Source organism: Streptosporangium sp. NPDC000563, assembly GCF_040299985.1.
GTDB lineage: Bacteria > Actinomycetota > Actinomycetes > Streptosporangiales > Streptosporangiaceae > Streptosporangium.
Genome location: NZ_JBEPDA010000007.1, coordinates 211,362 through 269,032 on the forward strand (window position 1 = coordinate 211,362; position 57,671 = coordinate 269,032).

The window sequence follows — 57,671 nt, forward strand, 5'->3', positions numbered from 1 at the left end:
GGGCCCCGCCGCGCCGCGGGCCGCGCCCCCGCCCCCCCGGGCCCCGCCGCCCCCCGCGCCCCCCCGCCCCCCGGGCGCGGGGCGGGCGCGGGGCGCCCCGCGGGGCGGGGGCCCGGCCGGTCACCGCGGATCGGGGGTGTGACGCGGCCACGTCACGCGCCCAGCATCGGCTGGATCTTGGCGCACACGCCGCCCAGCACGGCCTTGACGTCGGCGCCGGGCTGCCAGAGCGGGTCGAGCGCGGCCCGCACGGTCTGCGACAGCTCCGCCTGGCCGGTGTGGTTGGGCTTGACCACGCCCTTCTCGATGCCGCCGATCACGACCTCCTGGAGCTGGCCGGGCTTGAGCAGCGGGTTGCTCTTGGCGAGGGTGTCGGCGGTGAGCTGGGAGGCCCGGGGCGGCGGGAAGTAGGCGGCGAGCTTGGCCGAGTTGCCGGGGCTGGTGAAGAAGGCGAGGAAGTCGGCCGCCAGCTCCGCGTTGGCGGACTGCTTGAAGACGCCCAGGCCCGCCTGTCCGATCACCGAGTACTCGCCCTTGGGCCCGGCGGGCAGCGGCACGAGATCCCAGCCGAACTTCGCCTCCTGCAGGAGCGAGGCGCGGGAGATCTGGGTGATGGTCATCGCCGCGTCGCCCGCGAAGAAGTCGGCCGTGGTGCCGGGGCCGGGGAACGCCTTGTCGGTGAAGATCGACTTGTGCAGGAACGTCATCGCCTCGACCATCTCGGGGCTGTCGAACCCGCAGCTCCTACCGTCCTCGCTCCAGGCCTGGGCGCCCCAGCCGCCCCACACCGTGGAGAGGTTGTCCCAGCCCTTGTAGTCGAAGTCGCGGACGACCATGCCCGCCTTGCCGGTCTCGGCGGCGACCGCGGCGTTCTGGGCGGCGACCTTCTCCCAGGTCCACGTGCCGTCCTCGATCATCTCCGCCGGAGGCTTCTGGCCCGCCTTCTTGAGCAGGTCGGTGTTGACGAACACGCCGAACGGCGAGGTGGAGAACGGATAGGCGTACAGCTTGCCCTCGGCCTGCCAGAGCTTGACCGCCGAGGGGGTGAGGTCGTCGAACTCGTAGCCCTCGGCCTTGCGCAGCGTGTCGTCGAGCGGCACCAGCGCGCCGGAGGAGACGAAGTCGGGCGCGGAGTTCTCCAGGATCCAGGCCAGGTCGGGGGCGTTGCCGCCGGCGATCTGGGTGGTCAGGGTCGTGGTGTAGTTCTCGAAGGGGAGGGGGTCGAACTTGATCTCGCCGACGTCGGGGCGCGTCTTTTTGTACTCGGCGGCGATCTCGTCGAACAGCTTCAGGTGGGCCTCGTTGGAGGTCCAGATCGTCATGCGCAGCGGCTGCGGGCCCTGCGCGGCGGGGGCGGCCTCGCCTCCCCCGCCGCACGCCGTCAGGGTGAGCAGCGCCGCCAGCGCGACGGCCGCGGGCTTCGCGAATGTTCTCATGGTCCGATCTCCTTGCTGGGAATCCCCCGGCGGTCGTGGTGGGTGACCGGTCGCCCGGCCGGTGCCGCTCGTCCGGTCAGTAGCCGGTCACCTGCGGCCAGCGCAGCTCGACGCCGTCTCGGGTGAGCCGCCGCTGGAAGTCGGCGAGCAGGCCCTCGTCCTCGCGTACGGCGTGCGGGGTGGTGGCGTTGTCCAGGCAGAAGGCCGCGAGGGCCCCCGCGGCCTCGCCGACGTTCCACTCCACCGGGTGCAGCCGGTAGGCGCCGTTGGTGATGTGGGTGGTGCCGATGTTCTTGGACGCGGGCAGCAGGTTGGTCATCCGCTGCGGCACGATCGCGCCGAGGGGGATCTCGAACGGCGAGCTCGCCACGTCGATGTAGTTGTCGCCCCCGGTGGAGGGGTGCAGGTCGATGCGGTACATCCCCACCCCGACGGAGTCGGCGTAGCTCACCGCGCCCTTGTCTCCGCGCACCGCGAACGACAGGTCCTGCTCGGCCACGGTGTACAGGGCGCGGACGCGGCGCGACTCGCGGATGTAGGGTGCCTGGGCCAGCCCGTCCTCACCGCCGCCGGTGACGTCGCCGCGCAGGCGCAGGCCGGGAAAGCCGGTCCCGCCGTCGGCGCGGGGCGCCTCGGTCTGCATCCAGTACAGCACCGAGCGCGACAGCTCGCGAGCGGCGGCCACGTGCGCGGCGGCGTCCGGCACGTCGATGACCGGGCCCTCCAGGTAGTCGATCATCGGCCAGTTGACCAGGGTGATGTCGCTGTCGTAGGCGCCGTCGGCGAAGTTGCGCCGCGCGGCGATCCTGCGGAACGTCCACAGGTTCGCGTCACCAGGGTTGAGGCGTTGGTCGGCCTCCACCAGCAGCGGGTCGTCGTCGGGGTTGGGGGTGAAGGAGCGTTCCACGATCTCCAGGGTCCTGGGGTGCGGGCAGCGCCAGGACAGCAGCCGGTCGCCCCAGAAGTCGGGCTGGTAGCTCCTCCAGAACTCGTAGGCGGCGGGTTTGTCGATGGTGTGGTCGCCGTCGACGTGGTCGATCGCGAAGCACACCGAGACGGCCTGCATGTTCATCGGCTGGGCCTCGGCGGGCGCGCTCGGCTCCCCGGTGTCGCCCTGCGACTCGAACCCCGTCACGTACTCGGTGCCGGTCAGCGGCAGCAACTCGCCCGTCTCCGTGGCGTCCAGCACGTACGGCGCGACGGCCGTGACCTCGCCTTTCCCTTCGCGGTGCTCCAGGCGCACGGCCCGCACCCGGTCGCCGTCGACCTCGGCGCCGACCGGCCGGTACGGCTGCAGCACGCGCAGCCGCCCGGAACCCCGGTACGGCGCGAGCATGGCCTCGATCACCGCGACCGCGACGCGCGGCTCGTGGCACAGGCGGCTCACGTGCCCGGCGCCCGGGTTCAGCTCCCGCCAGGCCCGCGACCGCGCGGTGAGCGGGTAGTGGTCGCGGTAGTAGCGGCGGATGCCGTCGCGCAGCGCCCGGTAGGAGGCTGTGACACCGAACCGCTCCACCCAGGAGTGCTCGTCGGGCGGCACGGCCTGGCTGGTCAGCTGCCCGCCGAGCCAGTCGTACTCCTCGGTCAGGATCACGGTGCGCCCGGCTCGCAGCAGCGCCAGGGCGGCGGCGACGCCGCCCAGTCCTCCGCCGACGACCACCGCGTCCGCCGATATCTCAACCACGTCGGGGCTCTCTCCCATCATCGTCGTTCTCTCCGCCTTCTCGCCGTTCCCGGCGTTCTTCGCCTTCTCGGCGCCTGTGGCGTTCCGCACCGTCCGGTCAGCTCCGGACCGGTGCGAGCGTGGATCCCTCGACCAGCTCGCAGGGCAGTAGTTCCTGTGGCGTTCCCCCGCCGCGCTCCAGCAGCCGCGCGAGCAGCTCGACGGCCCTGCGGCCCATCTCCCGCCGGGGGATGCGGAACCCGGTGAGGTCGACGTCGACGCGGACGGGCCTGGTCGGAGCGCCCAGTGCGATGAACGACAGGTCACCGGGGATCTCAAGACCCCGCTCACCCGCCGCGTGCATGATCGCCACGGCGTCGGCGGGCTCCTCGGCGAAGACCGCGGTCACCCCCGCGGCCGACAGCTCGTCCAGCATCTCCTCGGGGGTCCTGCCGACGACCGGCACGTGCACCCCCTCGGCTCCGACGGCGGCCACCGCCTCGCGGAAGCCGCGCATGCGGTCGGCCGGCGACTCGGCACCGGCCCCGGTGCCGACGTAGGCGAGCCGCCGGTGGCCGAGCCCGGCCGCCCGGTCGACCAGGGCGCGCACCGCGGGCGAGTAGTCGGCGCCCACGTACGGCACCGGGGCGCCGGCGTCGTCGCGGCGGCCGATGGAGACGAAGGGGATGCCCTCGGTCAGCAGCCGGGCCAGGTCGTCGCGGTCGACGGCCCGCCCGAGGAGCACGCAGCCGTCCGCCAGCCGCACCCGGCTGTCCTCGTTGAAGATGCGGCGCCGCTCCCCCGCGGCCCTGGCGCTGGTGAACAGCAACAGGTCGCAGCCCATCTCCTCGGCGCACTCCTCGATGCCGAGCAGGAAGGGGTGGTAGAAGTCCGCGCTCGCGGTCGGGAAGACGGCCTCGTAGGTGAAGACGCCCAGGATGCGGTTGCGCCGCTCGGCGAGCCGCCGGGCGACCGGGTCCGCGACGTATCCGGTCTCCCTGATCACCCTCAGCACCCGCTCGCGCGTCTCCGGGGCGATGCGTACCTCGGCGTCGATCCGGTTGTTGAGGACGAGCGAGACCGTCGTCTGGCTCACCCCCGCGATGCGGGCGATGTCCTGCTGGGTGAGCCGGCGGCCGGGGGCGGTCACGATTCGTAGCGTCCCATCTGCTGATAATGCGCATTAGCGAAGTTGGGACGTCATCCTGCAATCCGCGGCGGATCCTGTCAAGAGCCGGGCTCCAGGATCTTGCTATGGAAATTTCACCGGTGATAATCCGTATTAGCACCTTGACGAGCGGGCACGCCTGACCGAATCTTTGCGATCAGGGAGAAGTCCTCACCATCACTCACGGTGAAAGTTGTCGCGAAGGGACGTTCCATGTCTGAACCCCTCCTGGACCGCCGCGGACTCCTGCGCGCGGCGGTCGGTGCCGGCGTGGCCGGCGGTCTCGGGCTCGCCCTTCCCGGGACGGCCACGGCGGCGTCCGCGCAGGCGTCCGCGCAGGCGACCATGCGGGCCGGCACGACCGCGGCGCTGGGACCCGCCGGATTCCCCACCTACCGCTACATCGGCACGGCGTTCGACAAGGCGAGCCTGCGCTACAACCCGACCAACGAGCTGATCTTCCCCTGCATCCGGGGCATGTACGACAAGATCGCGAGCCCGCTGGGGCGCTACTACCTCTACTACGCCCCCCACGACGCGCCCGGCGGCATCTGCCTCGCCTACGGCAACTCGCTCGGCGGCCCGTTCACCGAGTATCCGAGCAACCCGATCATCTCCAGGACCTGGTCACCGCACTACTCGGTGAGCCACATCTCCTCGCCGCACATCATCTGGAACGCCGCCGACCGGCGGTTTTACATGTACTTCCACGGCGAGAACAACACCACCCGGATGGCCTGGTCGACCGACGGCGTGCGCTTCACCTACCACGGCACGGTGCTGACCACCGCGATGATCCCCGGCTCGACGGAGACCTCCTACGCCCGGGTCTTCGAGCACGCGGTCCCGGGACTGGGCAACAAGTACGTCATGGTCTTCATGGGCGTCACCGGCGGCTCCCGCAAGATCTTCTGGGGCTGGTCGTCCAACGGCATGGACTGGCGGTTCGACCCGACCCCGCTGGTGTCGCCCGGCCCCGACGGGCAGAGCGACCTGTCCGGGCCGTCCCTGCTCAAGCGCAACGGCACCACCTATGTCGCCTACCACGGCAACAGCGGAAACATGTTCCTCACCGAGGTGGGCAACGCCTTCGACCGTGAGGTGCACCTCGGCGTCTTCCACCGCCCGCTGACCGGAGCCCCCGACAACGGCCGTAGCGCCGCCCCCTCCTTCGGCACCGACGGCGGCGTGGCCTACATGTTCTACGAGGCCGGCCGGCGCGGCGGTTCGACGATCGCCGTCGCCCGCGCCGTCTAGGAACACGCGCCCTCGCCGTCGCCCGGGGCCCGTGACGCGTCATCCCGGCGCGTCACGGGCCCCGCAGACATCTCGGGAGAACCTCTGGCCGGTGAGCACCTCCCCCGGATACGGGAGAGTTCGTGCGCCCGCACCCGGGGCGCGGCGCTGATCGGCGGCGGCTCACGCCGCCTCGCCTCGCCCGCCCGAGGACGTGACCCCACGGATCCGCGCGGTTCAGACTCCCGGTGACGCGACGGACTCGCGGTCGCGCAGCGGCATCGGGACCCGGTGCGTCTCGCTCTGCCGACCGGCCCCGCCGTCACGATGACGGCCGATCTCCGCGAACAGCACGTCCACCGCCTTGCGGCCGAGATCGTAGTGCGGGAGGGCCACCGTGGTGAGCTTGGGCCGCATCCACGAGGCGAGGGGGTGGTCGTCGAACGAGATCACCGAGACGTCCTGCGGGATCCTCAGCCCGTGGTCGCTGAGCGCCTGGTACGCGCCGAGCGCGATCCTGTCGTTGAAACAGATCAACGCGCGCGGGCGCCCCTTCTCCAGGATCGCGCGGGTGGCGTCGAGGCCGTACTCCGGCTGCCAGTCGGGGCAGACCCGCCCGCTCGCGATCTTGACGCCCGCCTCGCCCAGCACCTCGCGAATGCCGGCGAGCCGTTCCACGGCCGCGACACTTCCCGCGGGCACGTTGCGCATCCCGGGGCCAGCGCCGACCAGGTGGATGCCGTCGCGATGGCCGGCCTTGAGCAGCAGGCGGGCGGCGGTGCGACCGGCCTCGACCTCGTCGGGGATGATCGAGGAAAGCGGAGAGGGCTGCTTGGGAAGCGCGTTGAGCAGGACCGCCGGAGCGGCCGTTATCGTCTTCGGCACCTTGATGGTCCTGGTGAACATCGAGGCCAGGATGATCCCGTCGACCTGACGGTCCTGCATGGCCTGCAGCAGGGCGCGTTCGAGCTCGGGGTCTCCCTCGGTCTCACCGATGAACAGCATCACGCCGCGTTCCCTGGCGGCCTCGAGAGAACCTTTGATCATGTCGCCGGCGAGCCGTGAGGTGGCGATCGTGTCGGACACGAAGGCGATGGTCCGCGTCGTGCCCGTGCGCAGCCCCACGGAAACGATGTTGGGCCGATACTGCAACTCCTCGGCGGCCTTCAGCACTCGTTGCTCGACGTCCTGGGATATGCGCAGCTCACGGCCTCGGCCGGACAGGACGAGCGATGCCGTGGTGGTGGAGACAGCGGCTATCTTGGCGACATCGGCCAGTGTGACCCGCTTTGGGCTCACCGAGAGACCTCCCACGTTGTGAGGGTTGACAGCCAGCTATACGTGTGGTGAGACTACCGCATTGCTAATCCGATTTAGCAAATGAGTTCCCAGGACACCCGGCGGATTGCCGGCGAGTTCCCGATCAACCAAGGAGACGCATATGCCGCGTCGATTCAGCCCTCATCGCCGGGCGGTGCTCATGGTCGTCCTGGGGGGGACGCTGGCCGCCGGTTGCGCCGCACCGGGCAACAACGCACCGCAGCCGGAGGCCGCAGGAAGCAGCACGCCGCTGTCGGCCGCACCGACCTGCGGGACCGACCCGATCACGATCAACGCCTACTTCGAGACCGGTTTCCCCCTGCCGAAGGCGCTCACCACCGAGTTCTCCGCGCAGCACAAGAACGTCACGTGGAACATCCGCGAGGACCAGTTCGCGGTGATCACGCAGAACGCCCCGCGTGTCCTCGCGGACGACCCGCCGGACCTCATGCGGCTCCCCCAGGTCTCCGAGCTCGTCAAGAACAACCTGCTGAAGAACCTCGACGACTACGCGAAGGTCTTCGGCTGGGACGCCTGGCCGGAGTCCCAGCTCGCGCAGCTGCGCCTCGGTCCCGGGGGCAAGACCCGAGGCGAGGGGTCGCTGTACGCGATGGGCCTCAACTTCAGCATGACCGGCGTCTTCTACAACAAGAAGCTCGCCGAGAAGATCGGGATGTCGTCTCCGCCGACCACCCTGGCGGAGCTCGACGACGCGATCTCGAAGGCCAAGAAGGAGGGCGTCACCCCGATCGCCCAGTTCAACGGAGGAGCCACCGGCGGGCTGGCGTTCCCCCTGCAAGGTCTGATGGCCGCCTACGGCACGGCCGGGCCGATCAACGACTGGATCTTCCAGAAGCCGGGCGCCACGATCGACACGCCGACGAACCTCCAGGCCGCGCAGCACCTGGAGCGCTGGATCAAGGCCGGATCCTTCTGGAAGGACATCAACGCCGTCGACTACGCCACGATGATGAGCCGCTTCATCGGCGGTGACGGCCTGTTCATGTTCAACGGCGACTGGGAGTCCGGCAACCTCGACAAGCAGATGCCCGGCGACGTGGGCTTCTTCCTGATGCCGTCCGCGCAGGAGGGCGGCAAGCTGGCCGCGATGTCGGCTCCCCTCACCTTCGGCATCGGCGCCCAGGCCAAGAACGCCGACTGCGCCGCGTTCTTCCTCAACTGGGTGGCGAGCGATCAGAAGGCGCGCGACATCGCCGTGGAGGTCGGAGGGTCGCACCCCATGGGTCCCGCCGACGCTCACATGCCGCCCCTCGCCCAGGACACGGTGACGGCGAGCACACTCGCGGCCGGAGCGAAGATCGGTGAGGACAACGGCGCGATGGACTTCATCGCCAACGCCACCGGCGCGATCTACGCCAAGAGCTGGACCCCGCAGCTGCAGAAGCTGGTCGGCGGGCAGCAGACCCCCGAAGGCCTGCTGAAGTCGGTGCAGAGCGACTACCAGAGTCAGGTCGAGGGGAGCTGAGCACGTCATGGCACGGCCGACTCCCGACACGGCGGTCGATCTCGCCGGGACCCGGTCCGGGCCGAAGGCCGTGACGAGGAGGAGGAGCCCCGCCCGATCGGCGGGGCTCCGCCCGCGGCGCTGGATCGGCTGGCTGTTCGTCGTTCCCGCGCTCGCCTTCTACGTGGTCTTCGTCCTGCGGCCGATCCTCCTGACCTTCCAGTACTCGCTGTACACCTGGGACGGCATCGGCCCGTCCACCTGGGCGGGCCTGAACAACTACGCGAAGGTCTTCCTCGACCCCGACCTGTTCGCCTCCATCGTGAACGCCTTCGAGCTGATCGTGTTCTTCAGCGCGATCCCGGTCGTGCTGGGCCTGGTGATCGCCTCGACGATCCGGCGGATCGCCACCAGCCGGCTCGCGGTCGTGGCGAGAACGGTGATCTTCCTGCCGCAGGTCATCCCGCTCGTCGCCGCCGGCATCGCCTGGAGCTGGCTGCTGTCGTCGACCGGTCTGATCAACCAGCTGCTCGGCTACGCCGGTCTCAGCGGCGTGACCCGCGCCTGGCTGGGCGACTTCTCCACAGCGCTGCCCGCGGTCGGGGTGATCGGCGCGTGGGTGCTCCTCGGCCTGTGCACCCTGCTGTTCCTGGCGGGCATGACCAAGATCGACATATCGCTGTACGAGGCCGCCCGGCTGGACGGCGCGGGACCGCTCCGGGAGTTCCTCTCGATCACGGTGCCCAGCCTGCGGCAGGAGATCGGCGTCTGCGTCACGGTGACCGTGATCGCCGCCCTCGCCAGCTTCGACATCATCTACATCTCGACCCAGGGCGGGCCGGGGAACGCCACCATGGTCCCCGGCCTGGAGATCTACTACCTGGCCTTCTCCGACCGGCAGGTGGGAACGGCCTCGGCACTCGCCGTCGTGCTGATGCTGCTCGTGCTCATCTTCGCCCTCCCCATCCAGTGGCTCACCAGGAACAGGTCCACATGATCACCGGACATCGAGAGGCGTGGACGGGAAGGGTGCTGCTCGTCCTGCTGATGACGGTCACCCTTCTGCCGTTCGTCAGCCTGTTCGTCACGGCGCTGCACCCGTCGGGCACCTACCCGCTTGGACTCTCCTGGCCGAGCGACCCGCAGTGGGGCAACTTCGTCCAGGCATTCCAGGTGGCGCGGATGGGCGAGCTGCTGAAGTCGAGCACGCTCATCGTGCTCGGGGTGGTCCCCCTCGCGCTCATCATCGCGACGATGGCGGGATTCGCCATCGGCCACCTGCGGATTCCCGGAAAGCACGTGGTGTTCCTCGCGTTCGTGTTCGGGCTGACACTGCCTTTCGAGGGCATCATCACCCCGCTGTACTACCAGGTGCGCGACATGGGCCTGCTGAACACCAGGTGGGCGATCATCCTTCCGCTCATCGGGCTGTTCATGCCGTTCTCCGTCTACTGGATGCGCGCGCACTTCGTGAACATGCCCGAGGAGCTGTCGGAGAGCGCGCGGATCGACGGGGCGAACACGTGGCAGCTGTTCTGGCGCGTCCACGTCCCGCTCGCCATGCCGGCGATCTCGTCGCTCGCCATCCTGCTGTTCCTGTGGACCTGGAACCAGTTCCTGCTCGCCATCGTCCTGGTCGACGACCCGCTGCAGCGCACCATGTCCGGCGCGCTGGGTGCCTTCCAGGGACAGTGGGGCACCGACATCCCGCTGCTGTGCGCGGGGTCGCTGCTCATCCTGACTCCCACACTGCTGATCTTTCTCATCTTCCAGCGCCGGTTCGTCGCGGCTCTGCTCCAGGGCTCCCTGAAGGGATGACACACCTCATGTCGTTGCTCGGCACCGATACCGAGACTGGATCGCCCGGACACGGCGACGGCCGGTCGGCGCGGTGGGACCGGCGCCATCTCGCCCTGCTCACCGACACCCCCGCGACGACGGCGCCGGTCGTCGGTACCGTGGCCCTGCCGCGCGTGCTGCCGCACGACGACGTCTGGGACCTGTGGCCGATCCAGGAGGAGGACGGCTCGACCTCCACGGTTCTCGGCCACGAGCTGTGGATGGGGCTGTCGGCACCCGCCGCCGGACACCCCGAGGACCGCCACGACCACGCTCGCGTCCGACTGCTCGCCAAGGACGGCGACGACTGGAAGGACCTGGGGCACGCGTTCGCCGACGGCGCCTCGCCGGGCAGCCGCGAGTGGTCGGGGTCGGCGGTCCGCAGACCCGACGGCACGGTGTCGGTGTTCTACACGGCCGCCGGCCGGCGAGGCGAGGCGCGCCCGACGTTCGTCCAGCGTGTCGTGGAGGCACGTGCCCGGCTGGTCGCCGACGGCGACCGGATCGTGCTGGAACCGCACGCCGAGCACCGGGAGATCCTGAGCTCGGACGGCCGGACGTATCTGCCCGCCGACGATGTCGAGGGGGGTCCGGGGAAGATCCGGGCCTTTCGCGATCCCGGCTGGTTCCGTGATCCCGCCGACGGGCGCGAACACCTTCTCGTCGCCGCCTCCGTCGCCTGGGAGGATCGCTACACGGGCGCGGTGGCCCTCGCCGACGCGGCGCCTGACGGCTGGTCGCTCCGGCCGCCACTGCTGGTGGCCGACGGGGTCAATCACGAGATCGAACGACCGCACATCGTCGTGCACGGGTCCTCGTACTACCTTTTCTTCTGCACGCACCGGCATTCGTTCCACCCCCCGAGGTCGGCGCCCACCGGCCTGTACGGCTTCGTGGCCCCGAGCCTCACCGGACCGTACGAGCCGCTGAACGGCTCCGGGCTGGTGGTCGGCAACCCCGAGAGCGAGCCCGACCAGGCGTACGCCTGGTTGGTGCTGCCCGATCTTCGGGTGGTGAGCTTCCTCAACTACCCGTCCACGGGCGGCGAGGATCCGATGCGGATCCCGGCCGCGCAGGCGAGGGCCGGTTTCGGCGGGACGAACGCGCCGGTCCTCGAACTCACCCTCGACGGGGTGAACGCCTCCGTGGCGCGGGGACGCGAGAGCGGCGCGGGGACGCTCCCATGACCCCGCGCCGCCCGGTGCTCCCGCCGTGCGGCGGGAGCACCGGGCCGGTCCGGCCCGACGGGTCGGCCTGAACGATCAGGCCGACGCGCCGGTAGCCGGACCGGTCGGCGGGGTGGGCCTGCCTGGGGGGTACAGGCCCACGCGCCGTCTGGGAAGTACGGATCAGACGCGGGTCCAGCGCTGGTTGCCCTGGCCGTTGCAGTCCCAGATCTGGAGTCTGGCACCGTTGGCGGTGGAGTTGTTGGACACGTCCAGGCACTTGTTCGCGCCGACGGCGGTGATGCTGCCGTCGTTGTTGAGGCGCCACTTCTGGTTGTTCTGGCCGTTGCAGTCCCAGATCTGGACCTGCGCGCCGTTGGCGGTGCTCTGGTTGCTCACGTCCAGGCACTTGTTGCCGTAGACCCGCAGCTCGTTCGCGCCGGTCGGCGCCCAGCGCTGGTTGTTCTGGCCGTTGCAGTCCCAGATCTGCACCGCGGCGCCGTTGGCCTGCGAGACGTTGGCGACGTCCAGGCACCTGCCCGAACCGACCCCCCTGATCGCGCTCGTCGGCGAGGGCGAGGGCGTCGAACCGGGGTCGCCGGGCTGGCCGATGCTGCCGGAGACCGACTGGAGGGCGGCGTACCAGGCGGCGGCCATCTTGTCGTAGCCGCCGGCGGTGGGGTGGATGCCGTCGATCAGGTCGGAGGTGGTCAGCTTGCTGTGCATGTCGACCAGGTGGACGCGCTTGCCACTGTTCACCTTGTTCTGCACGATGCCGGGGATGGCCGCGTTGAAGGTGCGGGCGGCGGACTCCTGCCCGGAGTTGGACAGCGGGATGATGGTGGCGACGAACACGTCCGCGTCAGGCACGGTCGCGGTGATGCGGTCGATCAGGGTGGAGAGCCGCTGGGGCGCACCGCCCACGTTGTAGTTCTGCAGGATGTCGTTGGTGCCGATGTGCAGCAGCACCGTGCGCGGATTCTGGGTGCGCGCCCAGTTCGTGATGTTCGCGTCGATCTGGTCGATGCGCCAGCCGGGGTGCCCCTGGTGGTCGTGGTCCCCCAGCGAGGCCGGCCCGTTGAACTGTGACCCGACGAAGTCCACCGTGTACCGGCCGGAGACCAGCCGCTGCCACAGGCCGATGCGGTATCCGCCCGGCACCTGCGTGCCCTCGGTGATCGAGTCGCCCAGCGGCATGACCCGCACGCCGCCGTTGGACTCCGCGCCGGCGACGCTCGTCCGCGTCACCGCGCCCAGCGCGACCACGATCACAGCCAGAAGCGCCGCTGTGAACCAGCGTCTCCACCTACGCATGCTCAACCTCTTTCCGAAAGCTGAGAGCAGTGACTGCTGACAGCTCGTGTAGCGCTGACGGTCTGTATTCGGAGCACTTTCCAACGAATGTCATGTGGCGGCGGGAGCGGCGGCTCGGGGCACCTCGCGGGTGCCCGCCGGTCACAGGGCTGCGAGGTCCGATGGATCGGGTTGGTGCGGCTTTCGCCGTGCGGAGAATCCTCCTGTCGAGAAATCGGTGGCCGTGGGAGGGAATCGCGGATGTGGTGTGTGGCCGGGATTCACGGTCGCCGAGTGGGCCTTTTTGGGGGGCGGGGAGATGTGAGCGCTAACATTTTTCTGCCGGTCGCGGCCTCTTCCAGCGTCGAGTGATTGTGGTGGTGCAGCGGAGCAAACACGAGGCGAGGAGAGGCTGTCAAGAGCCGGAAACACGGCGAGACGAACAGGAGACGGAGACGGAGACGGCTCCATCTGGTGTTTCACAGGTCACCGCACCGAACGGGCCGGGGTGACGTGATGAAAATTTCACCGCCGACGTCTCGCCCCGGAAGGGGCACCACGCCCTGCAAGGACCCGCAGACGCCGAAGCGGGTCCATCACGTGTGCGGCACGCGGCGAGACAGATCCTTCCTGCGCGACCTTGACACATTTTGTAATAGTTTCCACACTGAGTCCCCGAGACGGCCCCTATGCCAAGTCGGTGGTGCGCGGCGGGGGCCGTCGACCACGGCGCTCATCCCACCTGCGGAACGGCCAGGAGAATCCCCCCACTCCGAGAGGTTTCCGCTCATGTCCCCATCCTCGTCACCGTTCAGCCGCCGCGCGCTGCTCGCCGGAGCCGGAGGCGCCGCGGCCGCCGGTCTGCTGGGATCGCCTCCCGCGTGGGCGGCAGGCGCCCCGAGCGGTTACACCCCGACCTGGGAGTCGGTCGACCAGCACCCGCCGGCTCCGGAGTGGTTCCAGGACGCCAAGTTCGGCATCTACTACCACTGGGGCGTGTTCAGCGTCCCCGCGTTCGCCAACGAGTGGTACCCGCGCAACATGTACTTCGGCGGTTCCAGCGAGAACAACCACCACAGGAACGTCTACGGTGATCCCTCGGTGTGGCCGTACCACAACTTCATCAACGGCGCCCCTGACAAGGCGGGCAACTGGGTGCAGTTCGCCCCCAAACTCAGGTCCGCCGGCGGCAACTTCGACCCCGGCGAGTGGGCGCAGCTGTTCGTCGACGCCGGCGCCAGGTTCGCGGGGCCGGTGGCCGAGCACCACGACGGCTACTCGATGTGGAACAGCAGGGTGAACGAGTGGAACTCGGTCGCCACCGGCCCGAGGCTCGACCTGCTGCGGCTGCACGCCGACGCCATCCGGGCCAAGGGCCTCAAGCTGCTGGTCTCCCTGCACCACGCCTACAACTTCACCGGCTTCTTCGAGCGCGTGCCCACCCAGTCCACCGCCTCCCTCAGGAAGCTGTACGGCCAGCTGGACAGGACCGCGGAGAACCAGCTCTGGTACGACAAGCTCAAGGAGGTGATCGACGGCTACCAGCCCGACGTCATCTGGCAGGACTTCAACCTCCCCCAGATCCCCGAGGCGCAGCGGCTGAACTTCCTCGCCTACTACTACAACCAGGCCATCGCCTGGAACAGGGAGGTGGTCGTCACCTACAAGGACGGCTTCAACAACAGGGGCGAGGTCTACGACTACGAGCGCGGCGGGCCGGCGGGCATCCAGACCCCCTACTGGCTGACCGACGACAGCATCTCCAGCTCAAGCTGGTGTTACACCAACGGCATCGGCTACTACTCGCTCAACGCCATGCTGCACTCGCTGATCGACCGGGTCAGCAAGAACGGCAACATGCTGCTGAACATCGCTCCGACGGCCGACGGCACCATCCCGTCCGGGCAGCGGACGATCCTGCTGGGCATCGGGGACTACCTGCGGCGCTTCGGCGAGTCGATCTACTCCAGCCGGGCCTGGACGGCCTTCGGCGAGGGCCCCACGCAGATGGGCGGCGGCTCCTTCGTCACACCACGCGCGGGAACCAACCGGGACATCCGCTTCACGCGCAACAAGACCAACACGGTCCTGTACGCCACCGTGCTCGGCTGGCCGGGCGCCACCCTGGACATCACGACCCTGGGCTCGAACCGGATCAACCTGAGCGGCCTGACCTCGGTGCAGCTCCTCGGCTCCACGGCCGGGTCGTACGTCGACCTGCCCAACCGCAGCCAGGACGGTTCCGGCCTGCACGTCTCGATGCCGTCCTCCACCGCCCCGTTCGGCGCCCCGGCGTACGTGGTCAGGCTGACCTTCTCCGGTCAGATCCCCGCCCTGGGCTCGGGCCCCACCCCGACCGGCTATGTGCGGATCACCAACGGCACCACCGGCCTGGCACTGGACAGCGGCGGCAACGTCGCCTCCGGATCGAACCTCAAGCAGTGGAACGCCTCCGACACCAGCACCAACCTGCAGTGGCAGCTGGTCGACCTGGGCGGCGGCTGGTACCGCATCGTCAACCGCACCAACGGCATGGTCATCGACAGCTGGGGCAACACCGCCAACGGCGCCAACGCCAGACAGGCCGCCTGGACCGGCAACAACAACCAGCAGTGGCGCCTCAACAGCGTGGGCAACGGCCGCCAGCAGATCATCAACCGCGGCACCAACACCGCCCTCGACGGCATGGGCAACAGCACCGCCGGCTCCACCGTCGCCATGTGGGCCCCCAACAACAGCACCAACAACCAGTGGACCATCGCCGCGCTCTGACGCTCCCGGCGATCGAAAGGACACGACGTGAGACGAAGGCTCATGGCCCTGCTCGCGGTCGTCGCGTCACCCCTGACGATCGCGAGCCTGCTGCGGGCGGTCCGGCCCGCCGCGACCGCGTCGCTCACCCGGGTGACGGACCAGCACCGGACCCGCGTCCGACCTCACGGCCGATCCGCCCGGCGCGACGGCGCCGGACGGATTCCGGCGGCGCCGCGCACCCGCCGCCCGCATCGCCCGCCCGCGGGGAGTCAGTCGGTCGGCGAGAAGATGCGTTGCTGGATCTCCCTGCGGTAGTCGTCCAGCGTGTTGTCGATGTGCGTCGCCGCGGCCTGGGCCGCCGCCTCGGGGTCACCGGCGCGGATGGCCTGGTAGATGGCGTCGTGCTCCTCGACGGCCTTCGCCGCGTGCCCGCCCACCGAGCCTCGCAGTCCGATGAGGTTGGACTGCGCCTGCAGCCGGCGAGCCTCCCGCACCGCTATCTGGAGGAACATGTTGTGCGAGGCCGTCGCGATGGCGGTGTGGAAGGCGTCGTCGCCCTCGTTGAACAGTTCCTCGCGTCCGGTGTCGAACCCGTAGCGGCACACCCCGGCCCACTTCTCGATGTCTCCCAGCTCCGCCGGGGTGGCGCGGCGGGCGGCAAGCCGGCTGGTCTCCATCTCCTGGGCCCGGCGGAACTCGAACAGCATGTAGATGTGGTCCAGGTCGGTGGGCAGGAAGAAGGACGCCCATCGTCCGGTGCCGAGCATCCCCTCGTCGTCGGCCACGTAGAGGCCGCGCCCTTTCTGGGCGCGTATCCTGCCGAGCGCGGAGAGTATCTTCACCGCCTCGCGCACCACGGTCCGGCTCGTGCCCAGTTGCTGGGCCAGCTCGTTCTCGGTGGGCATGCGATCACCCGGCCGCAGGTGCAGCCTGGTGATCAACTCCAGCACCTGCTCCGCGGCCACCTCGTAGCCCGGCCGGTATGCGCCTTCCACGCGCGGATTATCGATCACGCTACCCGCCCTCTCCCTGCCACCACCTCCTCAAGAGTACGACCAACTGAGGCACGGATCAGCATCAATCCCTCTCAACCTACCTGACATTAAGTGCTACACATCCTGCCCGGACTCGGATCCACAGCAAGAGGGAAGGAAGAAGTAAGCCCTCTACCTGCACCTATCTTCAAATGAACCCCAACTCTGACAAAGGAACCCCTGTGAGGAGTCAGAAATAAGTGGGCTTAAGGTCTTGACGCGACTCAGCGTGAGGAACGTAATTAGTAGCTAAGTCTCCGGGACGCCTCCTGTCGGAGGGCCCCCCTTTGGCCGGACCACATCTGGAACGGAGGGGAAGCCACCGGAGACAAGGACGGACATCGCCGTCCATGACGGCAACGCGAACGGTCCCGACCACCTCGGACCAGGGCGCGATTGTTCGGCGACACCTGCAAGAACCGGCCAGGCGTGCTGTTCGGCGCGGGCGAAAACAAAAACGGCGTCGAGCCGCCACACCGGCCGGCTGAAACTCCTCACCCCCCACATGAAGGAGAAGCAAGTGGTCTGCCCACCAAGACATGCCGATATTCGAACCGCAGGGGAGGTCACCTGATGGCGAAGCGGAGATCCCTCTTCGGAGCGATCGCGGTCGCGGCCCTCCTCGTCGTGTCCACGGCACATGCCGCACTGAGCAGCTCCAGCTCCAGCGCCACCGCGTCGTCGGCGGCGGGGGCCCGCGCTCTCGCGCCGACCGCCGGGTGCGGCAAGGCCCCGGGGCTGAACAACGGTACGCAGACGATCCAGAGCGGCGGCAAGACCCGCTCCTTCATCCTGAGACTCCCCGACAACTACAACAACAACACCCCCTACCGGTTGTTCTTCGGATTCCACTGGCGGGGCGGCACCATGAACGACGTCGACTCCGGCGGCACCAGCGGTTACCCGTGGTCCTTCTACGGCATGCGGCAGATGTCGAACAACAACGCGATCTTCGTCGCGCCCCAGGGCATCGGCAACGGCTGGGCCAACTCCGGCAACGAGGACGTGGTCCTCGTCGACGACCTGATCAGGCGGATCGACGCGGCCCTGTGCGTCGACACCTCGCAGCGCTTCGCCATGGGCTTCAGCTACGGCGGCGGTATGAGCTACTCGCTCGCCTGCAGCCGGGCGAACGTCTTCCGCGCGGTCGCGGTCTACGCCGGCGCCCAGCTCAGCGGCTGCAGCGACGGCAGCCAGCCCATCGCGTACATGGGACTGCACGGCATCACCGACAACGTCCTCAACATCTCCCAGGGCCGGTCACTGCGTGACAGGTTCGTCAGGAACAACGGCTGCACCCCCCAGAACCCGCCGGAGCCGGGCTCTGGCAGCAGGACGCACATCACCACCACCTACTCGGGCTGCCGCGCGGGCTACCCGGTCGTGTGGGCCGCCTTCGACAACGGTCACATGCCCGGTCCGGTGGACGGGACCTACGCCGAGAGCGGCATCACGACCTGGACCAAGGGCGAGGTGTGGAGGTTCTTCTCGCAGTTCGGTAGCGACCCCAACCCCAACCCGACCCCGACCCCGACCCCGACCGCGAACCCGGGAACGCAGACGAGCCCGCTCCGGGGCACGGCCTCGGGCAAGTGCCTCGACGTGACCGGCGCCTCCCAGGCCAACGGCGCCCTCGCGCAGATCTGGGACTGCAACGGCCAGAGCAACCAGCAGTGGACGTCGAACGGCGCGAGTGAGCTGCGGGTCTACGGCAACAAGTGCCTGGACGTGAGCAACCAGAGCACCGCCGACGGCGCCGCGGTGCAGATCTGGGACTGCAACGGCCAGAACAACCAGAAGTGGCGCCTCAACTCCGACGGCAGCATCACCGCCCTCGGCTCGAACAAGTGCCTGGACGTGCCCAACAACGCCACGGCCAACGGCACCAAGCTCGTCATCTGGTCCTGCAACGGCGGAGGCAACCAGCGCTGGACCCGGATCTGATCCTCCTGCCGGACCATCTCTGAGACACCTTCGGGAATCCCCCGCCGGGAAGAACGACCCTCCCGGCGGGGGATTCCGCCCACGGCGGGGCACCTTCGCGTGCCCGCCGGGGGAGAGCGGCACGCCGACCGCCCTCCCACCACCCCCCCACGTAAGGAAATGCCGTGTTCGAACTCTCGTACTCCGCGATACGGAGACTGATGCTGGCCGGAGCGGCCGCGATCGGATTGACCGCCGCGGCCGCTCTGGTGGCGCCGGTCTCCCCCGCCCTCGCGGCCACCACGACCCTCTACGCCTCCCCCTCCGGCAGCGGCAGCAGCTGCTCCAGCGCCCAGCCGTGCTCGTTGCCGGCCGCGCAGACCGCGGTGCGGGCGCTCACCGGCGCGATGTCCGGCGACATCGTCGTGGAACTGGCCGACGGGGTGTACCGGCTCTCCGCGCCGCTACGGTTCACCGCCGCCGACTCCGGTAACAACGGATACCAGGTGATATGGCGGGCCGCCCCGTCGGCGCGCCCCGTGATCAGCGGCGCGAGGGCGGTCACCGGCTGGTCGCTCGCCGACTCAGGGAAGAACATCTGGCGGGCCAATGTCGGCACCGGGGTCGACAGCCGGCAGCTCTACGTCAACGGTGCCATCGCCACACGCGCGCGTACCACCGTGAACCGGTCGGACTTCACCGCCAACAGCAGCGGCCTCTCCTTCACCAACGGCGCCCTGAGCTATCTGAACAACCTCGCCAACAAGAACCAGGTCGAGATGGAGAGCGTCGGCTCGTTCACCGACCGGTACGTGAGGGTGCAGAACATCACCGGGAACTTCATCACGATGCAGCAGCCCGGCTGGAGCAACAACAACTTCGGCTACGACACCTTCACCAGCCCGCACCGGGCGGGTCCGCTCTACCTGGCCAACGCCTACGAGTTCCTCGACTCACCGGGCGAGTGGCACCTCAACCCCGGGACAGGCCAGCTCTCCTACATCCCGCTCGCCGGGCAGAACATGAGCAACGTCAGCGTGGAGCTGCCGACGCTGCAGTCCCTGGTGAACGTCGGGGGCACCTACGACGCGCCCGCCCACCACATCTCGTTCACCGGAATCACCTTCACCGGCACGACCTGGATGGGCCCCAGCGGCAACCAGGGCTACGTGGACCAGCAGACCGGCGTCTACATGGCCGGCAACTGGAACTGGCCGGCCTTCTCCTCCTGCCACAACGGCTGCCCGCAGTTCGAGGCCACCCGGCCGAACTGGTACCAGATGCCCGCCGCAGTGCAGGTGTCGGCCGCCAACAACATCACCTTCAGCGACTCGCAGTTCTTCAACCTCGGCCAGACGGCCGTGGGCATCGGCAACGACGCCAACGGCCACACCAGCGGTGTCGGCCTGGGCGCGAGCAACATCACCGTCACCCGGTCCGAGATCGCCCGCACCTCGGCCGGCGGCATCGTGGTCGGCGGCGTGCGCGCCGACGCGCACCACCCCGGCGACCAGCGGATGGTGAACCGGAACATCACCGTCAGCAACAACCGCATCCACGACCTCGGCGTGGAGTACCGGGGCATCGTGTCGGTCCTGACCACCTACGTCAACACCGCCACCGTCTCCAACAACGAGGTCTACAACATGCCGTACACCGGCATGTCGATCGGGTACGGCTGGGGCGCCAACGACGCCGGCGGCAGTGAGCACTACGCCGGTCGCGGCCTGTACAACTACCAGCCGAGGTACACCACGGCCACCACCGCGTCCAACAACCGGCTCACCGGCAACTACGTGCACGACGTCATGCAGCAGATGAACGACGGCGGATGCATCTACACGCTGTCGGCGAACCCGAACGCGGTGATCAGCGACAACTACTGCCTGCGGACCAACGGCTACTTCGGGCTCTACTTCGACGAGGGCTCGCGCTACTACACCGCTCGCAACAACGTCTTCTCCTCCACCGGCACCTGGGCCACCGCCAACTACTGGTACGCCGAGAACATGGGGAACTTCACCGTCACCGGCAACTGGTCGACCAACAACAGCACCAACGTGACCAACGGCGACCGGGGCAACGTCGTCAACGGCAACGTCACGGTCACCAACGGCAACTGGCCCTCGGGAGCCCAGGCCGTGATGGCGGCCGCCGGCCCCCAGACGAGCGGCAACCCGCAGCAGAGCGCGCAGATCGTCGGGGCCCAGTCGAACCGCTGCGTCGACGTCACCGGCAACAGCACCGCCAACGGAGCCCAGGTGCATCTCTGGGACTGCGGCGGCGTCACCAGCCAGCGCTGGACCCACACCGCGGGCAAGCAGCTGCAGGTGTACGGCAACAAGTGCCTGGACGCCTACGGCCAGGGAACCGCCAACGGCACCCAGGTGGTGATCTGGGACTGCAACGGACAGACCAACCAGCAGTGGAACGTCAACGCCAACGGCACCATCACGGGCGTGCAGTCAGGGCTGTGCCTGGACGCGCCCAGCAACGGCACCGCCAACGGCACCAAGCTCAACCTCTGGGCCTGCAACGGCGGCGCCAACCAGCGCTGGAGCCTGCGCAACTGATCCAGCCGTCTCATGTCTTCGCCGGGGCGGCCCACCGCCCCGGCGAAAGCCGTCACCCGCCCCCGGCCGGGGCGGGGGCGGACGGGCCCCACCCGTCCGGGACGCTCCGGGGGCAGTCGAGGGCAGTCGAGGGCACTGCCGCCGGAACGCGGGTCCCCATCCCGCCCACACCACCGAACACGAGGGAAAGCACCACATGAGCACGCCGGGCGACATCGACGACCTCCTGCGGCATCTGGAACGCGAAGGTCTCGTCCTTCATCTCGGCATCGGTGACGCCACCGTGTGGTTCGCCGCCGAGTTCCGCGAGCGCATGATCGCCGAACGGCTCGCGATGCTGCCCGACGAGCCCCTGGTGAGCGTCGCCACGGCCGCCGCGGTGCTCAACGTCCCGCACTCCCACGTCATCGCCGAGGTGCGCGCCGCGACCCTCGCCGGCCACGACAACGGCCGGCAGATCCGGGTGCGGCGCGAGTCCCTGGTACGGCGCGTCACCGCCCTGGGCCTGACCGGGCCGGCTCCTTCCACCGAGTCCTCGGACCTCCCCGGCGACCCCGCGCGAGGGAACGCGTGTCCATAGGCCGGCCCTCAGCGCTCCAGGCGTACGGGATCGCTCGGCCCGCCGCGACGAACGAGCCAGGCTTCGGTGATGTGCGTGAACATCGCCCCGGCGGCGCCGCCGGGGTCGTGGGCGGCGATGTGCTCGTAAATACGGCGATGACCGAGGTTGGACGCCACGCACAGTGCCCGCTGGGGCTGGCCCATGTAGCGGGCGGTGTTGATGACCTGGCTCTCCAGTGCCCGCACCACGCCGCGGGCGATGCGGTTTCCGGACGCCTGCATGATCGTGTCGTGGAAGGCGCGGTCGTGGTCGGCGTAGGTGACATGATCGTCCACGAGCTCGTCCATCCGGTCCACCAGCGCACGCAGCCGATCGATGGTGTCCTGGTCCGCGAGGCGAGCGGCGAGGTTCGCCATGTCGGACTCCAGCACGCGCCGCGTGACGACGAGGTCGTCGAGGATCGCCAGGCTCTCGTCCTCGGCGATGGTCGCCGCGAGGACGAGTTCGTCGAGCATGTCCCACATCGTCGGCGAGGTGACTATGGTGCCGCTGCCCTGGCGGACCTGCACCAGCCCCTTCTCCTGAAGGATCTTCACCGCCTCGCGGATGACGGTCCGGCTCACCGAGAAGGTCTCGCAGAGGACCGGCTCGGCGGGCAGCGGTGTGCCGGGCGGGTGCGCTCCGCGAACGATGCGCTCCACCAGCTCCGCCGTGACCGCCCTGGCGAGGTTCGCCGGCCGTCGCACCCACGCCGGAGGGGACGCCAAGCTCAGGGGCGACTCCTGTGATGCCGTCATATCTCCTCCGGTGCCGCGGGCGGCGCCACATTTCAACATCAGTATATGTCACGCATATTGACGTCAGACGTCATACGAATTACGTTTCGCCTCAAACGAAGGCCGGGTGAGCCCGGCCACCCTCTGGAGAGTGAACAGCAATGAAGCAGCGAGCACTCTGGTCGGCCGTCCTGGCCGCGGGGCTGGTCTTGACCGGCTGCGGAAGCGCCACGCGACCCACGTCGTCGCCGAGCGAGTCCGGCAAGGTCACGAAACTCGTGGTCTGGGACTGGAAATCGGGTGAGGCGTCCGCCGCCAACTACATCCAGAAGGCGAAGGACGACTTCGCCAAGAAGCACCCGGACGTCACGGTCGAGTTCGTGGCCCAGCCCTTCGACCAGTACTACACCCTGCTGGGCTCGGCGATCCAGTCCAGCGCGGGGCCCGACGTCATGCTCTTCAACGGAGGCGGCCAGATCCGCGACCGCGTGGACGCGCTCCTTCCGCTCGACCAGTACGTGGCCGAGGACAAGCAGCGCCTGGCGGGCTGGGACGCGTTCAGCGAGGCAGGCAAGATCTACGCCGCGCCGCTGACGTTGCAGGGCCACCCGATCTACTACAACAAGACGCTGTACGAGAAGGCGGGACTCGACCCGGCGAGCCCCGCCACCACCTGGGACAAGTTCCTCGACGACTGCGCCACCATCAAGAAGGCGACCGGGGCCAGGTGCTTCGCGCTCGGCAACAAGGAGGGCGCCGGCATCCAGTTCTTCATGTCGGGCCTCGGCTCGGGCATCCTGACGGCACAGGAGTACGACGACTGGATCGCTGGGAAGCGCGTCTGGGACTCCCCCAACGTGAAGAAGATCTTCAAGCTGTGGAAGGACACCGGCGACGCGAAGCTGAACAACGACGGGGCCAACTCGACCGCGATGTTCAACGACGCCTTCACGATCTTCAACTCCGGCAAGGCCGCCCACATCATCGGCCTGATGTCCGACATCGGGCACTGGAAGGACTTCAGCGAGTTCCTGGGGGCCGACAAGCTCGGCGTCATGCCCGCTCCGGTCGTCACCGACGGGGTGACCCCGAGCCTCGCCTACGACGGTGGCATCGGCTACGGCGTCGCGAAGTGGGCGAAGGACCCCAAGCTCGCCGCCGACCTGGTGCGGTCGCTGACCACCACCGACGCCCTCACCTCCTTCTACTCCGACGCCGGCGCGATCGCGTCCGACACCACGATCGACGTCTCGCAGGCCCCCGCGGCCGTCGGCACGCTCGTCTCCCAGCTCAAGGAAGGCAAGCCCGCGCTGCATGTCGCGCTGTCCTCCAAGACCCTGGACCTGATGGGAAGGCTTTCCCAGCAGCTCCTGAGCGGCTCGGCGACCGTCGACGAGGTAGTGGAGCAGCTGGCCGCCTCGGATCGGGCGAGCTGATCTCGTGCCGGTCAGAGATTCTTCGCCGTCTGCCCGCCCGGTCGGTTCCGGGCGGGCAGGCGGTGCGGGCGGAACGAGGGAAGCAGAGCAGCGGGCACGCTGCGCCGACGCCGGGATCGTTTCCCGGCCGCCCTCCCGCTCGTTGCGCTCCGAGCGCCTCGCGCCTTACGTCCTGGTGGCTCCTGCCCTACTGATCATCGTGGCCCTGCGGCTGTGGCCGCTGCTGCTGGGCGTCAACTTCTCCTTCACCGGCGACGGTGAGCGCAACGGGGCGATGGTCGGCTTCGACAACTACCTGGAGATGTTCCAGGACGCGACGTTCCAGAGCGCGCTGCGCAATGTCTTGCTGCTGGTGCTGCTGCTTCCCGTCGCGGTGGCCATCCCCGGGCTGCTCGCGACGTTCATCTACCTGCGCGTTCCCGGGCACCGGGTCTTCCGCAGCGTCTACTTCTTCCCTGCCGTGCTCTCCCCGGTGATCGTCGGTGCGATCTTCAACCTGATGCTCGCCTTCGACGGCCCGCTGAACTCCATCCTCGCGACGATCGGCCTCGGCCCGGTCGACTGGCTCGGCGATCCGGACGTCGCCATGTTCGCGGTGGTCGGCGTGCAGATCTGGGCGACGTTCGGGATGGCCCTGGTGGTGTTCCTCGCCGGATTCGCCACCCTGGACTCCGCGCTCCTGGACGCGGCCAGGATGGACGGCGCGTCGCTCCCGCAGACCATCTGGCACGTGATCATCCCGGGCCTGACCCGCACCATTCAGTTCGTCTTCGTGACCACGATGATCGGGATGCTGACATCCATGTTCGGCCTGCTGTACGTCATGACCAGCGGCGGCCCGGAGGGGTCCACCTACCTGCCGGAGTACTACGTCTGGATCCAGCAGGGACAGATGAACCGCCCGGCGCTCGCCTCGGCCGCGTCGACGGTCCTCTTCCTCATCATGCTCGTGGTGGGGCTCCTGCAGATCAGCGTGCTCCGCCGCGCGGGGAGGCAGGACTGATGCTCGGCAAGAGACTGATCAGGTGGGTGCTCGCCGTTCCGATGGCGCTCCTCGCGCTGGCGACGATCTACCCCCTCGTGTTCACCGTCAACGTCGCCCTGAAGACCCGGCGTGAGTACGTCCTCGACCGCTTCGCCCTGACGACCTCCCTGCAGTGGGAGAACATCGTCACGGCGTGGACCAGCGTCGGCATGGCACGATACTTCGCCAACTCGCTCATCGTGGTGACGATCTCGGTGGTCCTGCTGCTCCTCTTCGGGTCGATGGCGGGCTTCGCGCTGAGCCAGCTGCGGTTTCGCGGTTCCAAGGTGCTTTTCCTCGGCTGTCTCGCGGCGCTGCTCATCCCGTTTCAGGTGATCATGGTGCCGCTCGCGCGGGTCATGGCCGACAGCGGCCTCATCGACACCTACCCGGGGTTGATCCTCGCCTACGTCGCGCAGTTCCTGCCGTTCACCATCTTCCTGATGACGAGTTACTACAAGACCATCCCGGCGGAGATCGTCGACGCGGCGAGGATCGACGGGAACACCACGTACGGCGTCTACCGGCGGATCATGCTGCCCATGGGCACTCCGGCGCTGCTGTCGGTCGGCATTCTCAACACGCTGTTCTGCTGGAACGACGTGCTCATCGCCCTGCTGATGATGCCGTCGGCCGACCACCGCACCCTCATGGTCGGGGTCACCTCGCTGCGTGGACAGTACTCCGACAACATCCCCACCTTCGCCTCCGGGGTGCTGATCGCCGCCGTCCCCATGTTGATGATCTATCTCTTTCTCCAGCGCCAGATCGCCGACGGGGTCACCGCCGGTTCCACGAAGGGCTGACATGCGTATTTCGGGGTATCGCACTTTGACGACGGTCCAGGAATGGGACCGTCCTGTCGGTGATTCCAACGGCCTCTACGCCGACGGCGTCGTTCCGGTGTCCATCGTCATGGTGGACACCGACGAGGGGATCACCGGTGTCGGCATCGGACCTCACGTGGAGATCGACGGCGTCTTCGCCGCCATCGAGGGCGAGGACCCGCGCGGTGTGGCGGCGCTGTACGACCGCATGCTGCGGCAGACCTTCAAGGCGGGCCACGCGGGCGCGGTGTTCGGGACCATCGGCGCCATGGACACCGCCCTGTGGGACATCAAGGCGAAGATCGCCGGCGAACCGCTCTGGCGTCTGCTGGGCGGGCGCGACAGGCGGGTCCCCGCCTACGCCTCCGGCCTGGACATCGGCCTGACCGACGACGAGCTCGTCTCGGCCTACGAGGTCTACGCCCGGTACGGCCTGCGGGCCGCCAAGATCAAGGGCGGCCTCGACATCGAGCGGGACAGGCACCGCCTGACGCTGGTGCAGGAGGTCCTGACCGAGGCCGGGCACGGAAGGCGGCCGGGCCTGATGCTCGACGTGAACGAGTCGTGGTCGCGCAAACAGGCGATCCGGCACGTCTGCGAGCTGGAGCGCACCCTGGATCTCACCTGGATCGAGGAGCCCGTCCGGCGGTGGGACGCCGAGGGCCATGCCACCGTCGGCAGGGGGATCCGCGCGTCGGTCGCCACCGGGGAGAACCTCACCGGACTTGAGCAGTATCGCCCGCTGCTGGCCGCGGGAGCCGTCGACATCGTGCAGACGGCCGCGGTCTGGGGTGTCTCCCATTTCCTGCGGGTGTCGGCCCTGGCTCACGCCCACGATCTGCCGGTCAGCCCGATCGGCAACATCCCGATCGGCCTGCTGCACGCCGCGACCTCGGTGCCGAACCACATCGCCAGCGAGTTGCAGGACCTGCGTCCGCCACTGGGGGTGTCCGTCGACCTGCACGTCGAGGACGGCGCGTTCCACCTCGGGGACTCACCCGGCCTGGGCGTCACGGTCGACGAGGACGTCATCAGGGGGTTCACCCACCGGCCGGGGACCCTGACGGCCGACGGCCCCGGCGTCCGCCCCGAGCAGGCCGGACGCCGGCTGCTCTCGGTGACCGATCACGATCAGGTCGCGCAGCAGCGCCTGCTCGCCCCCCTGGCCGTGGACCTGCGCGACCGAACACCGAGGTAGCCCTCACCGTTCGACACCAAACGCCCACGTCGTGTCCCCGGGCCGGATGAGCGTCCCGGGCCGGAAGAAAGGAACGCGCGTGCGTTCGTCGTTCGTGCCACACAGACGCGCCTCGGCCCCGGCGCAGACCTCACGGGCCGGCCACACGATCGTGGTCGCGCCCACCGGTGCCGAGAACGCCGACGACGGCGGCCCCGGCACCGCGGAGCGGCCACTGGCGACCCTGTGGGAGGCACGGCGGCGGGCACGCGAGGCGGCGGCCGAGGGCGACCGCGACGTCGTCGTCCTGCTCCTGGACGGGATCCACCGGCTGCTCTCGCCGCTGCGCCTGGACGCCGCCGACTCCGGGCGCGGCGGGCACACCGTGACCTGGAGGGCGGCGCGCGGGGCCAGGCCCGTACTGAGCGGCGCCCGGCCCGTCACCGGCTGGGAACCCGACGACCCCGACGACCCCGACGACACCGCCACGGGCGTCTACCGGGCCCGGGTCGGCACCGGATTCGACACCCGGCAGCTCTACGTCGACGGGGTCCTCGCGCGACGCGCGCGGATCAGGCTGGCACCCAGCGACATCACGCCGACCGCGACCGGTTTCACCGTCGACAACCCCGATCTCGCCTACCTGGCCACCCTGCCCGACCAGGGGCGCATCGAACTGCAGGCGATGCTGACGTTCACCAACCGGTTCGCGCCGCTGCGGAGCGTCTCCGGATCGACGGTCGTCATGCAACAGCCCGCCTGGGACAACAACACCTACGGCTACGACACCGTCCAGGCTCCGTTCCGCACCCCGACGTTCTTCCTGCTCAACTCCAGGAGTTTCCTGACCGAGCCCGGCGAGTGGTATCTGGACCCGGCGACGGGGACGCTCTACTACAAACCGCTCCCGGGGCAGGACCTCTCGCGCGCGCGGGTGGAGCTGCCGCGGCTGGAATCGCTGCTCCAGGTCGGCGGCACCTACGACGAGCCCGCCCGCAACCTGCGATTCGAGGGCCTCACCTTCACCGGCACCACGTGGCTGCGTCCCGGTTCGTCCGACGGGTACGCCAACCAGCAGACCGGCGTGTTCATCAGCGGCGTCCAGCCCCGCCGACCGGCCGACGCGTTCACCTCGTGCTCCGTCGGCTGCACGGGACTCGAGGCGTCTCGTAACGACTGGGCACAGGCGCCCGCGGCGGTGCAGGTGTCGGCGGCCGACGACATCGGGTTCCTCGACAGCACCTTCGTCAACCTCGGTTCCGTCGGGCTCGGCATCGGCAACGACGCGGGCGCCCATGCCACCGGCGTGGGGCTGGGCGCGCACCGGGTCTCGGTGGTGGGGAGCACGTTCACCGCGAGTGCCGGCGGCGGGATCGTGGTCGGCGGCGTGCGCCCCGACGCGCACCATCCGTCCGACCCCCGTATGGTCAACAGCGACATCGTGATCAGCGACAACCGCGTCCACGCGACCGCGCTCGAATACCTGGACCAGGCCGCGATTCTCGCCACCTACGTCACGCGGCTGACCATCGAGCACAACCACGTCTCCGAGATGCCCTACATCGGCATCGGCGTCGGTTACGGCTGGGGCGCCAACGACGCGGGCGGCAGCCCCGACTACGTCGATCGCGGGCTCTACCGCTTCCAGCCGGTCCACGACACGCCCACGACTCTGAGTGACGTCCACATCGTGGGCAACCACGTGCGCGACGTGGTGCGGACGATGTACGCCGCCGGCTGCATCTACGCGCTCTCGGCGATACCCCGCGGCCGCGTCGAGGAGAACTTCTGCGAGAACAGCGGCCAGTACGGCCTGTACTTCGACGAGGGTGCCCGGTACCTGAGCGTGCGCCGCAACGTGTTCGCCGACACCGCGGAGCAGTGGGCGCACGCCAACAACGGCGTCGCCAACCACACCGGTGATCTCACCCTGGTCGGGAACTACACCACCAACCCCGCCGTCACCGGCATCGCCGACGGCGACCGCGGCAACGTCGTCCGCGGCAACGTCGTCGTCACCGACGGCAACCTCCCGATCGAGGCCAGCCGGGTGATCTACGAAGCGGGTCCCGCCGGGCCGTACCGCGGCGCCCCCGACCCGCGGCGTCCCCCGGCCGGCGCCTTCCTGTCGGCCGATCCGGTCACCGTGGGGGCCGGTGGTTCGACGATCGTCACCGTCACGGTGGAGAACCTGGGCGAGCGTCCGGCCACCGGCCTGGCCGTCTCGATCGCCGCCTTGCGGGGCTGGAGGGCCGAACGCGCCGGCGAACCGGTGAGAGACGTGCTCGCCCCCGGCGACTCGGCCACCGAGACCTGGAAGGTCACGGCACCCGGGTCGTTCGCGTCCCCGGCCGATCGCGCGCAGATCAAGGCGTCGGTGATGTTCCGAGCGGGTGAGACCGAGTACGTCCTGAACAGGTCGCTCACGCTGACCGCGCCCGTCCCGTCACGAGGAGACGGAACGCCGGCCTGACGTCCCGGAGGCCGACGCGCCAAGCCTCCGGGACATCAGGCCGATCCAAGGGTCGACGGCTCACCCTCGGCAGGCCCTGGTCCGGTGAACCCGGGACCGCCGTGGTGCCTTTCCTGTCGAGGCCACGCGGGCGACCTCGCGCGCGGGGGCCACGCGACCGCTCAGGGGCGAAGCGGCTCGATGTTCAGCACTCCGGAGCGGAAGACCGCCACGTCGACCTGGGCGCCGTGGAAGCCCGCCTCGCGTACGGCGGGGACCAGGCCCGGCAGGCCTGAGGCCCGGGGCAGCAGGTCGGCGTCCAACTCCACCCGCGCCCGGTCGCCGAGGTCGCGTACCCGCAGGTCGGTGACCGTCAGGCCGGCTCCGGCCAGCAGGCGGCGCACCGCCCGCTCGGCCGTCTCGACGCGGTGCAGCCTGGCCGGTGTCACCTCCACGCCGTAGGCCACCCGGCTGGCCAGGCAGGGCGCGGCCGGCTTGTCCCAGACGGTCAGGTCCCATGCCTTGCAGGCCCGCCGTACCTCGGCCTTGGTCAAGCCGGCGTCCCGCAGCGGGGCGAGCACCCCGCGCTCGTCGGCGGCCCTGATCCCCGGCCGGAACGGGTCGGCGGCGTCGTCGGCGTTGGTGCCGGTGGCGACGTGCGCGAAGCCGTGGTCGGCCGCCACCCGGCCGATCACGTCGAGCACCTCCGACTTGCAGAAGTAGCAGCGGTCACGGCCGTTCGCCCGGTAGCCGGGGTTCGCCGTCTCGGCGGTGCCGGGCAGCAGGTGCCGTACGCCGAGCGAGAGCGCGAACCGCCGTGCCGCGTCGAGTTCCTCGGCCGCCAGGCTGTCGGAGACCGCCGTCACCGCCAGGACTCTGTCGGCGACTCTGCCGGACCCTACCGAGCGGACCGCCGCCGCCAGCACCAGCGCGGAGTCGACCCCGCCGGAGAAGGCGACGGCGAGCGAGGGCAGGGCCGCCAGCCGGTCGAGCAGCGTGGCGATCTTGGCGTCGAGGGCCGTCATCGTGTTCCTTTCCGCGTGGTGACCTCCGCCTTGAGGTGCGGTGAGGAGGTCAACCTGGGCTCTCGTGCGTGGGGGGCCGCTCGTGGGCCAGTCGCAGCGCCCTGGCGGCCGTCTCACGCAGGGACAGGCCGAGGGCGGCCGAGGCCGCGGCCACGTCGTCGTGTTCGGGTTTGGCCGAGTGGGGTCCGTGCTTGACCCGTACGCGATGGCCCTCCAGGTCGACCTCGGTGATGTGCCGGGGCAGGGCCGTGCGCTCGACCTCGACCTCGCGCACGCCGAGCGCGCCGGTCTCGGCGAGGATCAGTTCGCGCAGGGCGGGGAGGGCGGGACGGCGGCACAGCAGGTGCAGTACGTGCGCCGGTCGTCCCTTCTTCATGGTGGCCGGGGTGGCCCAGGCGTCCAGGGCGCCGGCGTCGAGGGCTCGCGCGATCGTGTGCCCGAGCACCTCGCCGGTGACGTCGTCCAGGTTGGTCTCCAGGACGACGAGGGGTTCGGTGCCGGTGTCGCGGGCGGGCTCGGCGACGGTGACGGCGACGATGTTGGGACGGTCGGGGAGTTTCCTGGTGCCCGCGCCGTAGCCGGTCGCCATCGGGGTCATCGCCGGCGGCGGGGTGTATCGCGCTCGCATGGCGCGCAGCAGCGCCGCCCCCGTGGGGGTCACGGTCTCGCCCGGCAGGTCGCTGCCGGTCACCAGCGCCCCTCGCAGCAGGGCGGCGGTCGCGGGAGCCGGTACGGGCAGTACGCCGTGGCGGGTGGTCACCGTGCCGGTGCCCAGCGGGATCGGGGCGCAGTGCACGGTGTCGACGCCGAGCAGGTGCAGCGCGGCGGCCACGCCGACGATGTCCACGAGCGCGTCGTGGCCGCCCAGCTCGTGCAGGTGCACCCGGCCGGGGTCGGTGCCGTGGATACGGCCCTCCGCCTCCGCGATCGCCCGCAGCGCGTCGCCGGCGAGGGCGGCGACCGGTTCGGGCCGGGCGGCCCCGGCCATCGCGATCAGTTCGGCGGCCCGTCGCTCGGTCGCCGTGTCGGTGACCGTGACCCGTACCCGGGTCGCCGCCAGGCCGTGGCTGAGGGCCCGCTCGGCGGTCAGCTCCCAGCCGGTGAGGCCGGTCGATCCCACCGCCGCGCGGATGCCCTCCAGCGGCGCCCCGGCGTCGATGAGCGCCGCCAGCAGCATGTCGCCGGCGAGCCCGGTGAACGGGTTGACCCAGCAGATCACGGCCGTCCCCCGGGCCGCGCCGCCTCCACGCCGGCCGGGGTGGGCGGGGGTGGTGACAGGCTGCGGCGGGTGGCGGTGTGGGCGAGGCGGTGGGCCGCCATGGCGGCGCCGAAGCCGGAGTCGATGTTGACGACGGTGAGGCCGGCGGCGCACGAGGACAGCATCGCCAGCAGGGCGGTGACGCCCTCCAGGGCCGCGCCGTACCCGACGGAGGTGGGCACGGCGATCACCGGCGCCGCCACGAGACCTCCGACGGCGCTGGCGAGCGCGCCTTCCATGCCCGCCACGACGATCACCGCGTCGGCCGCGCGGAGCCGCTCGGTCTCGGCGAGCAGCCGGTGGATGCCCGCGACGCCCACGTCGCGGATCACGGTGACGGCGAGGCCGAGCGCCCGGGCCACGGCCGCGGCCTCGGCCGCCACCGGCCCGTCGGAGGTACCCGCCGTGACGACCGCGACCGCGAAGGTTCCGGGTGCGGCCGGCCGCCATGCCAGCAGCCGCGCCGCCGGGTCGTGGGACCCGCCGGGCACGGCCGCGAGGACGGTCCGGGCGTCGGCCTCCTCGACCCGGGTGGCCAGCACCGGGCCGGCGTTGCGGGCGAGCAGGGCGGACGCGATCGCGGCGATCTCCCCGGCGGTCTTGCCGGGCCCGTAGACCACCTCCGGCGTCCCCTGACGGGCCTCCCGGTCCACGTCGACCCGGGCGAAGCCCAGGTCCACCACGCGCTCGCTCACGCCCGGCCGCCGGCCAGGTACGGGATGGTCTGCGGCCCCTCGGGGAGCACGCACACCCGGGCGCCGGGGCCGGCGGCGGCCAGCGCCTGGATCACCGTGGCCTCGATGTCGTCGGTCTGTTCCAGGTGGGCGGTCGCCAGGTCGGCGTCGCCGAGGTAGGAGGTGTGCATCACCACCCGGGCGCCGGCCTGGATGCGTGCCTGGATCTGCACCTGCCACTGGTCGGGGACGGTCACCGGCCTGGCGGCGATCGCGTCGAGCAGCGCCTGCGGGGAGGGCTCGGAGGCGAGCACCTCGCGGTAGGAGCCGTGGTCGGGGAAGCCGTCGCGGCACTCGGCCGCGCAGACGATCACGCCACCCGGCCTGACCACCTGGAACGCCGCCGACATGCCCTTGACCGCCTGGTAGAGGTTCTGGTCGAGGGGGTAGCCGGAGTTGGTGGTGACCACCACGTCGAAGGGCGCCTCGACCTCCCGCATCGCGACCCGGCGGGCGGCGGCGGTGGCGGCGGCGTGCATGGGCAGGATGTCGCCGCCGAACGCCGCCGCGATGTCCTTGTCCCGGTTGAGGATCACGTCGAGGGCGAAGGTCACCCCGGTGGCCTCGGCGATCGCCCGCACGTCGTCGTGCACGGGGTTGCCCTCGATCACCCCCCAGGTGGCCCGGGGGTCGCCGATGCGCGCGGCGTCGTGCAGGGTGAGGACGGTCTCCAGCGCGGCCAGGCCGGGGGCGACGAGTTTGGGGCCGCCGGAGAAGCCCGCGAAGAAGTGTGGCTCCACGAAACCGGTGGTGATCCGCACGTCGGCCTCGACCCAGGCGGTGTTCAGCCACACCGGTACGTCCTTGCCGAAGCGGCCGAGGTAGGTGAGCGAGCCGGGGTCGCGGGCGTCGTGGTTGACGATACGCACGGAGTCCACGACCGCGTCGCCGAACATCGCGCGCAGTTCGGCCTCGGTGTTGCCGCGGTGGGTGCCGGTCGCCACCAGGATGGTCACGTCGTCGAGGTCGACGACGCCGTCGAGTTCGTCGAGGATCGCCGGGATCATCAGGTGCCGCGGCTGGGGACGGGTGCCGTCGCAGGCCGAGATGGCGACGGTCTGTCCCGGCCGTACCCTCTCGCGCAGCGGCGGCCCGGCCACCGGATCGCGCAGGGCCGCCCGCAGCACGCCCATCTGGTCGGGCGCGGCCTCGTGGTGTACGGGGGTGACCACCGTGGTGGCCGTGTCCGGCAGTTCGACCGTGAGGCCGGTCTCCCCGTAGGCCAGGCGTATCTTCACCGTGTCTCCCTCGTCTCCCTCTCCCCCGTGTCTCCCCCGAGATCCTGCCAGAGCCCGTCGGCGAGGCCGCTGCCGGGCGGTGCCTGATCACCGTCGGCCTCGCTCGGGGAGTTCTCGACGTCTTCGAGCACCGAGCGGATCCACGTCTCGGTCGTGCCGATGTGCATCAGTGCCGCCGCCTGGGCGAGCGTCGCGTCGCCGGCGGCGAGGGCGTTGTAGATCGCCTCGTGCTCGGCGACGGTCTTGTGCGAGCTGCCGGCCTCGACCGTGCCGCGCCACACCCGCATCCGCAGGGTGTGGCCGGAGATCCCGTCGAGCAGGGTGGAGAGCGTCTCGTTGCCTGTCGCCCGCACCACGGCGCGGTGGAAGGCGGCGTCGTGGTGGATCAGCTTCTCCACGTCGTCGCTCGCCTCGCGCATCGCGGCCAGGTGCTCGCCGATCTCGGCGAGCTGGGCGGCGGAGATCCTGGACGCGGCCAGTGCGGTCGCCGCGGGCTCCAGCATCCGCCGCACCTGGACGATCTCCAGCAGGGTGTCGTCGCGCAGCAGCTCGACGGCGAGTCCCAGCCCTTCCAGCAGCAGCCTCGGCTCCAGGCTGGTGACGTAGGTGCCGTCGCCGCGCCGCACGTCGAGCACCCTGGCCACGACGAGTGCCTTGACCGCCTCGCGCAACGGGTTGCGGGAGACGCCGAGCTGGGCGGCGAGCTGGTGTTCCGGGGGAAGCCGCGACCCCGGGGGCAGCTCCCCCGACTGGACGAGCGCCCGGATGCGGGAGATCGCCTCGTCGGTCAGGGACACGGGCGCGACCTCCGGTCGTGGAGTCGCTCGATCGATACGCAGGTCACCGCCGGAACATAACAGACATCCCATGTTCACGCGAGAGCCGGATTCCCGGGGAGCGGACACGGGCCACATGACGCACGACAAGGCACCAAATATCGGACTTTTGTGCAACGTTCACGGTATTTCGCCGGAAGGTCTAGACACATCACGTCAGGAGGATTACAAAGACATCCCATGTCCATGTGGTGAAGATCTCTTCATCTTCCGGAAACATCCACTGGAGGTAGACCTTCGTGCGCACGCATCACCGGAGCGGGACCCCGTGACGGAGCTGATCACCGCGGTCGAGGCCCACGACATCCGCTTCCCCACCTCTCGGCACCTCGACGGTTCCGACGCCATGAACCCCGAGCCCGACTACTCCGCCGCCTACGTGATCGTGCGGACCGACGGCGGGCAGGAGGGGCACGCGCTCGCCTTCACCGTCGGGCGCGGCAACGAGATCGCCGTCGCCGCCGTGGAGTCGCTGGCGCCGCTGGTCACCGGACGGCCGGTCTCCGAGGTGCTCGGCGATCTCGGCGGGGTGTCGCGCCGGCTCACCGGCGACAGCCAGCTGCGCTGGCTCGGCCCGGAGAAGGGCGTCATCCACATGGCGGCCGGGGCCGTGCTCAACGCTCTGTGGGACCTTCGGGCGCGCAGGGAGGGCAAGCCGCTGTGGCGGCTGCTGGCGGAACTGTCCCCCGAGGAGATCGTCGACGTCGTCGACTTCCGCTACCTGGAGGACGCGCTCACCCGCGAGGAGGCGCTGGCCATCCTGCGCGCCGCCGAGCCCGGCCGCGCCGAGCGCCAGGCACGCCTGCTCGCCGAGGGTTACCCGGCCTACACCACCACCCCCGGCTGGCTCGGCTACACCGACGACAAGCTGGTCCGGCTGTCCAAGGAGGCGGTCGCCGACGGGTTCGGCCTGATCAAGCTGAAGGTCGGCGCCGACCCCGCCGAGGACGTCCGGCGCGTACGCCTGGCGCGCGAGGCGGTCGGCCCCGAGGTGCGCATCGCCGTGGACGCCAACCAGGCCTGGAGCGTCGGCCAGGCGATCGAGCGGATGGCCGCCCTCGCCGAGTTCGACGTGTACTGGATCGAGGAGCCCACCTCCCCCGACGACGTGCTCGGCCATGCCGCCATCCGTGAGCGGGTCGCGCCCGTCAAGGTCGCCACCGGCGAGCACGGCCACAACCGGGTGATGTTCAAGCAGTTCCTGCAGGCGGGCGCGATCGACATCCTGCAGCTCGACGCGGCGAGGGTCGCCGGGGTCAACGAGAACATCGCCATCCTGCTGCTCGCCGCCAAGTTCGGTGTGCCGGTGTGCCCGCACGCGGGCGGCGTCGGACTGTGCGAGATGGTCCAGCACCTGTCGATGTTCGACTACGTGGCCGTCACCGGCACCACCGAGAACCGCGTCATCGAGTACATCGACCACCTTCACGAGCACTTCACCGACCCTGTGGTGATCGAGGACGGCCGATACGTCGTCCCCGTCAAGCCGGGTGGAGGTGCCGAGATGCGTCCGGCGTCCCGCGCCGAGTACGCCTACCCGCACGGCCCCCAGTGGGCAGCCGACGCCACGGGGGTGGCGTGATGGGTGCCTTCGACGATTCCACGGTTTCGGCCACCGGCACCAACCTGGTCGCGGACGACGACATGGACGAACTCCGTCCGCGACCCAGCACATGAAAGGAACAACCATGAGACGAGGATTCGCTCTGGGAACGGCCATCGCCCTCGCGGTCGGTCTGACCAGCGCGTGCGGGGGCGACGCGGACTCAGGAACGACAGCCACCGCCCCGGCAGATAGCAAGCCGGTCGTCGGGGTGGACTACCCCCGCTCCGACACCGACTTCTGGAACTCCTTCATCAAGTACGTCCCCCAGTTCGGCGCCGAGAACGGCCTCGACCTGAAGACCTCCAACTCGCAGAACGACATCGCCAAGCTCACCTCCAACGTGCAGAGCCTCGTCAGCCAGGGCGTCAAGGGCCTGGTGCTCGCGCCGCAGGACACCGCGGCCGTGGCCCCCACCCTCCAGCAGCTCACCGCCAAGAAGATCCCCGTCGTCATGGTCGACACCCGCCCCGAGCAGGGTGACGCCTACATGGTGGTGCGTGCCGACAACCGGGCCTACGGGGAGAAGGCGTGCAAGTTCCTCGGCGAGAAGCTGTCGGGCAAGGGCAAGGTCGTGATGCTCCAGGGCGACCTCGCCTCCATCAACGGCCGCGACCGCACCGAGGCGTTCAACGACTGTATGAAGGCCGACTACCCCGGCATCACGGTGTTCGGTGAGGCCACCAACTGGGACGGCGCCATCGCCTCGCAGAAGCTCCAGACGCAGCTCACCGCCAACCCCGACATCAAGGGCGTCTACATGCAGTCGAGCTTCGCCCTGGCGGGCACCCTCCAGCTGCTCAAGCAGCGCAACCTGCTCGTTCCCCCGAGCGACCCCAAGCACGTCTTCGTCGTCTCCAACGACGGCATCCCTCAGGAGCTGAAGGAGATCGCCGCCGGCAACATCGACGCGACCGTCTCACAGCCGGCCGACCAGTACGCCAAGTACGCGCTGGAGTACACCAAGGCCGCCATCGAGGGCAAGACCTTCCAGCCCGGCCCGACCGACCACGACAGCACCATCATCCAGGTGCGCCCCGGTCTGCTGGAGGACCAGCTGTCGGCGCCCCTGGTCACCGCCGACGGCGGCACCTACGGAGACGTCCCGAGTGTCAAGTCGGACGACTCCTCGCTATGGGGCAACAACCTTGGCGGCTGACCAGACGACCACACCCCTCGTCGAGGCGGTTGGCGTCACCAAGAGGTACGGCGAGACCGTCGCGCTCGACCGTGCCGGGATCCGGATCATGCCCGGCCGGACCCACGCCCTGGTCGGCCGTAACGGGGCCGGGAAGTCCACCCTGGTCTCGATCCTCACCGGGCTCCAGTCCCCCGACGAGGGCGAGGTACGGTTCGGCGGCGAACCCGCCCCGCGCCTCGCCGACCGTGACGCCTGGCGGCAGCGGGTGGCCTGCGTCTACCAGAAGTCCACGATCATCCCCGAGCTGACCGTGGCGGAGAACCTCTACCTGAACCGTCATGACCTGAACAGGTTCGGGCTGGTCCGCTGGGACGCGCTGCGGCGCAAGGCGGCCGCGCTGCTCGCCACCTGGTCGGTGGACGTCGACGTGCGCCTGCCGGCCGGCGAGCTGGACGTCGAGCAGCGGCAGTTCGTGGAGATCGCCCGCGCGCTGTCCTTCGGCGCCCGGTTCATCATCCTCGACGAACCGACCGCCCAGCTCGACGCCGCCGCCATCGCCCGGTTGTTCACCCGCATCCGCGCCCTGCAGGAACAGGGGGTGACCTTCCTGTTCATCAGCCACCACCTGCAGGAGATCTACGAGATCTGCGACACGGTCACGGTCTTCCGCGACGCCAAGCACATCCTGACCACCACGGTGGCCGACCTGACGCACACCGAACTGGTGGCGGCGATGGCGGGAGAGGCGACCGGCCTGACCACGGCATCGCCCAGGGCGGCGGTGCCCGCCGACGCCGGTGTCGCGCTCGACGTGCGCGACCTGTCCTACGGCGACGCCTACCGGGAGATCGGCTTCCGGGTCCGGGCCGGCGAGATCGTCGGCCTGGCCGGCGCGGCCGGCAGCGGCCGGACCGAACTGGCCGAGACCGTCGCCGGGCTGCGCGCGGCCGATTCGGGCACGATCGAGATCGCCGGACGTCGTCCCCGTCCCGGCAGCGTGCCCGACGCGCTCGCCGCGGGCGTCGGCTTCGTCCCCCGCGACCGGCATCACCAGGGGTTCGTCGCGATGATGTCGATCGCCGACAACGCCACCATGACCGTCCCCGAACAGCTCGGCGAGGCCGGTCTGATCAGCGGCAGGCGGCGCGACCGGCTCGCCAGGGTCCTGATCGACAACTTGGCGATCAAGACTCCCGGCCCCGACCTGCCCGTGATGGGCCTGTCGGGCGGCAACCAGCAGAAGGTCGTGATGGCCAGGGCGCTCGCCTCCGATCCCCGGGTGCTCGTGCTGATCACCCCCACCGCGGGGGTGGACGTGAAGTCCAAGGAGTTCCTGCTCGGCAAGGTCGAGGAGACCGCCGAGAAAGGGAGCGGTGTGGTGATCGCCTCCGACGAACTCGACGACCTGCGGCTGTGCGACCGGCTGCTGGTGATGTTCCAGGGCCGTCTCGTCGCGGAGATGGCCTCCGGATGGCACGACCACGACGTGGTGGCGGCCATGGAAGGAGTCCGGCTCGATGCCCTCGACGCCTGAGAAAACCCGCACGCCCGCGCCGGAGAGCGCCGCCCCCCAGCGGGAACGCCCCCGGGTGCGGCTCGCCAGGCTGCGTGACCTCGCGCTGATCCCCGCGATCATCGTGATCGCCGTTGTCGGCCAGATCGTCCACCCGATCTTCCTGCAGGGCGACAACCTGATCAACATCCTGCAGACCATGTCGGAGATCTCGCTGCTGGTCATGGCGCAGACGCTCGTCCTGGTCGCCGGCAAGATGGACCTCTCGCTGGAGTCGACGTTCGGTCTCGCGCCGGGCGTGGCCGCCTGGCTGACCGTCGCGGTCGGCTCGGGCGCCGGGCTCGGCGTGCTGTCGGGCGCCTGGTCGATCCCGATCACCCTCGCCGTCGGTGTGCTGATCGGCGCGATCAACGCCCTGCTCATCGTGCGGTTCGGGCTCAACGGCTTCATCGTCACCCTCGGCATGCTGATCGTGCTGCGCGGCCTGCTCACCGGCATCTCCGGCGGCCAGACCTTCTTCAACCTGCCGCCGTCGATGCTCTACCTCGGCTCGGCCCTGTGGTTCGGGGTGCCCGCCTCGATCTGGCTGTGCCTGCTGCTGTTCGCCGTCGGCATCGTGCTGCTCGGCTTCACCCGCTACGGCCGTGCCCTGTACGCCCTCGGCGGGAACGTGGACGCGGCCAAGGCGGCCGGCATCCGCACCGACCGGGTGCTGTGGACCGCCCTGGTGGGCGCCAGCCTGCTCGCCGCGCTCGGGGGCCTGCTGCTGTCGGGGCGTCTCGCCTCGGTGGCCGCCGCGCAGGGCGACGGCGCCATCTTCACCGTGTTCGCCGCGGCCGTGATCGGCGGCGTCAGCCTCAACGGCGGCAAGGGCACGATGTTCGGCGCCTTCACCGGCATCCTCCTGCTCTACATGATCCAGAACGTCCTCACCCTGGCCGGCGTGCCGGCCCAGTGGATCCAGGCCCTCAACGGCGCCATCATCCTCATCGCCCTCATCCTCTCCCGTCTCACAGGAGGCAAAGTCCAGGACTAGCTCGTCTCAGGTACCTCTTTCCCGTTCCTCCGCCATGGCGCCCTTCCGGGCGCCATACCCCCTGACCGATTGGAACGAAATGTCCGAGCACCCCCTGACACGCAGACGACTGATGCAGATCGGAACGGTCGGAGCAGGCTCCATGCTGTTACCGATGCCGTGGACGGCGGCCGCCCAGGCCGCCTCGGCCCCGCCCCCGGCGGTGGTCGCCGCGAACGACATGGCGCTCTGGTACAACCAGAGCGCCGGCACCGACTGGCTCCGCGCACTCCCGATCGGCAACGGCCGCCTGGGTGCGATGGTGTTCGGCAACGTCGACGTCGAGCGTCTGCAGCTCAACGAGGACACCATCTGGGCCGGCGGCCCCTACGACCAGAGCAACACCAGAGGCGCGGCGGCGCTGGCGCAGATCAGGCAGCTGGTCTTCCAGAACCAGTGGAGCCAGGCGCAGACCCTGATCGACCAGAACATGCTCGGCAGCCCCGCGGGGCAGCTCGCCTACCAGCTCGCCGGCAACCTGCGGCTCACCTTCGGCAACACGAGCGGGGTCTCCGAGTACAACCGTTACCTGGACCTGACCACGGCCACCACCATGGTGTCGTACCTGAAAGGCGGCATCCGCTACCAGCGCGAGACGTTCGCGAGCGCACCCGACCAGGTCATCGCCGTGCGCCTCACCGCCGACAGGCCCGGCTCGATCACGTTCTCCGCGACGTTCGACAGCCCTCAGCGCACGACGCGCACCAGCCCGGACGGCACGTCCGTGGGGCTCGACGGCATCTCGGGCAACATGGAGGGCAAGACCGGCGCGGTCCGGTTCCTCGGGCTGGCCCGCGCCGTCGCCGAAGGCGGCACCGTCACCAGCAGCGGCGGCACGCTACAGGTGACCGGGGCCAACAGCGTGACGGTGCTGATCTCCATCGGCACCAGTTACGTCAACTACCAGAACGTCGGCGGCGACTACCAGGGCATCGCGCGGCGGCACCTCGACGCGGCCGTCCCCAGGTCCTACAGCGACCTGCGCAGCCGGCACGTCGCCGACTACCAGCGGCTGTTCTCGCGCACGACGCTCGACCTCGGCCGCACCTCGGCGGCCGACCAGCCGACCGACGTGCGGATCTCGCAGCACTCGAACACCAACGACCCGCAGCTGTCGGCCCTGCTGTTCCAGTTCGGCCGATATCTGCTGATCTCCTCCTCGCGTCCGGGCACCCAGCCGGCCAACCTGCAGGGCATCTGGAACGACTCGCTGAGCCCGTCGTGGGATTCCAAGTACACCATCAACGCCAACCTGCCGATGAACTACTGGCCGGCCGACAGCACGAACCTGTCGGAGTGCTACGAGCCGGTGTTCAAGATGATCAACGACCTCACGGTCACCGGCGCCCGCACGGCCCGGGTGCAGTACAACGCCGGCGGCTGGGTGACCCACCACAACACCGACGGGTGGCGGGCCACCTCGGTGGTCGACGGCGCGTTCTGGGGCATGTGGCAGACCGGCGGCGCGTGGCTGGCCACCATGATCTGGGACCACTACAACTTCACCGGTGACGTCGACTTCCTGCGGGAGTACTACCCGGCGATGAAGGGGGCCGCGCAGTTCTTCCTCGACACCCTCGTGGAGGAGCCGGCCCTCAGGTATCTGGTCACCAACCCGTCGAACTCCCCGGAACTGGCCCACCACTCGGGTGTCAGCGTGTGCGCGGGCCCCACGATGGACAACCAGATCCTGCGGGACCTGTTCGACGGCTGCGCCAAGGCGAGCCAGGTGCTGGGCGTCGACGCCGACTTCCGTACGCGGGTCCTGGCGACCAGGGACCGGCTCCCTCCGATGAAGGTCGGCTCGCGCGGCAACATCCAGGAGTGGCTGTACGACTGGGTCGAGACCGAGCCCAACCACCGGCACGTCTCCCACCTGTACGGCCTGCACCCCAGCAACCAGATCACCAAGCGCGGCACCCCCTCCCTGTACACCGCAGCGCGGCGGACCCTCGAACTGCGCGGTGACGACGGGACCGGCTGGTCGCTCGCCTGGAAGATCAACTACTGGGCGCGGATGGAGGAGGGCAACCGGGCGCAGAACCTGATCCGCCTGCTGGTGACGCCGGCCAGGCTCGCGCCGAACATGTTCGACCTGCACCCGCCGTTCCAGATCGACGGCAACTTCGGCGCCACCTCCGGCATCGCCGAGATGCTGCTGCAGAGCCACAACGGCGAACTGCACGTGCTGCCGGCACTGCCCTCGGCCTGGCCGAGCGGGAAGGTGCAGGGGCTTCGGGGGCGCGGCGGCTACACCGTGGACATCACCTGGGCCTCCGGCCTGGCGGGCGAGATGCTCGTCAAGTTCGACCGCGTCGGCACGGTGAACGTGCGCAGCCAGTCGCTCACCGGGACCTACCAGGTGGTCGACACCGCGACCAACGGTGCCGTCACCGTCACCAGCCCGGAGGCCGGCGTCATCAGGCTGACCGGCCAGGCCGGTCGCACCTACCGCGTGACGGCGTCCGGCACGCCGCAGCAGCCGACGGGCTATGTGCGGATCACCAACGGCACCACCGGCCTGGCACTGGACAGCGGCGGCAACGTCGCCTCCGGATCGAACCTCAAGCAGTGGAACGCCTCCGACACCAGCACCAACCTGCAGTGGCAGCTGGTCGACCTCGGCGGCGGCTGGTACCGCATCGTCAACCGCACCAACGGCATGGTCATCGACAGCTGGGGCAACACCGCCAACGGAGCCAATGCCAGACAGGCCGCCTGGAACGGCGGCAACAACCAGCAGTGGCGCCTCAACAGCGTGGGCAACGGCCGCCAGCAGATCATCAACCGCGGCACCAACACCGCCCTCGACGGCATGGGCAACAACACCGCCGGCTCCACCGTCGCCATGTGGGCCCCCAACAACAGCACCAACAACCAGTGGACCATCACGAACGTGTGAGGCCGCCGACCTGATCACCGTGCGCTTCGCCGCGACCGTCCACCGGTCGCGGCGAAGCCCGCCCCGGTGCGTACCGAAGGGGCGGCCGGAACGCCGTCGAGCCCGGAGGGTCTGGACGCGACCCCGACCGGCCCGGCCGCCGTGACCGGCGCCTTTCCCTGAACTCCTCGTCCGCGGGCCCGGCAGGCAACGGGTAGATCTTTCTGCGTCCTGTGTCAAATGTAACCCTCGGACGGTTACAGTTCCCGCGTGCGTTTCATCCCTTTTGTCATGATTTCTGCCGCTCTCGCGACGATCACCGCCTCCCCGGCACGGGCGATCACGAATGGTTCGCCCGACCTGACCGTTCACCCGCAGGTGGGAGCGATCATCGGCGACATGCCCAACGATGACGGCACATGGTCCTACTGCACCGGCACGCTCATCTCGCCGACCGTCTTCCTCACCGCCGCCCACTGCGCGGAACCGGGGCAGAAGAGCGCCCAGGTCTCCTTCTCCAGTCGCTACCGGCCGGGAGACAAGATCTACACCGGTCGCTACGTCCCCGACTCGCGCTACCGGGACGAGTCCGATCTTCATGACATGGCCGTCGTCGTCTTCGACGCGGCGATCCCCGGCATCACGCCCGCCAGGTTGCCCACCGAGGGACTGCTCGACCGCCTCAAGGCCGACAAGACCCTGAAGACGACGAGATTCACCCCGGTCGGGTACGGCGCCATGGCCTCGGTCAAGGTCAAGCACAGGACACGGCTGACCTACACCGACACCCGCTACCAGGCGTCCATCTCCTTCGAGGCCCTCACCCGCGACTGGCTCAAACTGTCACTGGACCCCTCCAAGGGCGACGGCAGCACCTGCTTCGGCGACTCCGGCGGCCCGAACTTCCTGGGGGGACCCACCTCGGACCTGCTCGTGGCCACGACCATCAGCGGGGAGGACGAGGCGTGCAAGAAGATCAACTACGACTATCGCCTGGACACCCCGGCGGCCCGGAGTTTCCTCAAGAGGTTCGTCACACTCCCCTGAACGGGTGATCGCCCCGGCGCGAAAGCCACTCCGAGCGGACTTTCACCGCAGGACCGGACCCGTACCGCGCGGGACCGGGCCAACCCGCCGCCGACAGCACCCCGGCCCGTGACATTCGCGGGCCGATGAGACCCGGTGAGACCCGGTAAGACCCGTCCACCGCGACCCGCTCGGCAGGCAGTTCATGCCGCGACGTCCGATTGCTGAATTATTCATCTTGGCCGGCATGAAAGATGCACGCGCTTTTGATGATTGATGCTCTGGCCGCCCTTGGCCTGCGACCACATAATTGATTTACACCCGGAACAATTATGTCGACGCCAAGGAGAGTGAAAATTGTCGGCCAAGACCATGCTTCTCCTGTCGGCAGGCGTTCGTATTCGCCCACGATCCACGGACGGCTGCTGAGCACCGACAGCGGCTCGCCCGGCCGCGTGCCGTTGAGACGGTTGTGCTCGAAACAGCCACTCGGGTCATCGGTCGTCACGAGAACATGCGGGCCTAAATCGACGCCGAGAATAGCTTAATCCGTGCCAGGAGACAGGAGAAAGAAATCATGGACTCTCAGGTTAAGAAGCCACCACCACTGCTTCTTTTGTGCCTCGCCCAGTTCATGCTGACGCTCGACTTCGCGATCGTGAACGTCGCGCTGCCATGGATCAAGACCGACCTGTCCTTCACCTCCGGCGCCCTGCCCTGGGTCGTCGGAGCGTACGCGCTGTTCTACGGCGGCTTCCTGCTGCTCGGCGGGCGCGTGGGCGACATCATCGGCCGCAAGCGCATGTTCGTATGGGGCCTCGCGATCTTCACGATCGCCTCCCTGGTGGGCGGTTTCGCGACCTCCTCCATCGTGCTCATCGCCGCCCGTGCCCTGCAGGGCTTCTCGGCCGCGGCGGTGGCTCCGGCCGTGCTGGCGATGATCGGTGCGGGCTTCCCCGAGGGGGAGGCGCGGGCCAAGGCCATGGGCGTGTTCGGCGCCGTGTCCTCGGTGGGCTTCGCCGGTGGCGTGCTCGCCGGCGGTGTGCTGACCGAGATCTTCGGCTGGCGTGCCGTCATGTTCATCAACGTCCCGGTCGGCATCGCGATGGTCGTGCGCGCCGCGATCCGCCTCGACGACGACAGCGTGTCGACGCGCTCCTCGCGCATCGACGTCCCCGGCGCCATCCTGGTGACCGCGAGCATGTGCGCGATCGCCTACGCCCTCACCATCGCCTCCGACGAGGGCTGGGGCAGCGCCGGTGTGCTGACCCCGCTGATCGCGGGAGCCGCGCTGCTCGTCGTGTTCCTCTTCGTGCAGACCCGCGTGTCCGCGCCGCTGGTGCCGCTCTCGATCTTCCGTAACCGCGGGGTGACGGGCGGCAACCTGGTCGCGTTCCTGTCGGGTGGCGTCATGTCCATCTCGACGTTCTTCATCACGCTCTACATGCAGCAGGTCCTGGGCTTCTCGGCCATCCTCACCGGGCTCGCGTTCTTCCCGCAGGCCCTCGTGGTCGTGCTGGCGTCGCTGCCGGTGGCGAAGACGACCGCGCGGATCGGAGCCCGGCCGGTGCTGGTCGTCGGTGCCCTCTTCCTGGTCGTCGGCTCGCTGGTGCTGGCGCTCGCGCCCGCCGACGGCTCGTTCCTGCTGAACGTGCTGCCCGGAGGCGTCCTGCTCGGCGTCGGTGTGACGGTCATGATGATCAGCACCGCGGTGGCGGCCACGTCCGGTGTGGCCGGTGCCCAGATGGGCCTCGCGTCGGGTCTCTACAACTCGAACCGCCAGCTCGGGGTCGGGCTGTGCCTCGGCGTCGCGGTGGCGGTGGCCTCGCTCGTCGGCGGGACGGGACAGGGCATCTCCGTCGACGGGATCCAGACGGCGTTCTGGCTCTCCACCGCGCTCTCCGTGGTGATCGTGATCATCTCCGCGACCGTTCTTCCGGCGGTGCGCAGGCCGGCTCCCGCCGCTCCCGCGGCTTCCGTCCCGGAGGCCAGGTCCGCCTCCGTGGCCGGCGCCTAGCCTTCGGCGGGTCTTCACAGGGAGAGGGCCGGTCCCGGCGCACGCCGGGACCGGCCCTCTCCCCATGTCCGCTCGGGCTCCCCGCGCGCCTCGCGCCGGGGGCGGAGCACGCTCGGACCCGACGGCACTCCCACTCCAGGCCCGCTCCCCTGGCCGAAGCCGGGAGTCCGCGCCCGGCAGCTCCGACCGCGAACGCGCCGGTCGGTCTTTTCCGGTTTCGGACGGCCGCCTCAGCCGCCCAGGTACTCCCCCGCCGCGTCGAGGAGCCAGGCCGCGAGGTAGGCCGCGAAGGACGAGCGTACGAAGACGTGGAACTCGTCGCCTCCGCGCGCGGCGAGGACGACCTGGGCTCGGGCGAGCATGGTCTGGGCGCAGCGGCCGGGGCCGAACACGCGAGGGTGCAGGTCGAGGGCGCAGCCGTGGGAGAGCAGGTCACGGGCCCTGGGACCGGCCACGAGCAGTACGGTCCGCTGGGCGGAGACGTCGGTGACGGCGGCGTGACCGGTTCCGGCCGCGGCTCGCAGCCGGGTCTCCAGACCCGTGTCGCCCGCGGGCCCGACGACGAGCCACTCGTCGGGACCGAGCCACAACACCAGGATGTCGCTCCCGGCCGTACCGGACGGCGGCACATCGTGGCCGGTGCTCGCGAAGGTGCCCGGCTCGACGGGGAGCGGGACGCCGAGGGCGGCGAGGGCGCCGGCGACGCCGGTCGCGGTGCCGCTCCCCGGCTCCACCCGCAGGTCGATCTGGGTGAGGAACGGCAGCTCCGCGATACGAAGGTCCTGGTTCGACACCGGTTCCAGCCGGGCGAGCGGGCTCAACCGCCCGGTCGGTGGCTCAGCCATCGCGGCGCGCTCCCTCGGGGTCGTAGAGGACGTGGTGGGTGACGGTGACGGGCAGCAGCTCCCCTGCGACGGGCACGTACAGCCGCTCGCCGACGCGTTCGCGCCCGCCGCTGACGAGGGCGAGGGCGAAGGTCCTGCCGAGCGCGGCGCTGCGGTAGCTGGAGGTGACGTGGCCGAGCGTGGGGACCGGCGGCTCGGGCAGCCGGTCGAAGGCCACCAGGTGGGAGCCCTCGGGCAGCAGGAGGTCCGGGTCGAGCGGCAGCAGGCCGACCAGATGCTTGCGGTCGGGCCTGGCGGTGTCGGCGCGGGAGAAGGAACGCTTCCCGAGGAAGTCGGCCTTCTTCTTGGACACCACCCACTCCATGCCGAGGTCGGCGGGGGTGACCGTGCCGTCGGTGTCCTGCCCCACGATGGGGTAGCCCTTCTCGGCCCGCAGCACGTGCATCGTCTCGGTCCCGTACGGGGTGACCGCCCCGGTGGCCTGGAGCGCCTCCCACAGGGCGAGCCCGTCCCAGGCGCTGACATTGATCTCGTACGCCAGCTCACCGGAGAAGCTGATCCGGCACACCCGCGCGTCCAGGCCCGCCACCCGGCCGTCACGCCACGTCATGAACGGGAAGCTCGCGTTGTCCACGGCGAGGTCGGGGGCGAGTGCTGCGAGCACCTCGCGGGAGCGCGGCCCGGCGAGCGCGACCGTCGCCCACTGCTCGGTGACCGAGGTGCAGTAGACCCGCAGCGACGGCCATTCCGTCTGCAGCCACTCCTCCATCCAGTCGAGGACGGCCGCGGCGTTGCCGGTGGTGGTCGTCACCAGGAAACGGTTCTCGGCCAGGCGGATCACCGTACCGTCGTCGAAGACCATCCCGTCGGGGCGGCACATCACGCCGTAGCGGATCGAACCGACCTTGAGGGTGCTCATCAGGTTGGTGTAGAGCCGGTCGAGCAGCTGCGCGGCGTCCGGCCCCTGAATGTCGATCTTGCCGAGTGTGGAGGCGTCCATCGCCCCGGCCGCCTCCCGCACGGCCCGGCACTCGCGCAGGACGGCGGCCTCCATGTCCTCGCCCTCGCGGGGGTAGTACCAGGGCCGCTTCCACTGGCCGACGTTCTCGAACGGCGCTCCGTGGGCCACGTGCCACTCGTGCAGCGCGGTGACCCGGACGGGATCGTGCAGCGCTCCCCTGTCGCGCCCGGCGAGGGTCGCGAAGGAGACGGGCACGTAGGGCGCGCGGAAGGTGGTGGTGCCCAGCTCCGAGACGTCCACGCCCAGGAGGTGGGCGACGACACCGCTGGTGAGCACCCCTGAGGTCTTTCCCTGGTCGTGCGCGGTCCCCGCGGTGGTGTAACGCTTGACGTGCTCGACCGAACGGAGCCCGGCCCCGGTGGCGCGCATGATGTCGGCGACGGTGACGTCGCGCTGCAGGTCGACGAAGTGGGTCCGGTAGTCGTCGGCGGGGACGAGCCACACGTGCTCGGAAGGGGCTCCGCCCAGTGTCCCGTCGGCTGTCTCGTCGGCCGTCTCCCGGAGGTTCGAGACCGCCTGCGTGTCCCGCGCTCCCCCGGCCCCCGCGGCCTCCGTCGCCTCCCGGGCGGACGTGTGGGGGGCGGTCGGGAGGGCACCGAAACCGGCCGCCTCGGCGGCCCGCGCTCCGGCGGCGGCGCCGTCCTCCAGGCAGGAGGCGAGGGTGCGGAGCCCTCGGGCGGCCCCGGCGACCTCGACGGCCTGACGGCAGGTTCCGGGGACGAAGGAGCCGAGCGCCTCGTCGTAGCGAAGTGTCCCCGACGCCTGGCTGAACAGGTGGACGGCGGGGTTCCATCCGCCCGAGACGAGCAACAGGTCGGCTTCGACCTCGCGTCCGCCGGAGGTTTCCGCCTCGGACGCGTTCGTCCCGGAAGCGTTCGTCCCGGAAGCGGGCGCCTCTGAGGCGACACCTCCGGGCGCGGCGGACCCGGACGCGGTGATCCCAGAGGCGACGGCCTCTGACGTGTTCGTCCCGGCAGCGGCTCCGGAAGGCGTGCCGACCTCGGCGGGTCTTTTCGAGACGGTCACGGAGGTGACGCCGCGGTCGCCGTTCACACGGGTGACGACGTGACCGGTGAGCACCTCGGCACCTCCGAGGCCCCCAGCAAGGCCCCCAGCAAGGTCCCCAGCGAGGTCCCCAGCGAGGTCCCCAGCGTCGTCCGTGCCGTCCACGTCGTCCGGACCGCTCAAGTCATCCGGGCCGCCCCGCCCCGCCGCCCCGCCGGGGCCGTTCCGGCTCGGGTCGGCGGCGAGGCGCGTGTCCACGACGGCGGCGATCTCGACGCCCGCGGCGGCCAGGTCGCGGGCCGCGGCGTAGGCGCTGTCCCCGGTGGTGAAGACCACCGCGCGGCGGCCGGGCAGGACCCCGTACCGGTTGACGTAGGCGCGCGCCGAGCCGGCGAGCATCACACCCGGCAGGTCGTTGCCCGCGAAGGCGATCGAACGCTCGTGCGCGCCCGTGGCGAGCACGACGCGGCGGGCCCGGACGCGCCAGACGCGCGTCCGGGAGGAGGCGTTCTCCCCCCTGCGTTCCACGGCGACCAAGTAGTTGTCGTCGTAGTAGCCGAACACGCTGGTACGGGTGAGCACCCGCACCTCGGGACGGGCCTCCAGCTCGGCCAGCGCGGTGGCGGCCCAGGTCGCGCCCGGGAGGCCGTCGACGTTCTCGCCGGTGTCGGGCAGGCTTCCACCCGGCGAGGGACGGTCGTCGGCGAGGATCACCCGGGCGCCCGAGGTGGCCGCCGCGGTCGCCGCCGCGAGGCCCGCCGGTCCCGCGCCGACCACCAGGACGTCGCAGTGCGCGTACACGCCGTCGTGGCGCGCCGGGTCGGGTTCGGCGGCGAGCCTGCCCCTGCCCGGCAGGCCGGTGGCCACCAGTCCCGCGTACAGCTCGACGACGGTGGCCTGGAGCATCGGCTCGGGGAAGGGGTGCTCGATCTGGACGACGGCGTTGGGTTCCTCGGTCCAGGCGGCGAAGATCCCGCGAGGGCGGCCGAGTGCGACGCTCGTCGCGACCGTACGGACGCCGTTGGCGAGCAGCGCGGCGGCGAGCGTGTCGCCCCGGTACCCCTCGTAGTCGCGGCCGTCGAACCGGAACGGCAGTGTCTCCCCGCGATGGCCCGCCCGGCGGAACGGCTGCTCGCTCACCGGCTCACCGGCCCCGGCTCGCCCACCCGGTAGACGGCGTGGAACTCGTTGGTGGCGGTGTCGCGGACCGCGTTGAACCAGCGGCGGCATCCGGCCACGTGGTACCAGCGCTCCGCGAAGGGCCCCTTGGGGTTGTCGCGGAAGAACAGGTATCTCGCCCACTCCTCGTCGGAGAGCGCGGCGGGGTCGTCGGGGTAGACGACGTGGGCCTGCCCGCCGTAGTGGAACTCGGCCTCGTCCCGTGGCCCGCACCACGGACAGGGGATCAGCAGCATCGGTCGGGCTCCTTCAGTGGGCCACCGCGGCGGCGCCGTGCTCGTCCACGAGCGCGCCGGTGGTGAATCGTTCGAGCGTGAAGGCGGCGTTGAGGGGGTGCGGCTCGTCGTGGGCGATCGTGTGCGCGTAGCACCATCCGACGCCCGGGGTGGCCTTGAAGCCGCCGGTCCCCCATCCGCAGTTGACGTAGAGACGGTCGACGGGGGTGAGCCCGACGACGGGCGAGGCGTCGGGGGTGACGTCGACGATCCCTCCCCAGGTGCGCAGCACGTGGGCCCGCGCGAAGACGGGGAACAGCTCGAGCGCCGCCGCCATCTGCCGCTCGATGATGTGGAACGCGCCGCGCTGCCGGTAGGAGTTGTAGGCGTCGATGCCCGCCCCCATGACCAGCTCGCCCTTGTGCGCCTGGCTGACGTAGACGTGCACCGCGTTGGACATGACCACCGTGGGGTGTACGGGCTCCAGCAGCTCCGAGACCAGGGCCTGCAGCGGGTGGCTCTGCACCGGCAGCTCCACCCCCGCCATCCGGCCGACGACCGAGGAGTGTCCCGCCGCGCACATCGCGACCCTGCCCGCGGCGATGCGGCCCCTGGTGGTGCGTACGGCCTGCACGCGGCCGTCCACGACGTCGATGCCGGTGACCTCGCAGTGCTCGATCAGGTCGACGCCCATCGCGGCGGCGGCGCGGGCGAACCCCCAGGCCACGTAGTCGTGCTTGGCGATTCCCGCGCGCGGCTGGTAGGTGGCGCCGAGGACCGGGTAGCGGGTGCCGGGCGAGACGTCGACGATCGGGCAGACCTCCTTCACCTCCTCGGGGCCGAGCCATTCGGCGTCGACGCCGTTGAGGCGGTTGGCGTTGACCCGGCGGACGCCCTCCCTGACGTCCTGCAGGCTGTGCGCGAGATTGAGCACGCCGCGCTGGCTGAACAGGAGGGGATAGCCGAGGTCCTCCTCCAGCCCCTCCCACAGCTTCAGCGAGTGCTCGTAGATGCCCGCGCTCTCGTCCCACAAGTAGTTGGACCGGATGATGGTGGTGTTGCGGGCCATGTTGCCGCCGGCCAGCCAGCCCTTCTCCAGCACGGCCACGTTCGTGATCCCGTGGTTCCTGGCCAGGTAGTAGGCGGTGGCCAGGCCGTGGCCTCCGCCGCCGACGATCACCACGTCGTAGGAGGGCTTCGGCTCGGGAGCACTCCACAGCCGGTCGGGGTGCTCGGGGAGCTCCTCGGTGCTCATCGTTCTCCTTTCGGCGTGGAGTCCTCCGCCTTCATGCACGGCAAGGAAGTCGACGTCGTCCCTTCTCGGTCCCTCGGGCGAGCCCGCACGCGGGCGGGTTCGGGCCTCGCGGAGTTCACGGGCATCCCCTTCGTTCCCGGTGCCCGGTCAGCCACGCAGGCGCTCCATCGCCGGGTCGTACAGCGGCTCCTCGGCGACGACGGCGGGCACCCGCTTGTCGAAGTAGCCGATGTGCAGCTCTCTCCCCGGCACGGACAGCTCGGCGGGCAGCCAGGCGTAGGCGATGTTCTTGCCGATCGTGTGGCCGTAGGCGGCGCTGGTGACGTATCCGGCGCGGGACGCGCCGTCGTACACCGGCTCCTTGCCCATCACGACGGCGGCGGGGTCGTCGACGGTGAGGCAGGTCAGCCTGCGCCGGGGGGTCGTGCCGCGCTCGGCGAGAGCCGCGCGGCCGATGAAGTCGCCCCGGTCGGCCTTGCGCACGGCGAAGCCGAGGCCCGCCTCGTACGGGTCGTGCTCGTAGGTCATGTCGGTGCCGAAGGAGCGGTAGCCCTTCTCCAGCCGCAGGCTGTTGAAGGCGCCGCGGCCCGCGGCGATGATCCCGTGCTCCTGGCCCGCCTCCCAGAGGGTGTCCCACAGCTTCGCGCCCATGTCGGCCGTCGTGTAGAGCTCCCAGCCCAGCTCCCCGATGTAGGAGAGCCGCAGCGCGGTGACGGGCACGGCGCCGACGTACGCCCGCGCGGCACGGAAGTAGCGGAAACCGCCGGGGCCGAAGGCGGGCCCGGCGAGCGGGGCGACGACCTCGCGGGCCAGGGGACCCCAGACGCCGACGCAGCAGGTTCCCGGCGTGATGTCGGTGACGGTGACCGACCCGTCGGCGGGCAGGTGACGGCGCAGCCAGTCGAGGTCGAGGTGGCCGTTGGCGCCGACCTGGAACAGGTCGCGGCCCAGCCGGGCGACGGTGATGTCGCTGCGGATGCCGCCGTCGTGGTCGAGCAGCAGGCAGTACGTGACCGAGCCGACGGACTTGTCGACGTCGCCCGTGGAGATCCGCTGCAGGAAGGCGGCGGCACCGCGGCCCGCGACCTCGATCCGCTTGAGCGCGCTCATGTCGTAGAGGGCGACGGCCTCGCGTGAGACCTGGGCCTCCGCGCCGACGATCGGCGACCAGTGGCGGGCGGCCCACTCGTTGGGGCGGGGGATGTCACGGCCGTCGAGCAGTGGCGCGTTGGCTCCGTACCACTGGGGCCGCTCCCAGCCGACGGCCTCGAGGAAGTAGGCGTCCAGCTCGCGCTGGCGGGCGTGGAAGGGGCTGGTGCGCAGCGGGCGCAGGTTCTCCGCCGGTTGGAGCGGGTGGATGATGTCGTAGACCTCGACGAAGTTCTGGCAGTCGCGGGTGCGGACGTACTCGGGGGCCAGCTGGTGGGCCTCGAACCGGTTGACGTCGCACTCGTGCAGGTCGAAGGAGGAGCAGTGACCGTCGGCCAGCCACTCGGCCATGGCACGGCCCACCCCCGCCGAGTGGGTGACCCACACGGCCTCGGCCACCCAGAAGCCCTCCACCTCGCGTGACCGTCCGAGCAGCGGCATGTTGTCGGTGGTGAAGGAGAACAGGCCGTTGATCCCCGCTTCGAGCTCGGCCTTCCCCGTGGCGGGCAGCAGCGCCTTCGTCTCGGCCCAGGCGGGGGCGAAGTCGTCGCCGGTGAACGCCAGCACCGAGGGCATGACCTCTGCGTCGGCGAGCGGGGGGATCTCCTCGGCGGTGATCGGCATCGGGCGGTGGCCGTAGTAGCCGACGCCGAGCCGGTCGAAGCGCTCCCGGTAGTACAGGTCGGCGTCCTGGTGACGCAGGATCGGCCGGACGGCCTCGCCGGCCTGTCCGGCGAGCGCGGGGACGGGACCCGTCCAGGCGAACTGGTGGGCGAGGGGGGTGAGCGGCAGCGTCATGCCGACCATGCCCGCGACCTTGGGCCCCCAGATCCCGGCACAGCAGACCACGAGGTCCGCGGGGATCTCGCCCCGGTCGGTGACGACGGCCGCGACCCGGTCGTCCTCGACGCGGATGTCCAGCACCTCGTGCCGGTCGAGGACGCGAACACCGCGTTCCTGCGCGCGCGCGAGCTGGACCTCGACGGCGCGTACGGCTTTGGCCAGGCCGTCGGTGGGGACGAACAGCCCTCCGAGGATCCTGTCCCGGTCCAGCAGGGAGTGGCGCTCCACGCACTCCTCGGGGGTGAGCACGCTCGCCTCGATCCCCCAGGAGGTCGCCCAGCCGTGGCGCCGGTGCAGCTCGGCGAGCCGCTCTGGCGTGGTGGCCACCTCCAGGCCGCCCACCTGGAGGAAGCAGTCGAGGTCGACGAGCTTCTCGACGGTGTAGCGGGCGAGCTCCGCCATGGTCTTGGAGGGGTTGGTCTGGAAGACCAGGCCCGGCGCGTGGGAGGACGATCCCCCGGTGGCGGGCACGGCGCCCTGGTCGACGACGGTGATGTCGTTCCAGCCCCTGGCCGAGAGCTCGTCGGCGAGGGCCGCCCCGACGACCCCGGCTCCGATGATGACGACGCGTCGGCCCGCCATACCCACCTCCGTCGTTGCGCAGTCCGAAACGAAGTGCGCTTCCCGCAACAGATTGTCCTCCCGTCTCCAACACTGTCAAGAACGGGCCGGCGGTCGTCCACGGGAAACGGCGAACGGGGACAGCCGGTCCCGCTCCGTCCCCTTGCGTTCTGAATCACTCCGGGTCTGATGTACCCCGAGTTCGGATACGTCGTGGCCGACGAGCTTGGCCAGGTGCGGCGTCACGAGCATCTCCGAATCGAAGCGGAAGACGCTCATCGCGATGTGCTCGTCTCCGAACTTCGCCTCGATGCCGGGGGCCGTCGGCGTGGACGATCTCGTCCACGCGGATGGTCATCCAGGGGTTGGTGTAGACGACCCGGCTGGAGATCTGCTCGACCACGATCCTCGCCGTAGCCAATGGAAGGTTCCAGGTAAGCGGACAACCGTAATAAACCAGTCAGTACGGCACGTTTCCCCCAGGGAATATGTACGACATATCGCCGTAACGGATGGTCTATAGCGTCACGCGCAATACCGGGTTCCTCAAGGAGCACGTGGTGCGCAAAGTCCTCATCTCCCTCTCCCTCTCCTTCACCCTCGTAGCCGTGCAACCCCAGCAGGCCAACGCCAAGGTCAAACTCGATCTTGAGACGTTGACCGGCGCCGAGGCCGTCTCCCTCATGGCCGCCGGCAAGCTGACCTCGGTCGACCTGACCAAGGCGTACATCGACCGGATCACCGCGCTGAACAAGCGCGGGCCCGGCCTGAACGCCGTCACGGACCTCAACCCCAACGCGTTGAAGGAGGCCGAGGCGTACGACCGCCTGCGCAAGAAGGGCAAGTCGCTCGGCCCCGCCATGGGACTGCCGATCCTGCTCAAGGATCTGATCGACGTCGAGGGCATGCCCACGACGGCGAACAACTGGTCACTGCGCCGGTCCTTCCCGGCCTCCGACGCCGGCATCACCAAGAAGCTGAAGGAACGCGGCGTCGTGATCCTCGGCAAGGTGGGCCTGTCGGAGTACGCCAACAGCTTCGGCTCGCAGCCCTCCGGGTTCGGCAACTACGGCGGCCAGGTCATCAACGGCATCGACGCCGACCAGAACCCCTCCGGGTCGTCGTCGGGCACCGGCGCGGCCATGGCCGCGGCGCTGTCGACGCTGGGCATCGGGACCGAGACCTCCGGTTCCATCATCTCGCCGTCGAACGCGCAGTCGCTCGTGGGTCTGCGGCCGACCGTGGGTCTCGTGCCCGGTTACGGCATCGCGCCCATCTCGGCCTCGCAGGACATCGCCGGCCCGATGGTCCGCACGGTCTCCGACGCCGCGCTCACACTGGCCTCGATCGCCGGGCCCGACCCGGTGGCCGACGCCGGGTACAAGGCCATGTTCGGCGACGACTACATCGCCAAGGGCATCATCCCGCCGCTCCCCGCGACGCTGCCCGACTACACCAAGGCCATCGATCTCGGCTTCGTGCGCGGCAAGAAGATCGGGTACAACGGCACCCTCACCGAGGGCAGCCCGCTCAAGATCGCGTACGACGCCCTGATCGCCGCCGGCGCCATCCTGGTGCCCCGCCCGCAGGCGACGATCCCCTCGCTGCCCGCGCTGCCCAGCGGCTATGAGCAGCACAAGAGCATCGACTCCTACTACGAGCGGCTAGGCCCGCAGGCGCCAATCAAATCGCTGGTCGAAGAGGTGCAGGTCAACCAGGCCGAAGCTCACCAGGCGCTCAAGTTCGGCAACGTCAACCACCTGAACTCGTCGCAGGCGGACGTGACCCCGGGTGGCGCCAACGAGCAGGCGTACCGGACGAACCTCGCGATCCGTAAGGCCGCCTGGCACAAGGCCATCGACGACATGGTGACGTACACCAACTCGGACCCGGCGCAGCCGGCCGACCCGGTGATCGCCATCCTGGGCGGCGCGCCGAGCGCCCCGCAGGCCGGTTACCCGTCGATCACGATCCCGATGGGCTACACCGCGACCCATCGGCGCGCCCAGAACGTGCTGGTCCACGGCAACGCCTACAGCGAGTTCGACCTGCTCGGCGTCGCCTACGTCATCGAGCAGGCCACCAAGCTGCGCCGGCCGGCCAGCCTCGTGAACCCGAGCATGTACCGCTGCGCGAAGACGACCCCGGCTCCGCCGTTCGCCGGGCGCGGCGCCTGCAACCCCGACTACGACGCCGTCCTCAAGGTGACCGGCTACGACTCCCGGCCGCTCGGTTTCTCGCTGGAGACCGAGACGGCGCAGAGCCTGATCCAGAAGCTGAACAAGGACGAGGTCTCGGCCGAGGAGCTCACCCGCGCCTACCTCGACCGCATCGCGCTGACCAACGCCGAGGGCCCGGCCACCCAGGCCGTCCGCGAGATCAACACCGACGCGATCAAGGAGGCCCGCAAGCTCGACCAGGAGCGGGGGAAGCACCGCACCGGCAAGCCCACCGGCCCGAACGACAAGCGCCCGCCGCGTCCGGCCCTCTGGGGCCTGCCGGTGCTGGTCAACGACACCATCGACGCCAAGTCGCTGTCGACCACGGGCGGCTCGATCGCCCTCCAGGGTCTCAAGCCGGCCAACGACTCCGCCCTCGTGGCGAAGCTGAAGGCCGCCGGCGCGATCGTGCTCGGCAAGACCAACGTCACCGAGCTGAACGGCGTCTTCGACGCCAACCTGCCGAAGGGCTACTCCTCGCTCGGCGGCCAGGTCCTGCTCCCGAACGACACCGACAAGACCCCGGCGGGTTCGTCGGCCGGCGCCGCGGCGGCCACCGCCTCGGGTCTGGCCGCGATCACGATCGGCATGGAGACCTCACTCGACTCGGCGCAGCTCCTCGCCCCGGCCGACGCGGCCGGTGTGGTGGGACTCAAGCCGACCGTCGGCCTGGTCAGCACGACCGGTGTGCTCCCTGTGGCCAAGTCGCAGGACGCCCCCGGCCCGATCACCCGCAGCGTCGGCGACGCCGCGACGATCCTCAACGTGATCGCCGACCCGGCGAGCCCGGTCGACTACACGAAGGACCTCAAAGCCGACGCCCTCGCGGGCAAGAAGATCGCCGTGGTGTCCAGCACGAGCGCCCCCTACCAGGAGGCGATCGCCAAGCTCCAGGGCCTCGGCGCGACCGTCACCCAGGTCTCGATCGCCACACCGGCCGCGACCGACAGCGTCGTCGCCACCGAGTTCAAGCGTGACCTGAACGCCTACCTCGGCGCGGCCAAGCCCGGCACGACGCTGCGGAGCATCATCGACTACAACAACGCCAACCCGGTCGAGGGCCTGAAGTACCAGCAGGGTCAACTGCTGGCCGCCCAGGCGATCGACCTGTCCGACCCCGCGACGAACGCCAAGTACACGGCCGACCTGGAGGCCGGCAAGGCCGCCAACAAGGCCGTCCTGGACACCGTCCTGAGCGGGTACGACCTGATCCTGGTCCCGAGCGGCAGCAACGTGATCGGCTACGCCGACCGCGCCGGCTACCCCGCGCTCACCATCCCCGCCGGGTATGGCGCGCAGCAGAGCTCGTCGGGCCGCAACCCCATCGGTGTGACGCTGATCGGCGGCGCCTTCTCGGAGGCGAAGCTGCTGGCCGGCGGCTACGCGCTGGAGCAGGCGATCGACGACCGCCTCGCCCCCAGCTACACCAACCCCAGCATGTGGCGCTGCGTCCCGGAGAGCACCTTCTTCACGGGCGAGTTCTGCCTGCCGGGCGACCGCCTGTCCCCTCGTTACAAGGGCTGACCACCGGTTGAGGAGAAGGGCCCGCGGTCTCCCCCGCGGGCCCTTCTCTCGTTGCGGGGGTACGACCTGAGGTGCTCATGCAAGGCGCAGAGGCCATGGATGACATCTTTGGGAGTCAGTCGCCCACGCCCCGTTCCGAAGATCAGGAACGGGGCGTTTTTGCTGGTGGGCACTACCGGGTTCGAACCAGTGACATCTCGCTTGTAAGGCGATCCGAGCAGGGGCACGACCAAGGCGGATACCGGCGCCGACCTGGGCGTACGGTCCACGATCGTCCACCGTCGTCCGCCCCCGTCCGGGGTCGTTGTCACCCAGTTGGTCACTCACCCATGCCGTCTTCCTAAGCGAAGTCATTGTCGATCTCGAAGGAAGCGGAGAACGGAA

41 protein-coding genes are annotated in these 57,671 nt (G+C 69.9%); 23 read left to right on the forward strand and 18 right to left on the reverse strand.

Annotation, left to right across the window (positions count from 1 at the left end; translation table 11 throughout):
* Positions 1 to 152 precede the first annotated feature (152 nt).
* From ABT352_RS19645 to ABT352_RS19655, 3 genes are all read right to left on the reverse strand, one after another.
* Entirely contained in the window at positions 153 to 1,436 is a 1,284-nt protein-coding gene (locus ABT352_RS19645; RefSeq protein ID WP_350946287.1) for an ABC transporter substrate-binding protein, read from the reverse strand.
* A 76-nt stretch (positions 1,437 to 1,512) separates the two neighbouring features.
* Positions 1,513 to 3,210: an FAD-dependent oxidoreductase gene (locus ABT352_RS19650; protein ID WP_350946288.1), complete on the reverse strand. Its 1,698-nt coding sequence runs from the start codon at positions 3,208 to 3,210 to the stop codon at positions 1,513 to 1,515.
* Positions 3,211 to 3,217: 7 nt separating this feature from the next.
* The gene (locus ABT352_RS19655; RefSeq protein ID WP_350946289.1) at positions 3,218 to 4,249 is read right to left on the reverse strand and encodes a LacI family DNA-binding transcriptional regulator; all 1,032 of its coding nucleotides are present in this window, start codon (positions 4,247 to 4,249) and stop codon (positions 3,218 to 3,220) included.
* A gap of 231 nt (positions 4,250 to 4,480) precedes the next feature.
* On the opposite strand from ABT352_RS19655, the gene ABT352_RS19660 reads away from it, so the two are divergent.
* Positions 4,481 to 5,524 (forward strand): hypothetical protein, encoded by a 1,044-nt coding sequence (locus ABT352_RS19660; RefSeq protein WP_350946290.1) that lies wholly within the window; start codon positions 4,481 to 4,483, stop codon positions 5,522 to 5,524.
* Positions 5,525 to 5,740: 216 nt separating this feature from the next.
* On the opposite strand, the gene ABT352_RS19665 is transcribed toward ABT352_RS19660, so the two are convergent.
* Positions 5,741 to 6,802 carry a LacI family DNA-binding transcriptional regulator gene (locus tag ABT352_RS19665; RefSeq protein ID WP_350946291.1) on the reverse strand — a complete coding sequence of 354 codons (1,062 nt, stop codon included), beginning with the start codon at positions 6,800 to 6,802 and terminating at the stop codon, positions 5,741 to 5,743.
* Positions 6,803 to 6,944: 142 nt separating this feature from the next.
* Here ABT352_RS19665 and ABT352_RS19670 point away from each other — a divergent pair, with 142 nt between their 5' ends.
* The 4 genes from ABT352_RS19670 to ABT352_RS19685 are packed head-to-tail and all read left to right on the forward strand — an operon-like array spanning position 6,945 to position 11,314.
* Complete coding sequence (locus ABT352_RS19670; RefSeq protein WP_350946292.1) at positions 6,945 to 8,309, forward strand: ABC transporter substrate-binding protein; 1,365 nt, start codon at positions 6,945 to 6,947, stop codon at positions 8,307 to 8,309.
* Positions 8,310 to 8,316: 7 nt separating this feature from the next.
* Positions 8,317 to 9,285 carry a carbohydrate ABC transporter permease gene (locus ABT352_RS19675; RefSeq protein WP_350946293.1) on the forward strand — a complete coding sequence of 323 codons (969 nt, stop codon included), beginning with the start codon at positions 8,317 to 8,319 and terminating at the stop codon, positions 9,283 to 9,285.
* Positions 9,282 to 10,106, forward strand: a complete 825-nt coding sequence (locus ABT352_RS19680) for a carbohydrate ABC transporter permease (RefSeq protein WP_350946294.1) — start codon at positions 9,282 to 9,284, stop codon at positions 10,104 to 10,106. The genes ABT352_RS19675 and ABT352_RS19680 overlap by 4 nt, the downstream gene beginning before the upstream one ends.
* Positions 10,103 to 11,314, forward strand: a complete 1,212-nt coding sequence (locus tag ABT352_RS19685; RefSeq protein WP_350946295.1) for a glycoside hydrolase family 68 protein — start codon at positions 10,103 to 10,105, stop codon at positions 11,312 to 11,314. Before ABT352_RS19680 ends, ABT352_RS19685 begins: the two co-directional genes overlap by 4 nt.
* Before the next feature lie 162 nt (positions 11,315 to 11,476).
* Here ABT352_RS19685 and ABT352_RS19690 read toward each other — a convergent pair whose 3' ends face one another.
* Positions 11,477 to 12,607 (reverse strand): ricin-type beta-trefoil lectin domain protein, encoded by a 1,131-nt coding sequence (locus ABT352_RS19690; protein ID WP_350946296.1) that lies wholly within the window; start codon positions 12,605 to 12,607, stop codon positions 11,477 to 11,479.
* Between the two features lie 768 nt (positions 12,608 to 13,375).
* Here ABT352_RS19690 and ABT352_RS19695 point away from each other — a divergent pair.
* Positions 13,376 to 15,358: an alpha-L-fucosidase gene (locus tag ABT352_RS19695; protein WP_350946297.1), complete on the forward strand. Its 1,983-nt coding sequence runs from the start codon at positions 13,376 to 13,378 to the stop codon at positions 15,356 to 15,358.
* Between the two features lie 27 nt (positions 15,359 to 15,385).
* On the forward strand, positions 15,386 to 15,655 hold the full coding sequence (locus ABT352_RS19700) for a hypothetical protein (RefSeq protein WP_350946298.1): 270 nt from the start codon (positions 15,386 to 15,388) through the stop codon (positions 15,653 to 15,655).
* Here the strand turns inward: ABT352_RS19700 and ABT352_RS19705 are convergent.
* On the reverse strand, positions 15,610 to 16,335 hold the full coding sequence (locus tag ABT352_RS19705) for a FadR/GntR family transcriptional regulator (RefSeq protein ID WP_350946299.1): 726 nt from the start codon (positions 16,333 to 16,335) through the stop codon (positions 15,610 to 15,612). The genes ABT352_RS19700 and ABT352_RS19705 overlap by 46 nt on opposite strands.
* 612 nt (positions 16,336 to 16,947) lie before the next feature.
* Between ABT352_RS19705 and ABT352_RS19710 the strand changes: the two genes are divergently transcribed.
* From ABT352_RS19710 to ABT352_RS19720, 3 genes are all read left to right on the forward strand, one after another.
* Positions 16,948 to 18,318, forward strand: coding sequence for a lectin (locus ABT352_RS19710; RefSeq protein ID WP_350946300.1), 1,371 nt, complete (start codon positions 16,948 to 16,950; stop codon positions 18,316 to 18,318).
* Positions 18,319 to 18,482: 164 nt separating this feature from the next.
* Entirely contained in the window at positions 18,483 to 20,870 is a 2,388-nt protein-coding gene (locus ABT352_RS19715) for a ricin-type beta-trefoil lectin domain protein (protein ID WP_350946301.1), read from the forward strand.
* Positions 20,871 to 21,066: 196 nt separating this feature from the next.
* Positions 21,067 to 21,450 carry a helix-turn-helix domain-containing protein gene (locus tag ABT352_RS19720; protein ID WP_350946302.1) on the forward strand — a complete coding sequence of 128 codons (384 nt, stop codon included), beginning with the start codon at positions 21,067 to 21,069 and terminating at the stop codon, positions 21,448 to 21,450.
* Between the two features lie 8 nt (positions 21,451 to 21,458).
* Here the strand turns inward: ABT352_RS19720 and ABT352_RS19725 are convergent, their stop codons facing one another.
* A complete protein-coding gene (locus ABT352_RS19725) occupies positions 21,459 to 22,229 on the reverse strand; it encodes a FadR/GntR family transcriptional regulator (RefSeq protein WP_350946303.1) in 771 nt (256 codons plus the stop codon).
* A 140-nt stretch (positions 22,230 to 22,369) separates the two neighbouring features.
* Here ABT352_RS19725 and ABT352_RS19730 point away from each other — a divergent pair, with 140 nt between their 5' ends.
* The 5 genes from ABT352_RS19730 to ABT352_RS19750 all read left to right on the forward strand — a co-directional run bounded on the left by ABT352_RS19730 (position 22,370) and on the right by ABT352_RS19750 (position 29,145).
* Positions 22,370 to 23,644, forward strand: coding sequence for an ABC transporter substrate-binding protein (locus ABT352_RS19730; RefSeq protein ID WP_350946304.1), 1,275 nt, complete (start codon positions 22,370 to 22,372; stop codon positions 23,642 to 23,644).
* 175 nt (positions 23,645 to 23,819) lie between these two features.
* Positions 23,820 to 24,647 carry a carbohydrate ABC transporter permease gene (locus tag ABT352_RS19735; protein ID WP_350946305.1) on the forward strand — a complete coding sequence of 276 codons (828 nt, stop codon included), beginning with the start codon at positions 23,820 to 23,822 and terminating at the stop codon, positions 24,645 to 24,647.
* Positions 24,647 to 25,474, forward strand: a complete 828-nt coding sequence (locus tag ABT352_RS19740) for a carbohydrate ABC transporter permease (protein ID WP_350946306.1) — start codon at positions 24,647 to 24,649, stop codon at positions 25,472 to 25,474. The genes ABT352_RS19735 and ABT352_RS19740 overlap by 1 nt, the downstream gene beginning before the upstream one ends.
* Positions 25,475 to 25,499: 25 nt before the next feature.
* Positions 25,500 to 26,693: a mandelate racemase/muconate lactonizing enzyme family protein gene (locus ABT352_RS19745; protein ID WP_350946307.1), complete on the forward strand. Its 1,194-nt coding sequence runs from the start codon at positions 25,500 to 25,502 to the stop codon at positions 26,691 to 26,693.
* Between the two features lie 79 nt (positions 26,694 to 26,772).
* Positions 26,773 to 29,145, forward strand: a complete 2,373-nt coding sequence (locus ABT352_RS19750; RefSeq protein ID WP_350946308.1) for an NEW3 domain-containing protein — start codon at positions 26,773 to 26,775, stop codon at positions 29,143 to 29,145.
* A gap of 161 nt (positions 29,146 to 29,306) precedes the next feature.
* On the opposite strand, the gene larE is transcribed toward ABT352_RS19750, so the two are convergent.
* From larE to ABT352_RS19775, 5 genes are read right to left on the reverse strand one after another with little or no spacing between them, the layout of a single operon-like run.
* Complete coding sequence (larE, locus tag ABT352_RS19755) at positions 29,307 to 30,149, reverse strand: ATP-dependent sacrificial sulfur transferase LarE (RefSeq protein ID WP_350946309.1); 843 nt, start codon at positions 30,147 to 30,149, stop codon at positions 29,307 to 29,309.
* 49 nt (positions 30,150 to 30,198) lie between these two features.
* A complete protein-coding gene (gene larC / locus ABT352_RS19760) occupies positions 30,199 to 31,368 on the reverse strand; it encodes a nickel pincer cofactor biosynthesis protein LarC (protein WP_350946310.1) in 1,170 nt (389 codons plus the stop codon).
* Positions 31,365 to 32,102: a nickel pincer cofactor biosynthesis protein LarB gene (gene larB, locus ABT352_RS19765; protein WP_350946311.1), complete on the reverse strand. Its 738-nt coding sequence runs from the start codon at positions 32,100 to 32,102 to the stop codon at positions 31,365 to 31,367. The genes larC and larB overlap by 4 nt, the downstream gene beginning before the upstream one ends.
* A complete protein-coding gene (larA, locus tag ABT352_RS19770) occupies positions 32,099 to 33,379 on the reverse strand; it encodes a nickel-dependent lactate racemase (protein WP_350946312.1) in 1,281 nt (426 codons plus the stop codon). The genes larB and larA overlap by 4 nt, the downstream gene beginning before the upstream one ends.
* Positions 33,376 to 34,176, reverse strand: coding sequence for a FadR/GntR family transcriptional regulator (locus tag ABT352_RS19775; RefSeq protein WP_350946313.1), 801 nt, complete (start codon positions 34,174 to 34,176; stop codon positions 33,376 to 33,378). Before ABT352_RS19775 ends, larA begins: the two co-directional genes overlap by 4 nt.
* Positions 34,177 to 34,483: 307 nt before the next feature.
* Between ABT352_RS19775 and ABT352_RS19780 the strand changes: the two genes are divergently transcribed.
* The 7 genes from ABT352_RS19780 to ABT352_RS19810 all read left to right on the forward strand — a co-directional run bounded on the left by ABT352_RS19780 (position 34,484) and on the right by ABT352_RS19810 (position 45,471).
* Complete coding sequence (locus tag ABT352_RS19780) at positions 34,484 to 35,797, forward strand: enolase C-terminal domain-like protein (protein WP_350946314.1); 1,314 nt, start codon at positions 34,484 to 34,486, stop codon at positions 35,795 to 35,797.
* A gap of 106 nt (positions 35,798 to 35,903) precedes the next feature.
* The gene (locus ABT352_RS19785; protein ID WP_350946315.1) at positions 35,904 to 36,977 is read left to right on the forward strand and encodes a sugar ABC transporter substrate-binding protein; all 1,074 of its coding nucleotides are present in this window, start codon (positions 35,904 to 35,906) and stop codon (positions 36,975 to 36,977) included.
* Complete coding sequence (locus ABT352_RS19790; protein ID WP_350946316.1) at positions 36,967 to 38,493, forward strand: sugar ABC transporter ATP-binding protein; 1,527 nt, start codon at positions 36,967 to 36,969, stop codon at positions 38,491 to 38,493. The genes ABT352_RS19785 and ABT352_RS19790 overlap by 11 nt, the downstream gene beginning before the upstream one ends.
* Positions 38,477 to 39,508 (forward strand): ABC transporter permease, encoded by a 1,032-nt coding sequence (locus ABT352_RS19795; protein WP_350946317.1) that lies wholly within the window; start codon positions 38,477 to 38,479, stop codon positions 39,506 to 39,508. Before ABT352_RS19790 ends, ABT352_RS19795 begins: the two co-directional genes overlap by 17 nt.
* Positions 39,509 to 39,650: 142 nt before the next feature.
* Complete coding sequence (locus ABT352_RS19800) at positions 39,651 to 42,449, forward strand: glycosyl hydrolase family 95 catalytic domain-containing protein (RefSeq protein ID WP_350946318.1); 2,799 nt, start codon at positions 39,651 to 39,653, stop codon at positions 42,447 to 42,449.
* A gap of 270 nt (positions 42,450 to 42,719) precedes the next feature.
* The gene (locus tag ABT352_RS19805; RefSeq protein ID WP_350946319.1) at positions 42,720 to 43,475 is read left to right on the forward strand and encodes a trypsin-like serine protease; all 756 of its coding nucleotides are present in this window, start codon (positions 42,720 to 42,722) and stop codon (positions 43,473 to 43,475) included.
* Between the two features lie 556 nt (positions 43,476 to 44,031).
* Complete coding sequence (locus ABT352_RS19810) at positions 44,032 to 45,471, forward strand: MFS transporter (protein WP_350946320.1); 1,440 nt, start codon at positions 44,032 to 44,034, stop codon at positions 45,469 to 45,471.
* Between the two features lie 230 nt (positions 45,472 to 45,701).
* On the opposite strand, the gene ABT352_RS19815 is transcribed toward ABT352_RS19810, so the two are convergent.
* From ABT352_RS19815 to ABT352_RS40780, 6 genes are all read right to left on the reverse strand, one after another.
* Positions 45,702 to 46,316: a sarcosine oxidase subunit gamma gene (locus tag ABT352_RS19815; RefSeq protein WP_350946321.1), complete on the reverse strand. Its 615-nt coding sequence runs from the start codon at positions 46,314 to 46,316 to the stop codon at positions 45,702 to 45,704.
* Positions 46,309 to 49,482: a 2Fe-2S iron-sulfur cluster-binding protein gene (locus ABT352_RS19820; protein ID WP_350946322.1), complete on the reverse strand. Its 3,174-nt coding sequence runs from the start codon at positions 49,480 to 49,482 to the stop codon at positions 46,309 to 46,311. Before ABT352_RS19820 ends, ABT352_RS19815 begins: the two co-directional genes overlap by 8 nt.
* The gene (locus ABT352_RS19825; RefSeq protein WP_350946323.1) at positions 49,479 to 49,757 is read right to left on the reverse strand and encodes a sarcosine oxidase subunit delta; all 279 of its coding nucleotides are present in this window, start codon (positions 49,755 to 49,757) and stop codon (positions 49,479 to 49,481) included. Before ABT352_RS19825 ends, ABT352_RS19820 begins: the two co-directional genes overlap by 4 nt.
* 13 nt (positions 49,758 to 49,770) lie before the next feature.
* A complete protein-coding gene (locus ABT352_RS19830; RefSeq protein WP_350946324.1) occupies positions 49,771 to 50,991 on the reverse strand; it encodes a sarcosine oxidase subunit beta family protein in 1,221 nt (406 codons plus the stop codon).
* 147 nt (positions 50,992 to 51,138) lie between these two features.
* Entirely contained in the window at positions 51,139 to 53,565 is a 2,427-nt protein-coding gene (locus ABT352_RS19835) for a GcvT family protein (RefSeq protein ID WP_350946325.1), read from the reverse strand.
* A gap of 154 nt (positions 53,566 to 53,719) precedes the next feature.
* A complete protein-coding gene (locus tag ABT352_RS40780) occupies positions 53,720 to 53,947 on the reverse strand; it encodes a hypothetical protein (RefSeq protein WP_502992875.1) in 228 nt (75 codons plus the stop codon).
* Between the two features lie 157 nt (positions 53,948 to 54,104).
* On the opposite strand from ABT352_RS40780, the gene ABT352_RS19840 reads away from it, so the two are divergent.
* Positions 54,105 to 57,287 (forward strand): amidase family protein, encoded by a 3,183-nt coding sequence (locus tag ABT352_RS19840; protein WP_350946326.1) that lies wholly within the window; start codon positions 54,105 to 54,107, stop codon positions 57,285 to 57,287.
* Positions 57,288 to 57,671: the final 384 nt, after the last annotated feature.

Excerpts from the sequence above, each read along its gene's own strand:
- ABT352_RS19795 (WP_350946317.1), top strand. The coding sequence starts at position 38,477 with ATGCCCTCGACGCCTGAGAAAACCCGCACGCCCGCGCCGGAGAGCGCC.
- ABT352_RS19830 (WP_350946324.1), bottom strand. The coding sequence starts at position 50,991 with ATGAGCACCGAGGAGCTCCCCGAGCACCCCGACCGGCTGTGGAGTGCT.
- ABT352_RS19695 (WP_350946297.1), top strand. The coding sequence starts at position 13,376 with ATGTCCCCATCCTCGTCACCGTTCAGCCGCCGCGCGCTGCTCGCCGGA.
- ABT352_RS19710 (WP_350946300.1), top strand. The coding sequence starts at position 16,948 with ATGGCGAAGCGGAGATCCCTCTTCGGAGCGATCGCGGTCGCGGCCCTC.
- ABT352_RS19805 (WP_350946319.1), top strand. The coding sequence starts at position 42,720 with ATGATTTCTGCCGCTCTCGCGACGATCACCGCCTCCCCGGCACGGGCG.
- ABT352_RS19660 (WP_350946290.1), top strand. The coding sequence starts at position 4,481 with ATGTCTGAACCCCTCCTGGACCGCCGCGGACTCCTGCGCGCGGCGGTC.
- ABT352_RS19815 (WP_350946321.1), bottom strand. The coding sequence starts at position 46,316 with ATGGCTGAGCCACCGACCGGGCGGTTGAGCCCGCTCGCCCGGCTGGAA.
- ABT352_RS19810 (WP_350946320.1), top strand. The coding sequence starts at position 44,032 with ATGGACTCTCAGGTTAAGAAGCCACCACCACTGCTTCTTTTGTGCCTC.
- ABT352_RS19675 (WP_350946293.1), top strand. The coding sequence starts at position 8,317 with ATGGCACGGCCGACTCCCGACACGGCGGTCGATCTCGCCGGGACCCGG.
- ABT352_RS19670 (WP_350946292.1), top strand. The coding sequence starts at position 6,945 with ATGCCGCGTCGATTCAGCCCTCATCGCCGGGCGGTGCTCATGGTCGTC.
- ABT352_RS19740 (WP_350946306.1), top strand. The coding sequence starts at position 24,647 with ATGCTCGGCAAGAGACTGATCAGGTGGGTGCTCGCCGTTCCGATGGCG.
- ABT352_RS19785 (WP_350946315.1), top strand. The coding sequence starts at position 35,904 with ATGAGACGAGGATTCGCTCTGGGAACGGCCATCGCCCTCGCGGTCGGT.
- ABT352_RS19800 (WP_350946318.1), top strand. The coding sequence starts at position 39,651 with ATGCTGTTACCGATGCCGTGGACGGCGGCCGCCCAGGCCGCCTCGGCC.
- ABT352_RS19690 (WP_350946296.1), bottom strand. The coding sequence starts at position 12,607 with ATGCGTAGGTGGAGACGCTGGTTCACAGCGGCGCTTCTGGCTGTGATC.
- ABT352_RS19730 (WP_350946304.1), top strand. The coding sequence starts at position 22,370 with ATGAAGCAGCGAGCACTCTGGTCGGCCGTCCTGGCCGCGGGGCTGGTC.
- ABT352_RS19685 (WP_350946295.1), top strand. The coding sequence starts at position 10,103 with ATGACACACCTCATGTCGTTGCTCGGCACCGATACCGAGACTGGATCG.
- ABT352_RS19725 (WP_350946303.1), bottom strand. The coding sequence starts at position 22,229 with ATGACGGCATCACAGGAGTCGCCCCTGAGCTTGGCGTCCCCTCCGGCG.
- ABT352_RS19720 (WP_350946302.1), top strand. The coding sequence starts at position 21,067 with ATGAGCACGCCGGGCGACATCGACGACCTCCTGCGGCATCTGGAACGC.
- ABT352_RS19835 (WP_350946325.1), bottom strand. The coding sequence starts at position 53,565 with ATGGCGGGCCGACGCGTCGTCATCATCGGAGCCGGGGTCGTCGGGGCG.
- ABT352_RS19645 (WP_350946287.1), bottom strand. The coding sequence starts at position 1,436 with ATGAGAACATTCGCGAAGCCCGCGGCCGTCGCGCTGGCGGCGCTGCTC.
- ABT352_RS19825 (WP_350946323.1), bottom strand. The coding sequence starts at position 49,757 with ATGCTGCTGATCCCCTGTCCGTGGTGCGGGCCACGGGACGAGGCCGAG.
- larE (WP_350946309.1), bottom strand. The coding sequence starts at position 30,149 with ATGACGGCCCTCGACGCCAAGATCGCCACGCTGCTCGACCGGCTGGCG.
- ABT352_RS19680 (WP_350946294.1), top strand. The coding sequence starts at position 9,282 with ATGATCACCGGACATCGAGAGGCGTGGACGGGAAGGGTGCTGCTCGTC.